We start from the raw sequence: 45,762 nt of genomic DNA, 5'->3' as shown, positions 1-45,762 counted from the left end.
GCAAATTTTCTTCCTGACCGTCCATGCGTTTTTCCAACAGGGACAGGCGCTGGGATATCATATCGACCTTCTGTTCGGTCGCGCCGTCGGCCGACGCCGGCGGCACAGCAAATGCTGCAGATTCTTGTTCCGCCGCGAACTGCGTTTGGGCTGGCTCTTGAAACGATTCCGCTGGAGCGTCCCGGTCCCAGAGATTGACCACCTCATGTTCCTGCGCAGACGCCGGTTCAAACGCGGGCTCGAACGGTTGTTCAAAAGTCTCCTCGTAGGGCTCATCAATCTCTTGCTCTGACGAGAGGATGGATGTTTCAGCCTGCTGCTCGGCCCCCGTGTCGCGCGCCTTTTTGGGCTTTTCCCACAGCGGACTTTTTATCTCGCCCGACGGCGCTAGCGGAGCGTCAATATCGATGTCTTCGCCATTCAGATCAGCAAGCACCCGTCCAACCATGGCCTGGTCGATCAGTTCGGCATGCTCGATCGATCCCATCAGCAAAACCCGGCTCATCAATGTATTGATTTTGCGAGGCACGCCATCGGTCTCGGCAAAGAGCAAACGGAATACGTTGGAGGTAATTTTCGGACGCCCCGACCAGCCGCTTTTCGACAGGCGATGGGTGATATAGGGCTCGATTTCTTCGGCGCTCATCGGATCGAGATGATGATGCGCGATAACCCGCTGTCGCAATTGCTCCAGCTGGTTGGAATTTTCCAGCATGTCGCGGAATTCCGGCTGGCCGAGCAGGAATATCTGCAGCAACGCCTGTCCGCCGAGCTGGAAGTTGGACAGCATGCGCAATTCTTCCAGCGCATCAACCGGCAGATTCTGAGATTCATCGACAATCAGCAGGCAGCGTCGACCGGCCCGTGCTTCGGAATGAAGAAATTCTTCAAACGCGCCGAGCAGCTGCGCCTTGTCCATATGGTCGGTGTCGATATCGAAATGATTGGCAGCGACGCGCACGATATCCTGGCTGTCGAGCTTGGTGGTCACGATATTGGCCGCGGTCAGGCGCGCTTTGTCTATCGTCGCCATGAGATGGCTGACCAATGTGGTTTTACCCGCACCGACATCGCCGGTGATGACGATGAAGCCCTCACCCTGAGCCAAGCCATAGCCGAGATAGGACAGCGCCTTGCGATGCGTCAGGCTCTCGAAATAGAAATGCGGATCCGGGGTCAGCTGAAACGGCCGACCGGTTAATCCATAAAATGTTTCATACATGCGCGTATCTCCGATCAACGACTTTGTTGATGCTCTTAAAAATCATATCTGAGGCCCAGCAGTGCAGAAGCGGTGAGCTCGCTGTCGAAGCCCTCCTGTCGGTAGCTGTCCAGACCAACCGCTGCGGTACCCTGTAAACCTGGCAATATCCGCCGATAATATGCTGCATTGGCACCGACCCCCAGAACATTGGGAGCCCCTGCAAAACCGCTATCCAGCAGATTGGCATAAACATTCGCATCGAAACTGGAATATGTATCAATGTCGCGGCCAATTGACAGATTGGTATAATAATTCTCGTCTACCAGACCGTCGACGGCAGCAACCGCTCCCAATTGCGAAGCAAAGAAGCGGCGGCGCGCATATCCTACGCCAAGGCCGGCCTCCCACCCTTGATAATTATAGGTGTACTGCCCGTTGACGCCGCGTGCGCGGAAGGAGGACGAGGCCGCCGACTGCAACACATCGTTGAAACACAGGCCACCCGACTGGCCGAAGGCGCAACCGTTTAGTTCGCCGCTAAGAGGATTGCGCGAGCTGGAAAAACTGGTGCCCAGGTTGGCCAGATTGTCGTTGAGCAAACTGCCAAATCCCGAAACCGTGTCATAGACAGAGATATTCACCGCTGTGTTCGGATTAGGCTGATAACCGAAGCTACCGTAATAGGTCTCGCTGCCGTAGCGCTGTCCTACCCGTGCCTCGAGCGAAGTACGACGGCTGGGTCGCCACATTACACCAACATCCCAGATTATTCCGTCCTGGTCATAAGACAGCAACCGTGGCGAAGTTTCATCGGTGACGAGACGGCCATCATTGTCGACAACCGCATCACCGTTGATGTCGCGGACAGCATCGCGTTCCGAAATCTCGATATCTTCATAACCGACACCGCCGACCACTGCCAGCGTTGCAGAGACCGGAACCGTGACATCTGCGCGTGCATATTTGCCTTCATAGCGCTGATCCAGTTGCCCCGCGTCTTCGCGTTCCCAACCGGCCCCGACGGACCAGCCGAACGGCAGGTCGCCTGGCTGCATACCAACACTGGCGCTGGCCGAGTGGCTTACACTATCATCAAAAATATCAATCGGAAGCTGACCCGGAGGCAAGGCTCCGGTATCTTCGCTTTCGACCTTGGTATAGCCGAGCCGGTAATTGGCATTCACATCCAGTGCGCCGACCTCGGTCGACAGATTCGGACCGGCATAGACCGAATAGACTTGCGTTACATTGTCGATATTGCCGACCGTATTGGAGGGCGACTGACCGCGCAGATCAACCCGGCTACGGGTCGCAAGCGCCCCCGCTTCGAGCGACAGGAGGCCGGGAACGACCTGCACGCCACCGCGAGCCAATCCGGTAATCACATCATCATCGCCAAAATCATCCTGATAGGAGATGCGGCGTTCATAACGCACGTTCAGTTGGGCTTCGGCGTTGCGCGTCTGGATTGAACTGTCGATGCCGGCGGCGACCGATGTATAGGTCAGCACGTCGCCACCGTCGTTCAGATCGGCGACCAGGACTTGCTGGATCTCGATATAAGGAGTCACTTCGGCCTTGCGCTCGCGCGCTTCAGCGGCTGGAATGGCCAATCCCAGCAAGGGCAGAACTGTCGCTCCGCATTTAAAGACCTTGGCTATTGCTCGCGAGCTCATGGCTTACTCTCCATATCCATAATAGGATCCAAAACGTCTTCCGGTCGGCGAAAATTTGGTGCCGTTCAGAAGAAGTTGGATATGTTCACAGCCGCCCATCAAACTCAGCGCGTCGCGCAGGGCGGTTTCGGTTGTTTCGTCAGCTTTGACCACCATCAGCACCTGGCCGACATGAGTCGCCAGCACCGATGCCGGAGATGCCGACAATGCTGGGGGTGAATCAAAAATGACAATGCGGTTCGGATTATGCTGGGTCAGACGATTGAGCACTTGCTCGGTTCGCGCCGACGCCAGATATTCGGTATCGGCATTGGTCTGATCACCGGCCGGCAGAATGGCGAGACCGGGAATATCGGTATGGATGATGCAATTCTCGACCGGCAATTCCGGATCGGCAAGCGCATCCATCAGGCCTTTGCTGCCTTCCAGACCGAGGCTGGACAATATGCTTGGTTTCGCAAAATCGGCGTCAACCAGAAGGACTTCGTTATCCTTCTCCGCGGCAATCGATAGCGCGAGGTTAAGCGCGCAGAAAGTCTTGCCCTCATTGGGATGGGCGGAACAGATCAATATCCGTTCGCCATGCGGTACCGGCGCAGTTTTCTGGCTGCCCTTGGCGACCAATAGCAATTGCCGTTTGATGATCCGGAATTCTTCGGAGATGCCGGTAACTGGTCCATCAGGAACGATGAAGCCGGCTTCCCTCAATTTGTCGCGATCGACGATCACCCGTGGACCGTCATAGGCAGCTACCGGGCGTTGCGGGGCCGGGCTCACTTGCTGACGACGAGACTCCGGCGGTTGAGCGCCGGCGGCATTATCATGATGATCAATCGTCCGGATCGCGGGGATATAATCATAGATTTCCCCTGCCCTTTCGAGCAGCGAACCTGGTTTTCTGGGGGGACTATATTTGTTCATCATTGCTCCCTCAGGCGACCATGCCGCGCTGGATAAATTCCACGATCATCAACATCCCAAAGACACCGAAGAGCGCACCGCTTGTGCCGTAAAAAATACGTAATTTCCGCCCACGCGCCGCGCGCTGGACGCTGGTCAGAACCTGCGAGACCGAACCGATCACCGGCAACCCGCTGGCTTTTTCCAGTTTGGATGCGGTCGGATAGCTGGTCTGCAAATGGCCCATCGCGAAAGCCGTACCGATTCCGCCACCAATGCCGGCGAACAATACCAGGGCCAGCAACAACGGCCGATTGGGCGCAGCCGGAGATCGTGGGCTGGATGGCGGATCGATCACGCGGAACTTCACCGAGTCGGTTTCGGATTCCACCTGACCACGCAGTTTGATCTGCTCCCGGTCGGTGAGCAGCTTGTTGTACTGATCCCTCAAGACTTCATGGTCGCGATTGATCCGCGACATTTCTGCGGCAATACCCGGTTCCAGAGTCTGCTTGGAAGCCAGTTGCGCCATATCCGCCTGCAGCGCGTTTTTCCGTGCCTGCAATGCAGCAACCGTCGCCTGGCGTTCGGCACGCATGCTCTGCAAAGAACTATAGGCAGGGTTTGGCGTGCGATAGCCACCGCCACCGGCTGGTTCCTTGGCGGCTTGAATCCGGAGCGCGGCGATTTCGTTTTTCATCGCCACGACATCGGGGTGGCTGTCAGTCCAGCCACGGGCACGAGCAGAAGCCAATGTCGACTGCGCCTGCGACAATTGAGCACGGGCTCCACCGCCACCAGCGGCGCCACCCGGCGTTGCGATAGACGAAGGTGTACCGGACAGCTGACCGTTCAAGGCGGCCAGCGAGGCGGAGGCCTGGCTGAGTTGAGAATCAATCTGGCTCTGCTCGGCGCGGGCCGCTTCCATTCTCTGGCTGATCGACCCGATACCCGGCAGCAGGCCCAGGTTTTCGGTCTCGAACTGCACCCGCTTCTGCTCGGCTTCCTGAAGCTCTTTTTCCCGTTGGGCGAGCTGGGCGTCGAGAAACTTGATTGTCTGGCTGGTTTCATCGCGGTCACCGGACAGATTTTCTTCGACAAAAATATCGATCATTTTCTGGACAATATCGCGCGACAAAACGGCATTTTCCGCGTCGGAAAGATTGCTGGCCGAGGACGTCGCGATGATCTCGAAAAGATTGTCCTTTTCGGATTTTATCTGGATGCTCTTGCGCAGCATCTCGACCTTACCAGCCAGTTCCCGGTCGCTGGAAACCGACTCGTTCAGCGCCGTGCCACGGACAACTTTTTCAAGATTGATGGTCGATGCCAGGGTTTCCTGAACCCGCTCCATATTCTTCTTGCGCTCGCGTGCATCGACACCAACCTTGTCAGATAATATCGACTGCATTTCCACCGAGATGCGTGCCTTTGATTCGTAACTATTGGGTATCAACGCGACAACCAGCCAGCCGAGCAGGCACAGCCCCCAGGCAACAGCCAATGCCAGCCAGCGCCGGTTCCAGACGCTGTGCACTGCTATTCGAAATTCATCATAAAGGCTGTTCATGAGCTCTTTTCAATTCCTGTCAGATGGGGCCTAAACCGGATCAAAACATGCTTTCCGGGATGATGATCACATCACCGGGACGGAGCATGACATTGGCTTTGGCTTCTCCTTTTTTCAGCAAGTCGTCGATGCGCAGTGCAAATTCTTTCTGTTGTCCGGTCCCGCGGTCATGCCGGATCAGCCGGGCGCGATTGCCCGACGCAAATTCAGACAGACCACCGACCGCGATCATCGCATCGAGCAAAGTCATATTGGCCCGGTACGGAATAGACGCAGGTTTTTCAGTGGCGCCGACGACACGGATTTGCTGAGAAAATGTGCCGGAGAAATTGTTGACGATAACCGAAACCAGCGGCTCGTTGATATATTGGGAAAGCTGCAGCTTCAGATCCTGTGCCAGCATAGCGGGGGTTTTACCTACCGCAGGCATATCGGTGATCAGCGGTGTGGTGATCCGGCCATCGGGACGGACCTGAACCTTCGCGCCCAGTTCGGGATTCCGCCATACAAAAATGGTCAGTTCGTCGAGCGGACCGATCACATATTCTTCGCCAGGCCCTTCCTGCATGGAAACAAAGGAAGCCGGGGGAAGCTGGGGGCCACTGGAGTTGCCGGAACAACCAGCCACGGAAAGTGACGCCATTCCTGCACCAACCATAAACTTTGCCAAGTGCTTGTTTTTCATAGCAGAACGCATTTTATACACCTCGTAAAAACTCTTTGTTGAACGACCGATTTCCGACGGAAAACGGGCAGATCACACAAAGTCACGGGATGGCTATGCTAGAAAATAGTGAATATTGCGTTAGGACTAGCTGAATTTCAGATTAACAGGTTTGGCACTTTGACACCAACCAATGCTCTTGAAACTAATCGACTAATATCTCTTTCGCGGGACCCTGACCGAGAAAATTCGCGGGGCTTGCCGTCGACCCGTAGGCACCGGCACAGAAAATCGCCACGATGTCACCGACGTTCGCTTTCGGCATGGCGGCATTGTCACTTAAACGGTCAAGCGGCGTACAAAGGCAGCCGACGATGGAAACTGTTTCGCTAGGCGCTTCTTCAAATCTGCTGGCGATGGCTGCGGGGTAGTTGCGTCTAACCACGGTTCCAAAATTGCCGCTTGCCGCGAGTTGATGATGCAATCCACCGTCGGTGACGAGGAATATCTGGCCCTGGCTCTCCTTGCGATCGACGATCCGAGTCAGATACACACCTGCTTCACCGACAAGATAGCGGCCGAGTTCTATGGCAAATTGTGTGGAAGCAAGGATATCGGGCAGCCGCTTGAACTGTTCCGAAAGGGCATTCCCGACTTTTACAATATCTACTGGCTCATCGCCCGGGAAATAGGGAATGCCAATTCCACCACCAAGGTTAACATGGTCTGGTGCTCGGCCAATCATCGTCGCCAGACGGGCAGCGAGCTCCAGCGTCTGCGCCTGCGTCTCAATAATCGCATCGGCACTGAGCGCTTGCGAACCGGCAAAAATATGAAAACCGCGCCAATCCGCTCCAGCTTCCAATATCCGCTTTACCGTTGGCGCTACCAGTTCAATATCCATCCCGAACGGTTTCGCACCGCCACCCATTTTCATACCCGACCCCTTGAGGTCAAAATCTGGATTCACCCGAATCGCAAGTCGCGGTGTGCGGCCAAGATCAGTACCGATGCGCAGTGCCCGGTCGCATTCACTGGGCGATTCGATATTGATGGTGACGCCCGCCTGGATCGCCTGTTCGAGTTCTTCGTCCCGTTTGCCGGGGCCTGCAAAGCTGATATGTTCCGGAGCCGCTCCCGCATCGAGAGCCATCCGCAGTTCCCCGCCGGAAGCGATATCAATTCCGTCGGCCAGCCCGACCATATGGCGAAGCAGGGGCGGAAAGGGATTGGCCTTCATCGCATAATGCAGATCAAGCGCATCAGGCATGGCCGCCCGCAAATGCGCCATACGCGCGTCGAGCCGGTTGCTCGAATAGACAAATAGCGGGGAACCGCTCTCCGCTACCAGCGCACTGGTTTTCTGACCGCCGATAGCGAGTTCACCATCAATCGCGGAATATCCTGGCGGGATTGGTCCTATCGCTTTGGTCTTGATCATTCGATATCCATGCTGGCCAATGCGTTTCGGTCCAGCTTTCCATTGGGGTTCTTGGGAAATTCAGAAAGCGGGACAATATCCCTCGGGTGCATAAAATTCGGTAAATTCTGCTTTAAATATTTTCCCAGCTGATCGCTGATCGCTGCAGATTGTGGCTCTGGATCAACCGCCCGGACAAATAACCGTATGGCTTGACCAAGACGTTCATCCGGTACGCCCAAGGCTACCGCTTCTGCGATTATTCCTGATTCGACCGCAATCTCCTCGATCTCGGTCGGGCTGATCCGGTTGCCCGAGCTCTTAATCATCGCATCATCCCGGCTGACAAAATAGAGCAGTCCGTCCTCGCTGCGCTTCACGGTATCACCGGAGAAAACCGCTGTCCCGCCATAGCTGGAGGCCCCGGGTGCTTTTTTGAATCGTTGCGCCGTCCGTTCTGGGTCACTCCAATAGCCCTGCGCCACCAGCGGCCCGCAATGGACCAGTTCGCCGGCCTGATCGGGTCCGGCAATGGCCCCTGTTTGATCGACCACCAGAATTTCGGCGAAAGGTATCGCCCTGCCCATGCTGGTCGGATTATCATCAATCAGAGCGGGATCCAGATAGGTTGATCGAAACGCCTCCGTCAGACCGTACATTGCATAAATATCGGTTCCGGAACCGAATATGCCGCGCAATTGTTTAACCAAAGTCGGGGTCAGCGCACCACCGCTATTGGTCAGTCGCCGCATTGACGTCACGGCCTCTTCGGGCCACTCATGCTCGACCAATTGGACCCATAGCGGCGGCACAGCGGCCAAAGTGGTGATCTGTTCGCGCGCGCATGCCTTCATGACGTCACGCGGCGTCAGATAGTCCAGCGGCACCGCGCATCCGCCAGCGGCCCAAGCGGAAAACAGCTGGTTCTGGCCATAGTCGAAGCTGAGCGGCAGTACGCAAATGGTCCGATCATCGTCGGACAGTTTCAGATATTCCGCGACGCTAAGCGCACCCAATGTCAGATTGGCGTGACTGAGCATGACTCCTTTGGGACGGCCCGTGGAGCCGCTGGTGTAAAGAATCGCGGCCAGATCATCGGTATCGGTCGTTGCTGCACTGGGCACCATCGGTTCCGCAATCGATTCCAGATCGGACGAGACAATCTTGTCTTCGAACAAGCCGCAATTGACTTCACTGTCTTCCAGCGTTTTCAGGCGCCCGGCATTGCTGATCAACAGCCTCGCACCGCTGTCGGCGACGATATGAACGACTTGAGCCGGTTTTAGCAGCGGATTGACCGGCACGTGGACCAGACCGGCCCGCGCCGCAGCCAGCGGCATGATGCAGGCCAGCTCCGTCTTCGCCAGCCATGTCGCTACCCGGTCGCCTTTGACAAGCCCCTGCCCCTGCAGCCATGCCGCCAGCAGGCCAACACGATGATTTAACATCTTGTAGCTAAGAGTCCCCGAACGCATGACGAGAGCGTCCGCTTCCGGCTCCTTGCCTATCGCAAGATGGTCGAGCGGGAATGCGACATTTTCGGATTCAATATTCAATTGGTTTGACCTATGGGAAAAAGAGCAGATTTGTGACAGATACGACCTTAACCATGACCAGCGAATATCATAGTAATTTTCAATCCGTGCAAGCCATTGCAGGAGAAAAGCTGGGCCGTTCGGTCCAGAAATCGCTGTTCGACCGGATCGACTGGCTGAGACCGCTGCATGAGCTGTGTCTTCCGGACAAGTCCCCGTTGATCGTCCACAGCACCGAAGGCGAAGCCGAAGCCTGGATGTTCCTGATGAAAACCGGACTCGGACGCTACGCTGCACTAGCCAATTGGTATAATTTCACCTTCCGCCCGATTTTTCTCGGCGACTATGATGAAGTGACCAAATTGGCTCTGCTCGCCAAACTGGCCAAAGAACTAAAGTCCACATCTCATCGCATTGAAATTACGCCGGTTCCCGACGAGGATTCCGCAGCTAGCCTTACCGAACGTGCGTTTGAGCAAGCCGGCTGGATCGTGTTCCGGTCCAAGGCCGATGACAATCATATCCTCAACGTCAAAGGGCGCACGTTCGACCAATATTGGACCGATCGCCCCGGCCAACTGCGCAGCACCGTTCGGCGCAAAGCCAAGAAAAATCTTGTCTCCGTCAGGATTGAAAAGGAGTTTTCCGACGAAGACTGGAATGACTATGTCTCCGTTTACGAACGCAGTTGGAAACCCGAAGAAGGCAATCCCGACTTCCTGAAGAAACTGGCTGAACATGAAGCTGCTGCGGGCTGCATGCGGCTTGGCCTCGCCTATATTGACGGCCAACCGGTTGCCGCACAATTCTGGACCGTCGAAAATGGCGAAGCGCTGATTCACAAGCTGGCGCATATCGAGGATGCGACAAAATCTTCGCCCGGAACCTTGCTGTCCGTAGCCATGTTCCAGCATGTGATCGATATCGATCATGTCGATCTGATAGACTTCGGCACTGGCAATGACGGCTATAAGCGCGAGTGGATGGAAGAGGTGCGTGACCGCTACCGGCTGGAATTTTACTGGCCGAACAACCCGTTGTCGTGGTTACCGATTTTGCGACATTATGCCTCGGGCCTTGCCGGAAAGCGCGCTTCGCTTTAGGGAAACGCCGTTATCCGGATTCGGGGGTTTTTGATGCAGAATGAGGTTGAGTTGACGCCAGACGCCGCCGTGCGTGCCGTCATGCGGGATATTTTGGGCCTCAGCGAAGAGCAGGTCGCAGAATTTACAGCAGAAACCGAGCTTTTCGGCGCGCTTCCCGAATTGGACAGCATGGCTGTGGCAGGGCTGCTCACCGAACTGGAGGACCGCCTGGATATCATGATTGATGATGATGAGGTTGATGGCGAACTGTTTGAAACCTTTGGTAATCTTGTCGCCTTTGCCGAGATGAAAGTCACCGGGTGACCCTCGCCCCCGCATTCGTCTTTTACGAATTTGCGGATCGCAAAGAGTTTTGCTTGCATGTTACGGCCCAATCTCCCCGCCGGGTAATGCTTGTCCCTCCGTTGTTCGACGAGATGAACCGGATGCGCAAGATGATGGTGGACGTCATGCGATCGCTTCACGAGCTTGAAATCAGCAGCTTCCTTCCGGACCTTCCGGGCACCAACGAAAGCGTGATTGCGCTGGAGCAGGTCACCCTGTCCGATTGGCAAAAGGCCGTTCAAGCCTGCGCAGAACAACATCAGATTTCATATATAGCATCCTTCCGTGGCGGCGCTCTAACCGTCGCAGACCTTCCGTCCGCCAATCACTGGATATTCAGTCCGGTCAAAGGCGCAACATTAATGCGGACGATGCTGCGGACAAAGATCGCAGCTGATCGGGAATCGGGATTGACCACAAGTCTCGCCGAATTGGCCGCACGAGCCGAAAATGGACCACTCGAACTGGCTGGAAATATCATCGGTTCCGAATTGTTCGCGCAGCTCAACGCCGCCGAAATGACGGACATGCCCAGCCGGCGGATCGTGCGCCTGGAATCGGACAGCAAGCCGAGCGACGGTCAAATCGCCGGATCAGCCCTGTGGCTCCGCGCCGCACCGGATGACGATCTGACCATGTCTACGGCTATCGCGCAGGACATCGCCGGATGGATGGGCCAATGACGCGGACTTTCCACGAGATTGACTGCAAAGGCGATCTGCTCGCAGCAACGCTTGATTCAGGAACCGGTACGACCGCATTGATGATTGTCAGCGGCGGCAATGAAATCCGATCCGGTGCCCATGGCGGCATGGCGCTACTGGCCTCGCGGATATCGCAGCATGGTTTTCCGGTGCTTCGCTATGACCGGCGCGGGATTGGCGAGAGTAGTGGTGAAAACCGAGAATTTCTGGGCAGCACGGAAGACATAGCAGCAGCGGCCCAATTTCTCCGCCAGGAACAGCCGCAGATAGACAGGATCATCGCGTTCGGCAATTGCGACGCGGCAACCGCCCTGGCCCTGTACGGACCTGATGCCGGAATTGACGGCTATATGCTCGCCAATCCCTGGGTGATCGAACAGACCAGCGAAGCGGATAGCGAAGAACCGACGATCTCGTCTGCGGCGATCCGGTCGCGCTACTGGGACCGGATTAAAAATCCACGCACGGTCATTGACCTGCTGTCGGGGAAAATCGATCTCAGAAAACTGCTCAAGGGCCTGAAACAGGCATCTAAGGTAGAAGAGAATAGCGCTCTTTCCATTCGGTTACGCGACGCCCTGTCCCGTCTTGACGGTAACAGCCGGATATTGCTGGCAAAACGCGATACCACCGCCCGCGCTTTTCTCGCTGCGTGGAACAGCGCGGACTTCGCAACCTTGCGGACCAGAACCAGCATCACTCTCGAAACGCTCGACAGCGCATCGCACAGCTTTGCCGATGAAGCCGCCAAGGACTGGCTCGCAGAGAAATTACTGGAAGCGCTGCGGCAGGCCTGACTATTCGGCCGCAATCAGTTCGAATTCCTGTTCTGCCAGAAACCGCTCGGCATCGAGCGCCGCCATGCAGCCGGTTCCCGCTGCGGTTACGGCTTGACGATAGACATGGTCCATGACGTCACCGCATGCGAACAGGCCAGGAATTTTTGTCTTCGGCGTGCCCGGTTCGACCTTGATATAGCCGCCGTCGATCAGATCGAGATGGTCTTTGAATATCTCCGTCGCAGGCGCATGACCGATCGCGACAAATGCGCCGTCGACCGTCATATGGCTTTTTTCGCCGGTCTGCGTATCGACCAGATTCAGCCCGACCAGTCCGTGCGGTTCACCGCCACCAACAAAACGTTCTACATTGCTGTTCCACAACACCGTAATCTTCGGATTGGCAAAGAGCCGGTCCTGCAAAATCTTCTCCGCGCGCAGGCTGTCGCGGCGATGGATCAGAGTCACGTCATCACTGTGGTTGGTCATGTACAGCGCTTCTTCGACCGCAGTATTACCGCCGCCGATCACGGCAACTTTCTTGCCGCGATAGAAAAATCCGTCGCAGGTTGCGCAAGCCGAAACGCCCTTGCCGGACAATTCTTCTTCGCCCGGCAAGCCGAGCCATTTGGCTTGAGCACCGGTTGCGATCACCAGAGTATCGCCTTCATAAATATCGCCGCCATCGCCGGTCATCCGGAACGGGCGCTTGGAGAAATCGACATCGACAATCGTATCAAAGATAAACCGCGTGCCGACTTTCTCGGCCTGCGCCTGCATCTCTTCCATCAGCCACGGTCCCTGGATTACATCGCGAAATCCCGGATAATTTTCGACATCAGTGGTGATGGTCAGCTGGCCACCAGGCTGGAGACCCTGAACCACGATCGGCTCCATCCCTGCGCGGGCGCCATAGATAGCCGCCGACAATCCGGCAGGCCCCGAACCCAGGATGAGCATTTTTGTGCGATATGTTTCGGCCATATTCGATTCCCGCTGATGATGATTCTGTTCATTGCAAATAGGGATGCCCGGTGCCGCTAGGCAAGACCTATTGCCAGCCGGGCATGCGAAGAATTATTTTGGGCGGTGATAGCTGCTTTGCGCACACGCGCAGCGGCTCGAACCCTTCTGAGCGAAGTACAGTGAGATCAGGACGGCGTTGCGAGTTTCATCAAGACCAGTCCGCTGACGATCAGCAATGCTGCAGCAATGCGCATGATGCTGACCGATTCGCCAAAAAACAGCATGCCAACCACAAAGGCTCCAACCGCACCGATACCCGTCCAGATCATATAGGCTGTGCCAAGCGGCAGCGTCCGCATCGCCCAAAATAATAATCCAAAGCTGATGATCATCCCGAGGATGGTAATTATACCCGGCTACAATCGCGAAAAGCCATGCGACTGTTTCATCGCAGTGGCCCAGACGATCTCGAACAAACCGGCAAATATGAGCATGATCCAAGCCACAGCAACCTCCTTCAGGTCGCCGGGCCGTTCCGGACTTGGGCCCCCGCGGGGGCGGGAACGTGGTCGCCGCACGGCGCGATTAGCGCGCGCAGGTGGACGGTTCAATATACCGCTATATCGGCTGATCGCGCGACGCAGGCGCAACGACAAAAAGCCGATGACTAACTGACGATTATAGTTGGTAGCGGAGGAGGGACTCGAACCCCCGACACATGGATTATGATTCCACTGCTCTAACCACCTGAGCTACTCCGCCATCGGGTCCCGGTGACTAAATTCGTCACCATGAAACACTCTCTGGACGGCGGCGCTATAGTCACAGCCTTCTGCGCGGTCAACAAGCGGAATCAAGAAATACGCTAAAACTTGCACGGTCAATGCGATCCGCGCTAACGACGATTTGGACGCCGATTTGCGGCATCGAGGGGCAGATATGAACGCATTTTACGACATCTTGATTGTTGGCGCCGGCCATGCAGGCGCACAAGCGGCGATCGCATTGCGCCAGAAGAAGTTTGAAGGTTCGATCGGACTGGTCGGAAACGAGAAATATCCGCCATATGAGCGCCCCCCACTGTCCAAGGAATATCTGGCTGGTGACAAGCCCTTTGAACGGATTTTATTGCGCCCCGAAAGTTTCTGGGCCGAACGCGAGATTGATCTGCTTACCGGCCGCCGGGTGTCGAAACTCGATCCGGTCGGCAAGACCGTCACCCTTACTTCCGACGACGAGATCGGATATGACAAGCTGATCTGGGCGACGGGCGGTTCCCCCCGCATGCTCGATTGTCCGGGGAGTCAGGCGCGTAATATTCACGCGGTCCGCTCGCGCGCGGACGTCGACAAGATCATGGCCGCTTTGCCGTCGGTCACAAAAGTCGTCGTTGTTGGCGGCGGCTATATCGGACTGGAAGCCGCTGCCGTGCTGACCAAATTGGGCAAGCAGGTCACGATTGTCGAATCGCTCGACCGGGTGTTGTCGCGCGTTGCTGGTGAACCACTCTCGCGATTCTACGAGGCCGAACATCGCCGCCAGGGCGTTACCATAGAATTGGAAGCGACTGTCGCCGGCTTCGAAACCGGTGATGACGGAATCGCGACTGGCGTGACCCTCGCCGACGGACGGACACTCGACGCCGACATGTTCGTGGTCGGGATCGGTATCATCCCCGAAACCGGTCCGCTGGTTGCGGCGGGCGCAGCTACCGGAAATGGCGTCGACGTCGATTCCCACTGCCGGACCAGTCTCGACGATATTTATGCGATTGGAGATTGCGCAGCGCATAGCAACGCCTTCGCCGACGGCGCGATGATCCGGCTGGAATCGGTGCAGAATGCCAATGACCAGGCGAAAGTGGCCGCGCTCGACATCATCGGCGAAGAAGCCGAATATGATAGCGTGCCGTGGTTCTGGTCGAACCAATATGATCTGAAATTACAGACGGTCGGCCTTTCGACCGGCCATGACAGCCATGTCGTCCGCGGTAATCCCGATTCGCGCAGCTTTTCGGTAATCTACTATCGTGACGGCAAGGTCGTGGCGCTAGACTGTGTCAATGCGACCAAGGACTACGTTCAGGGCCGCAAAGCGGTCGTCGAGGGCCTGAATCTCGACAAGGATGAGCTCGCCAATACCGATATTCCGATCAAGGAAGTCGGAATCCACTAGCGCCCGCGAAACGGCCAGGCACCGATATCCTGCCACAGGCCGTCGACATAATAATGCAGCCCGATCCCGTGGACCGCAAAGGGGCGCGATTCGAAGTCGGCTGACAGCTCGTCAAAAAGGCGCTGGGCTTCTCTTGGGATCACTTTGTTCTGGACGGTAATATGCAGCCGGGGCGTTTGCTGGTCTTGGGCCACCAGCAGTCCGGCAAAGCGGTCCGCCAGTTCCATTCGCAGAGCGAGCAGATCGGGCGCATGCAACCGATAGGCGACACCCTTTCCGAGATGGATCAAGCCCGATAAATGGGCTTCCGGCTTTGGCGATATACTGGTTAGCCCAACAACCGCCGCCTTGATTTCATCTAGCGCTTGCGGCGGCAGATGGTGAAACAGGGTGATATGCGCGCCAATCTTGTTCCGTTCGGGCGGAAAATGGCACCTGCGCAAATTGTCGGCCCAGGCAAATTCCGCCTTGCCCATTTGCGCGGTCATGATGATCGGTTTGTTCAGGCGCTCCATAAGCCGATGCTATCGCACAATAAAAAACCGCGAGCAATTTCTCGCTCGCGGTTCCATTTGCATGAGCTGAAAACGCTTAGGCGGCTTTGCTTGCCGCTGCGTTATCGTCCAGCCAGTTGAGCAGCTTTTCAGGGGTCGATTCGACATAAGGATCGGCATCGACGCCATCATCGTTGATGCCGGGCTCTTCGAACCAGGCACTGACGACGCCGTCATCGGCAATCATCGAATAGCGCCAGCTGCGATCGCCGAAACCGAGATGGTTTTTCTTGATCAACATGCCCATGCGGCGGGTGAAGTCACCCGAGCCGTCTGGCAACAATTTGACTTTTTCGAGACCGAGGGATTTACCCCACTGGTACATTACGAAAGCATCATTGACCGAGATGCAATAGACTTCGTCAACGCCGCGTGCCTTGAACTCGTCATAAAGACGTTCGAAAGCCGGGCACTGCTCGTTCGAGCAGGTGGGGGTAAAAGCACCCGGCAGGGAGAATACAGCAATGCGTTTGCCAGCGAACAGGTCCTTGGTGTTCACGTCCAGCCAGGAAAAGGGATTTTCACCGTCGACCGATTCGTCACGAACGCGGGTTTTCAGGGTGATTTCAGGGATATTTCTACCGATCATTATTGGCTCCATTAATTTCAGATAGCGCCCGTTACCATCGAAGCTTTAAGAGGTTTAATTGATTTATTTGCCCCCTCTGATTGAGATAATCACTCAAGGAGTTCGAGCATCACAAATCGCCTTACTCGCGCTCTATTTACGTTTAACGGCGGATTTTCTTGCTATTTTTCAGCGCGCTGAAGCGAAAGAAAAGCGCGCCGCCTTGCTACTAGGTCATTCTCCTTGATCGCAAACCATCAGAGTTGCATTATGCGGCATCTGCGGGAGGATAAAATGACAGATCAGGCTAAACCACCCATCTGGTTCTGGATCATCGGCATCATTGCACTGCTCTGGAACGGTATGGGCCTTGCTGCCTATTTTCAGCAATTCATGATGAGTGCCGAGACGTTCGCGGCGCTTCGCCCGGAACAGCAGCAATTGCTCATCGGTCAACCGGTCTGGTTGACCGGCGCCTTTGCTACCGCGGTATTTGCCGGATTCGTCGGATCGATATCGCTGCTGATGCGAAAGCGCATTGCAGTCAGACTATTTCTGCTGTCGATGCTCGCCGTTTTCATACAATTTGGAGGTCTGTTCCTGGCTTTAGGATATGCCGACATCCTGATCGGCGGCGAGTGGATCATGCCTATTCTGGTGCCGATTTGCGCAGTCGGGCTATATTTCTTCGCTCGCAAGACTGAACGAGACGGCATTCTTACCTAGGCCGAAGTGCTGAACGGGGTGAAATCGGTGTCTTCATCATAGATATCGACACCCTCGCGCCGCTTGAGCCATCCGACCACCAGATAGGTCACTGGCGTCAGCACAGCTTCCCACAGCACTTTCAGCAACCAGTTAGTCACCATGACGGTGAACACCACCGAAGGCTCCCACAACCCCCAGAAGGCCAGCGGATAGAAGATCAGGCTATCAACACCCTGCCCCACCACCGTCGAACCGATCGTACGGCTCCACAGGGCCTTGCCCTGCGTCCAGACCTTCATACGGGCCATCACATAGCTGTTCACGAATTCACCGGCCCAGAAAGCGACGATTGATGCTGCGACGATGCGCGGAACCTGACCGAACACGCTTTCGTAGGCGGCCTGCCCTTCCCAGCCCTCTGCCGGCGGCAAAGACACCACCACCCAGCTCATGAAGGCCATGAACAGGAGCGCCGCAAAGCCGGCCCAGATCACCCGCCTCGCCCGCGCATAGCCATAAACCTCGGTCAGCACGTCGCCGATCACATAGCCAAGCGGAAAGAATAATATCCCCGCGCCATATATCCACTGTTCGCCGCTGATCATGATGAAGGTCGGCTTGGCCGCACCGATGACATTGGACAGCAGCAACACGGTCACAAAGGCCGCCATCACGAAGTCATAATAGCGGAACCGGTGGCCGGTCTGGCTGGAAGCGGAGGTGCGCTGGATCGGGCTGTTGCTCATAAACCGGTTCTATCTCACATCCGCGACAATTCAACATTTATGGCAGCCGACCAACATCACGGTTTGCAGCCGGCCAAAAGACCGCTAAAGCCCATCGAAATGACGCGCCCGTAGCTCATCTGGATAGAGCGCGAGACTTCTAATCTTGAGGCAGCAGGTTCGAGTCCTGCCGGGCGCACCATTTTTCCTATTTCTTGAAACCGCGCTGGACTGCATCCATCGGCTCCGAAGTTATCGGATAGCCGATGCCTTCGGGGATGCACAAATGGACCTGGCCATCGCGCTTCTCGATACTCGGGGAGACCATCACCGAGGGGTGCGCCTTGCTATGGGCAACCGCCTCGTCAAACGATCCGAATTGCGCCAGCCGCTCCAGATTGCGCTTGGTCGGGAAGATGATCTTTACCTCGCCTGCATCGGCGCGATCGAGCACCGATTGTGCATTGCCCCAGAATAGATTGTAATTTTCGGTTTCGTCGACCGTGGCCTGAGCCTGGTGATCGTCATGCGAGATCATATAGAATCGCGTGTCAAAAACCCGTTTTTCTGCAAAGGGTGGGCACCAGCGCGAGAAAGGTATCAGCTTTTCCAGCTCCAGCTGCCAGTCATATTGATTGCAGACATCGGCCAGAACGGTGCCGCTGTTGAGCGCATCCCGTGCCTCCGAAACCCGCTTGGGATCAAGATTACCTTCTACCGCAACCGCGATACCGGTTTCCTCGATTGATTCCCGAATCGCCGCGATCCGCGCGCCATATTCGTCAAAGTCATCATGGCCGAGCGCCTTGGCGAATTCAAAGTCCGCATCATCGATCCGGCCACCCGGAAAAACTGCAGCGCCGGCCGCGAACACCATTTTGGCCGAACGCTCGACCATCAGCAGATCGGGCGCATCACTCCCCGGCTGATCGCGGAAGATCACCAAGGTGGACGCTGGAATCGGCTTGGGCATCGGCTTGCCGGTCATCGCATCGATGGTCGGGGCTCCGCTACTGTTCTGTGGTTCGGTCATATCCTCATATGAACAGCAAGCGACTGGTTTGCCAAGCGATTTGATTAGCACCGGCGCACACGAACACATTTGCCAAAATTCCATCGCCATGGCAGGATCAGGGTATGGGACTTATCGAGCTATTGGGATTGGCCGGTAGCGTCAGCCTGATATCGGGCTGGCGGCTTTATCTCACTGTCTTTGTGACTGGCTTGGCCATGCGCCTGGGCTGGATCAGCCTGCCCGAAAATCTTCAGGTGCTGGATGCCTTCGCCAACCCCTGGGTTCTGGCGATCAGCGCGCTCGGCGCACTGGCTGAATTTTTCGCCGACAAGATTCTCTGGCTCGACTCGATCTGGGATACGATACACACAGCGGTCCGGCCGCTGGGCGGCGCGCTGCTGGCGTTGGCGGTGGTCGATGCGGGTGACCCGGCGTGGCAGGTAGTGGTGTTTCTACTGGGCGGCGGAGCGGCCCTGATGAGCCACGGCGCAAAGGCCGGCGCTCGCGCCCTCGTCAACACCAGCCCGGAACCGGTCAGCAACGCAGTTGTTTCAACCGGTGAGGATATTGCAACAGGCGGCCTGCTGTTCCTGGCCTTCGCCAATCCGGTCGCCGCGCTGATCATCGCATCGGTGATGCTGATCCTGTGCATTTTCCTGGTCTACAAGGGCTTCAGGTTGTGGCGGCAAATGGTGTCTGGCGGCAGCTAGACAAAGGAATGGCTAGCACTCCGGTATCGATCTCTCGACCAACCACCTGCACTGGGCAGCGTCCGGTCCTTCGATAAGAAGGACCGGAGCGCTTGAATGCCCAGAGATGGAAATTGCTACATTGCAATTACAACAGCTAATAGGGTCAATTAGCAAAAAATGGTCGGGGAGACAGGATTTGAACCTGCGACCCCCTGTACCCAAAACAGGTGCGCTACCAGGCTGCGCCACTCCCCGACGCGCGCTTCCCCTAGGCGGTGCTTTTGCGAAAAGCAAAGGGTTTTTACGCTTCTTTTTTGCCGCTGCTCATCAAGTGAGCCTTTCACGGCGTCGCAGAAAAAATGGTGGGCCCGGAGGGATTCGAACCCCCGACCTAGCCGTTATGAGCGGCCAGCTCTAACCAACTGAGCTACAGGCCCATATGAGCAGCTTTTTTCAGGCTAATCTCAATGGAATGGTGCGATAGCGGAAGCCGTGTCGATTTGGCAAGACCGATCATCGCAATTCGTCAGACTGGCGTTCCATGAGCGGCTAAGCGCTTTTGGCAGCCTGCAATAAATCATCAATATCGACGGGTTTCACATCTCGCGACTCCAGATGGTCCAGAATCTCTCTCCACCAGTCATAAAAGCCGTCGAGCTCGTCCTGGTCGCGCACATAAGGCGTGTGACCGGGCGACAGTGACGGCGAATGAAAGGAGAATACCAGCAACCGCAGATCATCGTCGAGCGCGACATCAATTGCCTCTTTGGTTTCACGCGCGGAGATGCCTTCCGGTGTCAGCGGAATGCGTTCGAGCATTTTGCTGCGGGACAATAGCGCGTTGGCCAGGGGAGATTTTTCCATGACCGTTGCCGCAAGACTATATTGCCTGCGCAAAATACCGGAATAAACCGTCGTCAGGGGCACTTCGAGCAGTCGCTCGTCCTTCCCCCACCAATATGGCCTGGAATCAACCGACAGGAAGTCCGGTCCGCCTTCCCTGCTATAATCAAAGCGCGGTCGGATGCTGCTGTCCAGGGCAAAGCCGTGTTTCAGCAATAGCTCGGTGGTATTCGGACCGATGCCATATCGCCCGGCGCGATAGGTGTTCGGCGTGACCCCAACCCTGTCCCGGATCGCATCGCGCAACGTCACCAGCTTCTGTTCTTCCAGCTCTTTCGGCAAATTACCGGCGAAGCTGTTATGATCGTTGATCTGCTCTTCGAATGGCGGATTGATCCAGGGATGGAGATGCACCCCGATCGTGGCGCTTTGCTGCTCTGCCACGGTCCTCAGAAACGCTGCGGCCTGGTCATCTTTGATGATTGCATAATCGACAAAATAGACCGGCTTGATGCCGTATTTTTCGACAAATTCCTGATATTTTTGAAGCATCGGCACCGTGATGGTTGTGTGACCACGGCGTTCGAAGGGGGCATCCCAGTCAAATTCTTCTTCAGTGTCGATCGTGATCAGAAAGCGTCTGCCAAATTCGCTCGGCCACTTCACATGACGATCCGGTTTCTGGATTTTCATCGAATCGCCCCCCCGAGCAACAACTTGAGATCGCTACGTTTCGCATGATGTTACAAGAAAACCAAGTAGCAGGTCGCAAGGCCTACTCTAATTCCGTTTCGCGAACATTAATTTTGCTCGGCGCCGCTGCAGGAAGGGTCAAGGCAATATTGTCCTTGTTTATGGTGAGCGAGCCGCCCGCGGCCTGCGCCAGATTTCGTACCAGCCGTAGCGAGAAACCAAGGCCGAGCAACGACGATTCGCCGACATCGCCATCGATCCCTTGCGAGGGATCGAGCAAGACGCTCTCGGCGATATCGGTTATCCGGGATGGCCGCGAAAGGGTGAACTGGTTGGTCGGCTGCACCCCTATCCGTGTCCGTAGCTCGCCCTTCAAGGTCTCGCCATTCTCGCAGGCAATAATCGCTGCCGACAATAGACGGGCAAAAATCCGCTCGACCGATTCCCCGTCCAGCGCGAACGGCCGGACCGGCTCGGCCTTGCTGATATTGAGGTCAACCACCTTGCTCTGGGTCAGTCCCTGCAGCCGCTGGGTCATCCGTTCAAACAGCCAGTCAGCCTTGGTGGTGCCGACAGAGTCGGGCAATTGTCCGGAATCAACCTTCACAGCAATGTCGAGATCTTCAAATCCTGCCAACAGCCGTCGCGCTTCATCCATGATGTTGCGCGCCAACGATCTATATTCAAAGGATGCCGGCCCGAACAGCTGTTGCTCGATAATTTCGCTGAACCCGATCACCGCATTGAGCGGCGTCCGCAGTTCGTGGATCAGTTGCTGGAGCTGTTCCCGACGTTCGAGATCGATGCTGCTATGCCCCGCATCCTCTGCAATATTGGGACGCCGCATGATTCCGCGATAGCCCTCGAAACGTCCCGTTTCCTCGCTGAAAAACGGAATCGCGCTCATCCGCCAGTCGCCGACAACGATCGATGCCCCGCAGAGCCGCATCCGGGCATTTTCCATCGGCATCCGCTGACGAAAAGCAGCCGCACCATATGCGTCCGGGCCAGGCCCGTCATCGAACGCCGGCTGGGCAATGGTGACTCCGACAATGGCTCCGACTGGAGGCCCTTCGGTCCAGACGATCGTACCGGATTGATCGGTTTCAAATCTGATCGCCTCGAGCAATTCCAGAAAAGAACCGCTGGTGGCGCCTTCGATTACCGGATGGCGCGTGGCTTCGACGGTGCGGTTCTTTTGATAGTCTGCTATTTTTTCGACCAACGCACTGATCTGGGATGCTTCGGTCTTTTCAGCCGTGTCATCGGACACGCCCTCGCCAACATCTTCCGTGGATTGCGTGCCAGGACGGACGTCGTCAAGACCCTGCTCACTCTCGGATACGGGAGTATCGTCATCCCGTCTTTGATCAGCAACCTGAAGACCGCGAGATTGCAATTGTGCTTGTGCGCGTTCGGAAAGCCGCGGAAAGGCATCCGCGCAGATCTCCGGCGTCAAATCCGCTGCCGTTACCGCTGCATCACAGATCGGATCGCTATCGGCGCTCAAATAGACTAGCAGCGGCGCGGAGCGCAAACGGCCGTTCAAGGATTGCACAGCCGCCAAACGATCCAGCTCGCTGACCCGGTCATGCAGATCACGCAAACGGGTCAGGCCCTGTTGCACATCCTGGTTGGCCAAATCTCCCGGTTTTTGCGCTAATAGATCAATGACCTGCCGCCACTGTGTGGCGGCAGCCGGGCCTTCCGGCAGGCTCCCCTTTAATACGGTGTTGAGACGGTCATCGAAGCGCAATATATCATCCCGATAAACTTTGTTATACACGGTTGTTAACTTGGCAATAACCTTTTCACGAGGCGACTGGAAGCTAGGAAAACTTCGCGTCACAATGTGGGACATCGGAGAAAGCATTGCTTGGGCTGCTTATTTTATTATAACGATTAAATGATTCGCGAACGGATATTACACCCCTATGGCTGATACTAACCTTGATGAAATTGATCTGAAGATCTTGCAGAGGCTGCAAAACGATGGCCGTATTACCAATGTCGAGCTCGCCAACAGCGTCGGCTTAACCGCCCCTCCCTGCCTTCGCCGCATGCGCGCACTGGAAGACGAAGGCGTCATCAAATCCTATCATGCGGCGATTGATCCTGCCAAAATGGGATATACAATCACGGTCTTTGCGATGGTCAGCCTGAAAAGTCAGGCGGAAATCGATTTGCGGGCCTTCGAAGACCATGTAGAAAAGCTCCCCGAAGTGCGGGAATGCTATATGCTGAACGGCGAGATCGACTTCATGTTGAAGGTTGTCGCCAAAGACCTTCAGCAATTTCAAAGCTTTCTGACCAGCCAGCTTACCGCTGCACCCAATGTAGCCAGCGTAAAAACATCACTCACCATCCGATCCGCCAAACATCTGCCCGGCGTTCCGATCGACCGATAAAAAAAGGGCGCCGGCAATGGCGCCCTTTTCGGTTTTTTTGGTGGCCTAGACTTAGGTCGCTGGCTCAGCCGCAACCGCTGCCGGAGCAGCCGGTTTATTTTGCTGACCGATCCACGCCTTCCACAATTTTGCCAATGGCGCTCTCGTACCATTCACTTTATCGAATGCTGCTTTGGCTCCTGCCAAATCACCAGCGAAAGCCTTCACTGTGCCAACACCGATATTGCCGCGATCCATATCGGCACCCGACTTGGCCATGCCGGCTTCGTAAAAGACAGTAGCCTTGGCATAGTCTTCATAACCAAACCATATGTCGCCATAGTTCATCATCACCGATGCGCTGCCCGATCCTCGAACCGAACCCGGAGAGGTTGGAAGCGAGGCACGATCGCCAGTGATCTTGCCTTTGTTCGGCACCAGCAACTCCGAAACAATCGGATTGCTCGCTTCAATGACGCCTTTCAGACGCCCGTCTTCAAGCACGTCTACGATTTCGCCGAAGTTGTTTTTCTTGTTCGCTTCCTCGGCATATTCCTTATAGTCGCGAAACTTGGTCAACGCGCCACTGGCCTTCATGAAACGAAGAACTTCCAGATTCTCCTCGGTATTGGACAACTTTTTGTACCGGTAGGCGGTGATCGCATCACTCCAGGATTCAGGTGAAGGATAGGCCTCAGCCCATTTCGCGGCCCATTGCGCGTAAAGCGCTTTGTCCGAGGTCGCAAAAGCGCGATCTCGCGATGCTCGATACCAATCTTCCGGAGCAGCGCTCCCTGTTGCGTTCTGAATCTCGATCGCCTGCCCCAGATAATGCAAGCTCTTGGCATGCGATTTCAGAGAAGCATAGGTATTAGCAAGTTCAAGATGAGCCGCTGATCCCTCATAACCGCCAGCAATGGCCGCCAACAGCTGCTTCTCAGCGGCGGCATAGTCGCCACGGCCACGTGCAAAACTACCCGAATAGAAAAGCATCTTGGTATTGTCAGCCGGGGCCAACATACCTGCTTCGATGCGCTTGTTAACGCCATCTTCCTGAAGTTTCGTGTCCTTCAGCGTACTGCCGAGATTGATCGCCAATTGCCCTGCAAAGTCTGCATCGGCACCAGTCCAGGGGCCAGCAAGCAATTGCTCAACCAACGCTTTTGCCTGGGGGTTGGCATCGTTGACAGCAGTTTGGACAGGGCCGGCGGCCGCGCTAAACTCTTTGCTAAATTGGACTTTCGCCGGCTTTTTTTCTTTCTTCTTTTTCGCCGCCTGGGCGTCCTGCGGCAATGCCGTAATCGCCAGCGTGCCAGCAGTTGCCAAAGCTACCGCCATGGAAAAATGAGATAAAAAACGCATGAATATCCTCCGGATAAATTACTAATTGGGAGAAGCAGGTTCTCCTGAATATGGTTGCACCATATACTCTTGGCCTTATTACCAAGCTTTCTACGCTTTTCTAGGGTGAATCCGCTGAATAGATGTTGAACGGCTGCAGCCGCTTGACGGTATTGAGCATCCCATATCGTAAAATGAGGTAAAATCGCGTGCTTGCAATCATTTCCCCCGCCAAATCTCTTGATTTTGAATCCGAGATCCCTCCGGTCGTCGCCACCGAAAACCGCTTTCCCGCTGAAACCGAAAGATTGGCGAACGCGATAGGCAATCTGACGGTCAAGAAGCTGAAAGCGATCATGCCGGTTTCGGACAATCTGATCGCTCTCAACCGCCAACGGTACAGCGAGTTTTTCACTCAACCCGAGCGGCCAGCAATCTATGCCTATAATGGCGACGTCTATACTGGCTTTGAAGCGGCCAGCCTGAGCGAAGAGACGATGACCTTTGCGCAGGGCCATTTGCGCATTCTCTCGGGGCTGTACGGATTGCTCCGCCCTCTCGATCCGATCCGTCCCCATCGACTGGAAATGGGCACGAGATGGGCGCCGCGCTACAATAAGCTGACCGATTTCTGGCAGGACAAGATTGCCAACGCACTGGCGGCAGATCTCGAGCAGATCGGCAGCAAAACCGTCGTCAATCTGGCGAGCAACGAATATTGGGCCTCGGTCAAGCCGCATGTCGCAAAGCTGCCCGGGCGGATCATCGAAGTCGATTTCCGCAAAAACAGCCCCGACGGCCCCAAGTTCATCAGCTTTGAAGGCAAGCGCGCGCGCGGCATGATGGCGCGTTATATATGCGAAAATCACCTGACCGATCCAGAGGCGCTCAAGGGCTTTGACTATGACGGCTATCGCTATGATACCGAAAGCAGCACAGAAAGCAGTCTGCGCTTCGTGCGCTCATGACCGGAAAATCCGCTGTCATTTTTGGCGCGACCGGCGGGATTGGCGCGGCGATCGCCGATGCTCTCGAAACCGACAGCCGGTTTGATACCGTTATCCGCTTTTCCCGGTCCAGTGACAGCCCTGTGCCTGTCGACCTCACATCCGAAGTCAGCATAGAGAAAGCGGCTACGTGGCTAAAGGGCGCAAGGATTTCGCCATCATTAATCTTCGTGGCCACCGGTCTGCTTCACGATGCCGAAAAGGGTCCGGAGAAAAGCCTCCGCCAGCTCGACCCCGAATGGTTGATGCAAAACTATCAGGTCAACGCGATCGGCCCGGCCCTTGTCGCCAAACATTTTCTGCCGCTGATGGAGCGGACCGAGATCAGCCGGTTTGCTGCCTTGTCCGCAAGAGTCGGAAGCATATCGGATAATCGGCTTGGCGGCTGGTACGGTTACCGCGCATCCAAGGCAGCGCTCAATATGATGATCCGCAACCTGTCGATAGAATGGTCGCGCAAGAATGACCGCACGATCATCGTGGCGCTTCACCCCGGCACGGTAGATACGCCGCTGAGCGCGCCGTTCCAGAGCAACGTGCCCGCCGCGAAATTATTCGATTCCGATTACGCCGCGCGACACCTTCTTGATGTTCTGGACCGGCTGGAACCCGCTGACAGCGGCAAAATTTTCGCATGGGACGGAGCGGAAATCCAACCCTGATTTCAGCACTGTATTATTATTGTAAAACTGGCCCGAAGGGCTGGCTTTTGCTGGCCCTTTCCCCTAGAAGAATCGACAAGAAAAAACCCATGAAAAAGGCCCGTTTGTGAACGAACAAACCACTCCACCGTCACCTTCCAATATCGAACCGATTGACATCGTCGACGAGATGAAATCCAGCTATATGGATTACGCCATGTCGGTCATCGTCAGCCGCGCGCTGCCTGATGTGCGCGACGGCCTGAAGCCGGTTCATCGCCGCATATTATTTGCCGCGCAAGAAGGCGGCATGGTCGCCGGACGTCCCTATCGCAAATGCGCGAAGATCGTCGGTGACGTGATGGGCAACTATCACCCCCATGGTGACAGCGCGATCTACATGGCGCTGGCCCGTATGACCCAGGACTGGTCGATGCGCGTGCCATTGATCGACGGTCAGGGTAATTTCGGCTCGATGGATCCGGATATGCCGGCATCAATGCGTTACACCGAAGCGCGGCTCAACAAGGTCGCCAATTTCCTGCTCAACGATCTCGACAAGGACACCGTCGATTTCGTTCCCAACTATGACGGCAGCCGGCAAGAACCGAACGTTCTCCCTGCCCGTTTCCCCAACCTGCTGGTCAACGGCGCTGGCGGCATCGCGGTCGGCATGGCCACCAATATTCCTCCGCATAACCTCGGCGAAGTAATTACCGCCAGCCTGGCCTATATCGAGAATCCCGGAATTACGATCGACGAACTGATCGAAATCATCCCCGGTCCCGATTTTCCAACAGCGCCCCTGATTTTGGGCCACGCAGGCGCACGTTCTGCTTATACCGAAGGCCGCGGATCGATCATGATGCGCGCACGCCATGTGATAGAGGAAGGACGCGGCGACAAACGCTCGATCGTACTGACCTCCATCCCGTTTCAGGTCGGCAAGTCCGGTCTGGTCGAAAAGATCGCCGAAGCCGCCAAGGACAAGCGCATCGAGGGCGTCTCCGACATTCGCGACGAATCAAGCCGTGCCGGTGTCCGCGTTGTCATCGAGCTGAAGCGCGATGCTACAGCCGATGTCGTGCTCAACCAGATCTGGCGCTTCACCCCTGCCCAGTCGAGCTTTCCTGCCAATATGCTCGCCATTCGCGGCGGACGACCCGAAGTGCTCAATCTGCGCGATATTATCGAATCATTCGTCACCTTCCGCGAGGAAGTCATCACCCGGCGGACCAAGTTCGAGCTCAACAAGGCGCGCGAACGGGCGCATATCTTGCTCGGCCTTGTGGTTGCGGTCACCAACATGGACGAAGTTGTCCGGATCATCCGTGGTTCCTCGACCCCGGCAGAAGCCCGCGAATCCCTGCTGCGGCGCGAATGGCCGATTGCCGAGATCGCTGCCTATATCAAATTGGTCGAGGCGATCGAAACCGAGGTCGAAGGCGACACCTACAAACTTTCCCAGGTTCAGGTCAAAGCGATCCTTGATCTGCGTCTGCAGAAACTGACAGCGCTTGGCCGCGAAGAAATTGGCGACGAGCTCAAAGAACTGGCTATCGCGATTGAGGAATATCTGGCGATATTGGCCGACCGTGCCAAACTTTATGCCGTGATGCGTGAAGAGCTCGAGCAAGTCCGCGATGAATTTGCCACGCCACGACTTTCGGAAATCACCGCTGCCTGGGATGGCCTCGAAGACGAAGATCTGATGGAACGGTCAGAGATGGTCGTGACCGTCACTCACGGCGGCTATATCAAACGCACCCCGCTCGACACATTTCGCGCCCAACGCCGGGGTGGCAAAGGCCGCGCAGGCATGGCGACCAAGGATGAAGATGCGATCGTCGAGCTGTTCGTGACTTCAACCCATACGCCGGTCTTGTTCTTCTCGACCCACGGTAAAGTCTACCGGCTGAAGGTCTGGAAATTGCCGGAAGGCGGCCCCCAGACCAAGGGGCGGCCGATGATTAACCTGCTGCCGTTGGCGGATGGCGAAACAATTTCCACCGTATTGCCTTTACCCGAAGACGAAGCCGAGTGGGCAAGTCTGCACGTTATGTTTGCCACCGCCAAAGGCGGCGTCCGGCGTAACAGCATGGACAGCTTTACCAACGTGCCGTCCAACGGTAAATTCGCGATGAAATTCGACGAAGGAAGCGAAGATCATCTGATCGGCGTCGAATTGCTCAGCGACAATGACGACGTCCTGCTCGCAACCAAGAACGGCAAGGCGATTCGCTTCGCCGGTGACGCGGTGCGCTCGTTCCAGAGCCGGACATCGACCGGTGTTCGCGGGATTGCGCTAAAGGGTGACGACGAGGTCATCTCGCTTTCCGTATTGCGCGGTTTTGAAGCCTCGACCGAGGAGCGCGATCAATATCTGAAAGCCGCTCCATGGAAAGACAATGAGAACGCACCCGAGCTCTCCGCCGAACGCATGGCTGAATTTAGCGAAACGGAAGATTTCATCCTTACCGTTTGTACCAATGGCTATGGCAAGCGCTCGAGCGCCTACGAATATCGCCAGTCTGGACGTGGTGGTCAGGGCATTCTCAATATCGATAATATCAAGCGCAACGGCACGGTCGTTGCCAGCTTCCGCGCGACTGACGACGAGCAGGTCATGCTAGTCACCGACCAGGCGAAGCTCATCCGCATGAAAGTCGCCGACATGCGAGTGATCGGACGCAATAGTTCGGGTGTCAAATTGTTCGATGTCGCCAAAGGCGAACATGTCGTCGGTGCTGCCAAGATTGACGAGGAAGAAGAATCGGAAAATGAAGCGGAAGACGCCGTAGCTGAAGAAATGGTCGAACAGGGCGTTTCAGAGGGAGAAGCTGCGGCTCCAGAAACACCGGAAACCGGTGACGATCCACAAGCATGACAAGCGGCGCGCCGACCTTTCTAGTTAAGGACGGCGCGCTGAGCTGGCCTGAAATAGCAGCGATGCGGGAACTGATTTACCCGCCTGAAAAACTGATGGATACGCCGATGCACGGCTTAGAATGGGCACAGCCGCAGAGGCGTGTACTGCTCTATGTTGAGGATTCTGTGCGGGCGGTTGCCGGCATTCATGAGCGCGAAATCCTGTGCGACGGCGAGAAGTTGCACGTTGCCGGAGTTGGCGGTGTGATGACCGACCCAGAATTTCAGGGCGGGGGTTTTGGCAAACAGGTCATGCACCGTCTCGTCACCCTTTTGCGGACAGAAGCACGATGTGCGTTCGGCCTTCTATTCTGCGAAGACCATAATGTAGAATTTTACCGCAAGTTGGGCTGGACCCTGTTTGACGGTGATATGGTCGCCGAGCAGCGTGGAAAAAGCGGTCCGTTTTCCTTCCCCAACGTCATGGTACTGCCATTAGGCGAATCCGCCAATGCGATAGGAAATCTGGATTTATGCGGCCCGCCATGGTGAAACCGCGCGACCAGTTCGAAAGTTAGGGAGAGAATTCATGTCGATTACGATCACGCCGTCGGGCCAAGCCTGTGGGGCCGAGGTTACAGGAATTGATCTGTCCCGACCGCTCACTGACGAGCAGGTCGCTGGCATAAGGGCGGCCTGGCTCGATCATCATGTTCTGTCCTTCCCCGATCAGAAAATGACCGATGATGATCTCGAGCGATTCACCCTTTATTTTGGCGGCTTCGGACATGACCCGTTTTTCGATCCAATAGAGGGCCGCAAGCATATCGCCGCTATCCGCCGCGATGCCGACGAGAAAAGCCCTCTATTTGCCGAGAATTGGCACAGCGACTGGAGCTTTCAGGCCCAACCACCGGCCGGCACCTGCCTGTTGGGGATCACTATTCCTCCCGTCGGCGGTGATACATTATTCGCCAACCAGCATGCAGCGCTCGACGCGATGCCGCCGGAAATGCGCGCCCAATATGAGGGCCTGACCGCGATTCACAGCGCCGGACTCGCCTACGCCCCCGACGGCGCATATGGCGAAAAGGACGAGGGCCGCAGCATGGCGATCCGTCCTGATGAATCGGCCCGCGCAGTCCAGACCCACCCGCTGATCCGCGAACATCCGGAAACCGGACGCCTGGGACTGTTCAGCTGCATGGGCTATATCATTGGCTTTGAAGGCATGGCGCAGGAAGAATCCCTGCCCCTGCTCCAGCAATTATACGTCTGGCAAAGCCGCGACGAATTTGTCTATCGCCACCATTGGCAGGCCGATATGCTGATCATGTGGGACAATCGGTCGGTGCTGCACTGCGCGACCGGTGGCTATGACGGCCACGACCGCCTGCTCCACCGGACCACTATCGCTGCTTATCAGGCGTGAACCGGGTCGGCGCTTTCTGCCGCCATTTCGTGACGTAGCGTAGCAACGATGCCGGTAGCGATCATGAACTGGCCGAAATAATATAGGGGCCAGACCAGAAGCTCGGGAACAATGCTGGATTCCAGAGGTCCCATCCGGGCAAATATCAGCAGGTCCGAGACCAGAAACAGCACGGCACCGATCCCGACCTGATAGCGCGAGAAGCGGCTGGTCCAGGCCATCGCCGCCATGGCCGCCACCGACAGGCAATAGACCGCGACACCGGCTGCATCGGCCCGGACCGAAGGCAATGTCCAGGCAATCAGAACCGAAAGCGGCACCAATATGATCGCGAAAACTTTCTGGCTGAACCCCAGTTGATGGCGGCGGAACCGGGAGTAGAAGACAATCGCCAGCAGATGCCCGGCCATAAACGCGCCAGCACCGAGAATCAGGTCATATTCCAGCGCCATGTCACCGATCGCACCAAGCGCCATGATCGCGCCGACAATCTTGCCGTCCAGCCGATGGAGCCGAACCAGCGCGTAAATCGCGAGAAATCCGACGCCAGCGCCTTTCCACGCGATCAGGTAGAGACCGGGAATATTGCTATCTTTAACAAAGAAATAGCTGATCCCGAACAGCAAGCTGAGCAGCAAAAATGGTCGGGATTCTGCAAATGCACTTTTCATCGGAATGTCTTGGCCCCTCTTCTCGATCGACTCTATCACGCAACAAGCGTGACTGCCAGATTGACATTAGAGTCTTACCACAACACTAAGGCGCCCATGACAGATGTACATATTATTGGTGGCGGACTCGCCGGGTCGGAAGCAGCATGGCAACTCGCGGAACAGGGTGTAAAAGTGCGCCTTTCCGAGATGCGGGGGAGCGGGGAAATGACACCCGCGCATCAGACCGAGGGCCTTGCCGAACTGGTTTGTTCGAACAGTTTCCGCTCGGATGATGCGGAAAAAAATGCGGTCGGGCTTTTGCATCAGGAAATGCGCGACCTCAATTCGATCATCATTGGCGAAGGCGACAAGCATCGCCTGCCCGCCGGATCGGCTCTCGCAGTCGACCGCGATCATTTCTCGGAAGGCGTAACCAAACGGCTGAGCGAACATCCCAATATCGAGATTGTCCGCGAACGGATCGATAAGCTGCCCGAAAGCGGCCTGACGATTGTCGCCACCGGCCCGCTCACCGCAATGACCCTCGCCGAGAGTATCGGCGCAGCAACCGGCGAGGACTCCCTGGCCTTTTTCGATGCGATCGCCCCGATCGTCTATAAAGAGAGCATCAATATGGACATCGCCTGGATGCAGTCGCGCTGGGACAAGGTCGGGCCGGAAGGCGACGGCAAGGACTATATCAACTGCCCGATGGACCAAGAGCAATATGGGGCCTTCATCCAGGGTCTCCTCGACGGCGAAAAAACCGACTTCAAACAGTGGGAAAAAGACACGCCCTATTTCGAAGGCTGCATGCCGATCGAAGTCATGGCCTCGCGCGGTCCGGAAACCTTGCGCTTCGGACCGATGAAGCCGGTTGGCCTGACCAACAGCCACACTGGCGGCAAAGCCTATGCGGTCGTCCAGCTCCGTCAGGACAATGCGCTTGGCACGCTCTGGAATATGGTCGGCTTCCAGACCAAGCTCAAATATGGCGCTCAGGCCGATCTGCTCAAAACCATTCCCGGTCTGGAGAATGCCGAATTCGCCCGGATGGGCGGTCTTCATCGCAATACATTCATCAACGCCCCCAAATTGCTCGACACGGAACTGCGGCTCAAAAAAGCGCCGCATATCCGCTTCGCCGGCCAGATCACCGGCTGCGAAGGCTATGTAGAAAGCTCGGCGGTTGGCTTGATGGTCGGCCGGATGGTTGCTGCCGAAATCCGCGGCGAACCCTTCACCCTGCCACCGCAGACCACTGCTTTCGGCGCATTGCTGTCGCACATTACCGGCGGCGCCGACGCTCGCGACTATCAGCCGATGAACGTCAATTTCGGCCTCTTCCCGCCGTTCGAAGATCGGGTGAAGAAGAAGGAACGCAAGGAAGCCTACACGACGCGGGCTCGCGAAGATTTTGCCTTATGGTTGCACCCGCTGTCATCACAAGGTCTGCAACTCGCCTAGCATTTACAGCGAGGCGGTGACCTTTTGGGTCTTGTCCGCCGAAATTCGGTGCGGGTAAGCTGACCATTGCCGTCACCGTCAGCACCTGCAAAACGGTCGCTGGTGGCGATCGCCCATTCCTCGAACGACAGGTAATTATTGCCGTCTTTATCGAGTTTCCGGAAAGAATCCGTACGACTGCTCATCATTTCCAGCCGAGTGACAATTTCATCGCGGTTGCGATCATAGCGATTGAACCGGAGTTCTTCGCGAGAGGGCTTATAGGCACGGGGTGGTGTCGGCGGCGCGGGGCCGATCATTTCTGCATCGCTTTCCGCCATCGGCAGCGTTTCGACCTCGACCGGTTCCGGACGCGGCGGCGGTGCGGCTATAGGAATGTCCTGCCCTTCCGCACCGATCCAGATGAACAACCCCGCCGTCAGCATCAACATCATGCCGGCAGCACCGGCTGCAAATCTCTTCATAAGCGCTATCCGCAGATTAGCGGCTGTCGTCCTAGCGACCAGCGATACCGTGCCAGATGATGCGCGCGGCGCTGGCCGGAGTATATAGATCGGCAGCCAGTTGCCCGGTCCTAACATCGCGGACCATCAGTCTGCAAAGGATAGAGAGCGGTCGTCCGCTTCTGTCAAAATCGACGCGCTTCTGCGCCTTGACTATCTCCGAGCAGCGATCGAAGGCCGACGACCGCATATTTGCGTCTGAGCAATGCCGGGCAAAGTCCCACAATGCCCAAGCCCGGGCCTGTTCTGCCTGACCTTTGGTCAATGGCTTCGCACCCGCTAGTCCAAAATCGAAAAATCCGGGACCACGGGCTGATGCATAGGTTTGAAACTGACGATCATCCCACGGAAAATCGTCGAGCATCACTTCCCATCCATCGAGCAGAGCCAACAGCGGCTTGAGGTCTTCCCCTCCGGTTTCGAGCAGATTGATATATTCGACCAGCGGTTCGCCAATCGGCCTCTCGGCCACTGGCTTGGTTAAAATATCCCGCCACCAGGTTAACCGCATCTGTCCAATCAATATTTCCGACGTTGAACGGACTATTTCCGCGAATCGCGCGTCGAGGGCAAATAACAGCGCATAACGAGCACGATCGGTTGATTTTGCATAGGCAACAATCAATCTTTGGAGCGGTTCCAGTTCTTTCAGCACATCATTCATGTTGCAGCGGTCGCCAGTTTTCCTAGTAAAATCAAGGTAAAGATCGCTTTAACCAAAGCCATTGGCCAGCCGCTAACCCTTTTCTCGCTATCTAACACCCTGAATTGAAATCCACATGCGTGATCCGTTTGCGCATTGATCGGGGGCCCGGGGTACATGATTGACAAGAACGAGATGAAATCGCGAAAATCATTTATGCAAAAATTGCTGTCGGACACCGCTGGTAATACGATTGCGATGATGGGTGCAGCCTTGCTGCCGCTTACTGCGATGATCGGCGGCGGCGTCGACGCAAGCCGTACCTATATGGTCAAGGCGCGTTTGCAGCAGGCCTGTGATGCTGGCGTTCTCGCCGGCCGTAAAGCGGTCGGTGACGGCACGTTTGACCAACAAGCCAATGATCGTGCGGCGGCTCTGTTCAACGCCAACTTCCCGCAAAACTACCAAAATAGCAAGGATACAAGCTTCGTAGCCTCATCACCCAATGCCGGTGGTTTGGTCGAAGGCGTCGCCACGACCAAGTTGCCAACTGTTGTCATGAAGGTCTTCGGTTTTGACTCCATCTCGCTATCGGCAAAATGCAATGCGCTACTGACCATCAGTAACGCCGATGTCACGATGGTATTGGATACCACTGGATCGATGGATAATAATGTCTCCACCGGCAATGGTGGCACGACGACCAGAATACGTGCCCTGCGCACTGCAATGGTTGATTTTTACGATATATTGGCAACGGCATCGGCCAGTTCACAGGCGCGCATCAGGTACGGAATGGTACCCTATTCCGGCACGGTAAATGTCGGTCGGCTTTTGCTGGCCAACGACCCCGGCAATGACATGATTGTCGGCCAGGCCACTGGCGAGACGGCTACTTATCAATCGCGACGGGCTGTTTATCAGGTAGACGGTCCGGTATCTACTTCCACGACCACGGAAGTTTTTGCCGAAGATGATAATGATCCGGCGCTACTGACCAGTTCCAATTGCAACAAATATGCTAACAACGATAATTTCCGCTATTATCGCGTAGATCGGAACAACGGCAACATAACCACTCCCGACCGCAGTAGCACCGACGGCCAGGCTAGAGATTATACTGCAGGTCCAAATCCCAAAGTGACTGGCAACATTACCAGAACCTATTCGCTGCAAAGCTGGTCAGGATCGTCAGCCACCAGAGATGGACAGACGATCAAGACTTGTACGCGTAAGGTAACTACCACTCAGCCCACTAGAGTTGAGTCCTATGATGGTACCCGATCAGGTGCGACATTCGACCGCTGGGAATATGACAATCTTACCTGGCCGGTCCAGGCTTATGTTTCATCGATAGACAATGGTACCAGGGTTCCCATTCCGTCCAACACGGTTGGTGACAGTGCGCGAACCAGATGGGAAGGTTGTATTGAAGAACGCAAAACCGTAGCTGATGCAACTTTCTCATACAATGGTCCGTTGGGCAGAATCGTATCAACAAACGCATCCGATCTAAATATCGATGCGGCGCCAAACAGCAATGACACACGTTGGCGTCCATACTGGCCCGAAGTGAGCTATGCTCGCTGGGCGTACTCCAGCGGAGCGTGGCGCTACACCAACAATGTGGCCACTAACGGCGGCAGTGTGCAAACTGCCTGCCCCCAGCCAGCGCGCCTGTTGGGAGAAATGACACGAAGTGCGTTCGTAACCTATTCAGATGCGCTCAATGCCAATGGCGGAACCTATCACGATATCGGTGCGATGTGGGGTGCTCGATTGAGTTCACCGGACGGAATCTTTTCGGCCAATGTGAACCAGCCCGCTCCCAATAACGGTTTTGTAAGTCGTCATATTATCTTTATGACCGATGGCATATTGGACCCGGGCCCTGTCTATTACAGCGCCTATGGCGTGGATATTCACGATCGCCGCGTCAGTAATGACGGGAGCGATGCGCAGCTGGTCTCACGTCACACTTCGCGCTTCAACGCGATCTGTGCTGCCATTAGAGCCAAGGGCATTCGTCTCTGGGTCGTGGCCTTCGCGACCAATCTCAATGATGACCTGAGAAACTGCGCAAGCCCGAACAGCGCTTTCGTCTCGACAAATGCGGCGCAGCTAAATCAGAATTTCGCTGAGATTGCGGCATCGATTGCAGATTTGAGGCTGACCGAATGATATATAAAATTTCAAAACGCGTGACGCGTGACGAGGAGGGTGCAACCTTGGTTGAGTTTGCGATCATTGCACCCGTGTTCTTCATGCTGCTGATGGGGATATTTGATTTCGGGCATATCACATATGTCAAATCGATCCTGAACGGCGCAGTGCAAGAAGCATCGCGAAATTCGGCCCTGGAAAATGCTGCGCTTGCTGGCAACACCGACATCATCGACGATAAAGTCCGGACGTCTATACAAAATCTGGCTAACAGCATCGAACGTGACGATATTGAAATCGAGCGCGCCAGCTATTTCAGCTTCGATGACGTCAACCGGCCCGAGGCCTTCACCGACAGTAACGGCGACTCAGACTGCAACAATAATGAAGTGTTTGAGGACGAAAACGCCAACGGCCAATGGGATGCAGATATTGGTGAGGAAGGGCTTGGTGGCGCGCGCGATGTCGTGGTCTACAATGTTGCGGTAACCTATGATCGGCTGTTTCCGTTATATCGGCTGATGGGCATGCCCCAATCTATCAAACTGACAGCATCTACTGTGCTTCAAAACCAGCCTTATGCTCAACAAGCCGATCAGTCCCCCGTGACGCCCGGCAACTGCATCTAAGGATATATGGCAATGGAAAATATAAAAATGCCGGTACGGAAAAAGGGCGCGATGTCAGGAATGCTGAAGCGCCTGATGAAGGATCGGACCGGCCTTGCGCTAACCGAATTCGCATTCAGCCTGCCAATATTCATGGGACTTGGTTTCTTTGGACTGGAAATTTCCAACTTGGCAATCATCAATATGCAGTTGAGCCAAACCGCACTTAACCTGGCTGATAACGCCTCGCGCCTGGGACAGACCAACAATGGTCTCGTGGCACCGACAATCACAGAATCAGATATCATGCGGTCATTTCGAGGCACTGCATTGCAGAGTGATAATATCAAGCTTCTGTCGCGCGGCCGGGTCATATTGTCCAGCCTGGAACTGGATGGCAACAACAATCAGTTGATCCGGTGGCAGCGTTGCAAGGGAATACTTGCTGCCACGCCAGCATATGGCGGACAGGGTACCAACGGAACCAGCGACGTCAACTTTACCGGTATGGGCCAGGATGGCTCAGAGGTTGCGGCCGTCTTCGGAACCGCGATCATGTTCGTGGAACTCGAATATGAATTTGAAGGAATGTTTGGCGATCTGTTTGTAGAACCGCGCGTCATCCGTCAGGAAGCCGCCTTCAACATCCGCGATGATCGCAATCTAGCGGCAGGTCTAGCCAATGACGGCGGCCCGAGGGCGCTGTGCACCACCTATAACGATACCTTCTAAACACAGCCAACTACCGATAGCAGACCTTCTTCACCGCCGTGATGATCCGCGCGCTGTCGAGCAGCGCTGCTTTCTCAAGATTGGCTGCATAAGGCAGTGGCACATCTTCGTTGGTCACCCGCATGACCGGTGCGTCCAGATCGTCGAAGCCCTGTTCCATGCAGACAGCGATGATTTCACTAGCTATTGAGCAGGTTGGCCACCCTTCCTCTGCAACCACCATACGATTGGTTTTTGCGAGGCTTTTCAGCACAGTCTCGGTGTCGAGCGGTCGCAAGGTGCGGAGATCGATAACCTCGGCTTCAATCCCCTCGCCCGCCAGCTTGTCAGCCGCTTCGAGCGCCAGACCAACACCAATCGAATAGCTGACAATTGTGACATCACTGCCTTCGCGCATGATCCGCGCCTTGCCGATCGGAAGCGTATAATCGTCGATTTCTGGTATTTCGAATGAGCGTCCGTAGAGCAGTTCATTTTCCAGGAACACGACCGGATCGGGTGACTGGATCGCCGCTTTCAGCAAACCTTTGGCATCGGCAGCATCATAAGGCGCAATTACGATCAGGCCGGGAACCGCTGCGTACCACGGGCCGTAATTCTGACTATGCTGAGCACCAACGCGCGAAGCCGCGCCATTGGGACCGCGAAACACGATCGGGCAGCGCATCTGGCCGCCGGACATATAATTGGTCTTGGCCGCCGAGTTGATGATCTGGTCGATCGCCTGCATCGCGAAATTGAAGGTCATGAATTCGACTATCGGCTTCAATCCGCCCATCGCCGCGCCAGCGCCAATGCCGGCAAAACCATGTTCGGTGATCGGTGTATCAATCACCCGCTTCGCACCAAATTCTTCGAGCAGGCCCTGGGTGACCTTGTAGGCGCCCTGATATTCGGCGACTTCTTCGCCCATCACAAAGACGGTCTCGTCCTTGCGCATTTCTTCCGCCATCGCGTCGCGCAAAGCTTCCCGCACCGTCAGCGAAACCATCTCGGTACCCGCAGGCACCGATGGATCTTCGGCTCGCGAAATCGGCGCTGGCGGCGCGGCTTTTGTGATTTCTGGGGCCGCAGAGTCGTCGGGTTCAGGCTCGGCTTCGGCCTTGGCAGTGGTAGCCGGTTCCTCGGTCGTCGCCGGGGAGGCCTCTTCATCTTCGCCGGCCATTTCGGCAATTACCGTTCCGACTGCGACGGCATCTGTTCCCGCCGCGACCATTATTTTGGTGATCACGCCTTCGTCAATGGCTTCGAATTCCATCGTTGCCTTGTCGGTTTCAATCTCCGCGAGAATATCGCCGGAGCTGACTTCGTCGCCTTCCTTGACGAACCATTTGGCCAATGTGCCTTCTTCCATGGTCGGCGACAGGGCGGGCATTTTGAGTTGGATAGCCATCAATATTGCTCCACCAGAACGTTTGTATAAAGTTCGGACATTTCCGGTTCGGGTGAACTTTCGGCAAAGTCTGCGGCTTCTATCACTGTTTTGCGGACCTTCTTGTCCAATGCTTTCAGATCCTCTTCGGTCACGCCCTCTTTAAGCAAGGTCGCTTTCAGCCGTTCGATCGGATCGGACTTCTCGCGCACATCCTGAACCTCGTCGCGGCTGCGATATTTGGCCGGGTCGGACATCGAGTGGCCGCGATAGCGATAGGTTTTAAGCTCCATCAATACCGGACCGCCGCCGCTCCGCACGTCCTTCAAAACTTCTTCCACCGCACCGCGAACCGCCAGCACATCCATGCCGTCGACCTGGACGCCGGGGATGCGGAAGCTTTCACCGCGCCGGTAGAGCTGGTCTTCAGCAGAGGAGCGGTTGACGCTCGTGCCCATGGCATATTGGTTATTCTCGATCACGAAGATCACCGGCAGCTGCCAGAGTTCCGCCATATTGAAGCTTTCGTAGACCTGGCCCTGATTGGAAGCCCCGTCACCGAAATAGGCCAGACAGACGCCGCCGTCCTCTTTATATTTATGGGCAAAGGCCAGACCGGTGCCGAGCGAGACCTGGGCGCCCACGATACCATGGCCGCCATAGAAGCCATGGTCGACCGAGAACATGTGCATCGAACCGCCCTTGCCTTTCGAAATGCCCGAGGCGCGGCCGGTAAGCTCTGCCATCACGATATTCGGATCAATACCGCAAGCCAGCATATGACCATGATCGCGATAGCCGGTAATGACGCTATCCTTGCCGGGATTGATCGCAGATTGCAGACCGGTAACCACCGCTTCCTGGCCGATATAAAGATGGCAGAAACCACCGATCAGGCCGAGGCCATATAGTTGGCCGGCTTTCTCCTCAAACCGCCGGATAAGCAGCATTTGTTCGTAGAAATCGAGCATCTCTGCTTTGGTCGCGCTGTAAATCGGCGCTTTCAATCCACCCGTGGAAAGCACGGCAGGCCTTGTTTCGGTTTTGGCGCTCTTTGGCGCGACGGATTTCTTGACTGAAGTGGTTTTCCGGGGAGATTTTGCCACGCGAGCGGGATCCTTTTTTTGACGAAGGAATAGCATAGCCAAAACTGCTGCGTTACCCAAGTACTTAGACTCGCTGACCGGTTAAATAATTGGTAGGACAGACTGAAACAGCCGAAGCCTATTTCAATGGAACAATGATCTCGTCGGGATGGACCACGTTTAATTTCTTGCGCATCAGTTCACTGATCAGGTCAGGATCAGCACCGCGTGGATCGAGCAGTCGCACCCGATTGCCCAAAGCATCGCGTTCTGCTTCCAGCTTCGCCAGTTCGATTCCGCGCGTCTCCAGCTTGGCTTGATATTCGCCCCATGCCAAAACCCCGGTCGGTCCGATTACCGCATAGCCGGCGATGGCAAGCAGAGTCATCAACGCAAAGCCCGGCCCGAGGGCCGCTCTTATCAAACCGGTAATTTTTTCGCGTTGCGCCATAGAACAGTCTTGAATCAGAAAAGTGATTCGCTGGCAAGAGGGTTAATATTTAAATCGGACAAAGGACGCCCAGCCGCCTCATAAAAACGAGGAAACAGCGTTTAACTGAAAATGGAACGCCCGGCGTAACGTGCGACGCTTCCCAATTCTTCCTCGATCCGGATCAGCTGGTTATATTTTGCCAGCCGGTCCGACCGCGCCAGGCTTCCGGTCTTGATCTGACCGCAATTTGTCGCGACCGCGAGATCGGCGATGGTGCTATCTTCGGTTTCACCGGAGCGATGCGACATGACCGCTGTATAAGAAGCATTTTGCGCCATCCGTACCGCAGCCAATGTTTCCGAAAGTGTTCCGATCTGGTTGACCTTCACCAGCAGCGAATTGGCAAGGCCGTCGGCGATGCCCATCGACAGACGCTCCGGGTTGGTCACGAACAGATCGTCACCGACCAGTTGCACCGTATCGCCCACCGCATCCGTGATCAGCTTCCAGCCTTCAAAATCATCTTCCGACATCCCGTCTTCGATCGACTTGATCGGATAGTCCTTGCAAAGCGCGGCGAGATAGTCGGACATCTCTGCCGGGCTGAGCACCTTGCCCTCACCGGAGATATGATATTTGCCGTCCCGGAAAAATTCGGTTGCCGCACAATCCAGCGCAAGCACGACTTCGTCGCCAATCTTGAACCCGGCTTTTTCAACCGAAGCCATGATGAAGTCGAGCGCTTCACGGGTAGAGCCGAGATTTGGTGCAAAGCCACCTTCGTCGCCAACCGCAGTGGCCAGTCCTTTTTCGGACAGGCCTTTTTTGAGCGTGTGGAAAATTTCCGACCCCCAGCGAACCGCTTCCGAGAGGCTGTCAGCCCCGACCGGCATCACCATGAATTCCTGGAAATCGATCGGATTGTCGGCATGCTCACCGCCGTTGATGATGTTCATCATCGGCACCGGCAGGACATGAGCCGAAACCCCGCCGACATAACGATAGAGCGGCAAACCGCGAGCGTCTGCTGCAGCCTTTGCCACGGCCAGACTGACGCCCAGGATCGCATTGGCACCCAGTCTTGCTTTATTGGGCGTGCCATCAAGGGCGATCATCACAGCATCCAGTTCTTCCTGGTCTTCTGCATCCAGATCGGTCAGCGCATCCTTGATCTCGCCATTGACTGCATCAATAGCCTTGAGAACGCCCTTGCCGAGATACTTGCTCTTGTCACCATCGCGCAATTCAACCGCTTCATATGCACCGGTTGAGGCACCGGACGGAACGGCTGCCCGGCCAAAACTGCCATCCTCGAGCAGAATATCGACCTCTACGGTCGGGTTGCCACGACTATCGAGAATTTGACGGGCATGAAGGTCGATTATTGCGGTCATGAAAATGCTCCGAGTGAAGTAAAACAATTGCCATGCCCTTAGAGCCACGGCGGGCTTCTTGCAATCTATTGCACTAGATTTATCCGTGCTTTGCCCCTTGATAACATGGCAAATCATCCCATTTCTTTTATGAGGGAACTTCAAATGGAACAATTCCCATTTGCTGTGCGTTGGCAAGGGACAAACGAAGAAGGATTATTGATCATGGCAGAAGTCAAGAAACCAGCCGGGAAGACAAATACCAAGACTGCGGCAAAAAAACCTGCAGCGAAAAAAGACACATCTGAAAAGCGCACGACAAAGGCGCAAAAGGCAGCTCCATTGAAGGCCGGTGCGACCAAGGCAGCGGCTTCAAAAGCGAGCTCGACGGGTGATTTCAAGGAACGTGCGATGACCAAAGCCAAATCGGCGGCCACCGCGGGCAAGGAACACACCGGCAATGCGATCGAAAATCTGAGCAAGATGATCGAGGATAGCGCGAAAACCATCGACGACAATGTCGGCGAGAAATACGGCAACTATGCCCGTTCAGCAGCAGACTCGGTCTCCGCCTTCGCTGAAAAGCTCAACGGCAAGGAAGTTGACGAGATGGTCGAAGACGCACGCGACTTTGTCCGGAAAAGTCCGGCAGTGGCGATTGGCGCAGCGGCCGTTGTCGGGTTTTTGATCTCTCGCCTGGTCAAATCAGGGATGGATGATCGCGACGCATGAGTGTAACCTGCCGTCACCATATTAGCAGGTGACGGATGTTGCAGAACAAGGATATTCCAGTTTTGGATGACGAGCGACTTTCCGAGGAAACAGCAAACAACGCCGAGCACGAAGCGCGAGCCGCGTCCGACGCCAGGACTCTGACGTCGCAGGTCAACGAGTTGATCGAGGACGTTCGGGTTCTGGCTCGCGCGGAAGTCGAATATTATCGCACCAAATTGTCGGTCAATCTGGCCGCGACCAAACGTGTCCTGTTGCTGTTCGGGGTTGCGGTGGTGGTAGGAATCATGGCAATCATCGCTCTTATTCTGGGAATGTTGCTTGTTCTCTCGGAATATTTTGGCCCGTTGGCGGCGACCGGTATCGTCGCCGGGTCAGCGCTTCTCGTTGCTTCGGTAACGATGAGCATGGCGATAATAAGGGCAAGAAAACTGCCACTGGATGAAAATAATTCGTGAGAATGATGATGTCGAGAACCAATGATGAAATATTCAGCCTGCGCAGCCTGGCGATGAACCGGGCCGAAGCGCGCAGGAATCTGAAACTCGACACAGCAGCAACGCGAGAGCGACTGAAACCGTCCAACCTCGTGGCCGAAGCCAAAAGCAAAGCCGCTGACCGGGTCGGCGACGCCGGGCGCAAAGCCACCAAAGGTCTGAAGGCTCATCCGGCTATCACCGCGACGGTCGCGGCCACCGCTGCATTGATCGCGATGCGCAGGCCGATCGCCAGACTTATCGCCAACCAGAAGAAATCCCCGTCGGATCAAATCGAGGAATAGAATATGAGCAAATTAACCGACAATATCGACAAAGCCCGCGCGGCATCCCGTGAACGGTTTGAAACCGCCAGAGAAATTGCCAGCGAAAGCTCCATCGTCGCCCGCGAAAAAATGTCCGAAAGCAAAGCCCGTGCAGCAGCCTTGCTCGGCGAAGGCCGTGAAATAGCGGCTGAACGCGTTGCCGCCACCAAAGACGTCGCCAAAAAAGCGGCGGCCAAGTCCGAAGAAACCATCACCAACAGCCCGCTGACGATTGTCGCCGCTGGCGCCGCACTGGGCGTTCTGATCGGAGTCATGCTGCCGAAAAGCAAAGCCGAAGGTAAATATGTGGGCGGCGCTGGGCGCAAGATCAACGAAACCGCCAAGACCGCCTATCAGGCAGCCAAAGACGCAAGCCGCGACCAGATCAGCGAATTGGGTCTGAGCAATGACAATATGCGCGACCAGTTTAAAGATATGTTTGGCAAAGCGATCGAGGCTGCTAAGACCGCGATGGCCGCAGCACAAAGCGCGGTAAAAGAAGAAAATCAGGGCAAAAAATGAGCGAACAACGCAGCAAAATTCATCTGGTCATGGGCGGACGGGTCAAGGATCCGCGCGGCGTCGAATTTGTCAATCTCGACAAAATGGATCTGGTCGGGGTGTATCCCGACTATGACGAAGCCGAGGACGCCTGGCGTTCAAAGGCCCAGCAAACCGTGGACGATGCCGAGATGAAATATGTTGTCGTCCATTTGCACAAGCTGCTCGAGCCGGACGTACCGCTCGAAGACTAGACGCTGCGAAAGCGCCACTCCAGTAGCGGTCTGGTCAGCACCAGACCGGTTACAAATCCGCCAATATGGGCGAAAATCGCGATACCTTGGAGATTACCGCTGGTGGCCAGACCGACCATCAGCTGGATGCCGATCCACGCCAGCGTCAGCCAGACGATACGGACAATATGGCCCGGGATCGGCCCGACCGGATCGACCTTGTTACGCGCGAATAGCAATGCATAAGCCCCCAAAATCGCGGAAATAGCGCCGCTGGCGCCGACCATCGGAATCATTGATCCGGTATCGACTGCAAATTGCGCGATCGCCGCCGCATAAGCACCGACGACATAAAGCAGCGCCATCAGCTGAGGCCCCAGCGCCTGTTCGACAAAGCGGCCGCAGAATAGCAACATCAGCATGTTGAAGCTGATGTGCAGCAGTCCGCTGTGCAAAAAGGCCGAAGACAGTGGCGTCAGCCAGGCCGGCACCAGCCAGCCATAAGCGGATGTATCGATAAATTCGCCGCTCAACCGGATCGGGAACATCCCGCCGCGCAGTAACGCATCCTGCTCCCAGCCAAAAATCCAGATCACCAGGAAGATCAAGACATTGGCAATGATCAGTCCGTTGGTGAGTTTTCCGGCCGGCATGTTCATCGGTTTAGATGAACTCGATTTTTTCAAGCAGGAAATATTTGTCGCCAGAGGGCACCGTCACTTCGATGTCGTCGCCGACACTGCGGCCGATCAAGGCGCGGCCAATCGGTGAATTATAGCTGATCTTGCCAGCCTTGGCATCGGCTTCGGCCTGACCGACCAGCTGGTATTTCACCGCTTTTTCGTTCTCGTCGCGCAAGGTCAGCGTCGCACCGAATACAGCCTTATCACCGGACAAGGTCGTCGGATCGATGATCTGGGCGCGGGAGAGCTTGTCTTCGAGGTCGCCAATCGTCGCCTCGACCTGGCCCTGACGTTCCTTGGCTGCGTGATATTCGGCATTTTCCGACAGATCGCCATGGGCACGCGCGGTTTCGATCGCGTCGACGATGATCGGACGCTCCAATTTCAGCGCCTTGAGTTCGGCTTCCATTTTTACATGGCCTTCGGCGAGCATTGGTACTTTTTCAACAGCCATTAGATTGGCCTTTCCTTACTGATAGGCTGCCGATTTCTGCCGTGCAGCGTCAAAAACAGATTTCCGGCGCCCCGCTTTCGAAGGGCGCCCGCAGTTTGACAAAATGTCGGAAAATTAAGTCTGCGAAGCCTTATAATAGGACTGTAGCGCACGAACTTCAAGAGTCTCATCGCGCAGAGCCGCAATCGCCTGCATCACCGCATCGCTTGAAGTGGCGGTTGTGTAGATCGGAATTTTTCCGACCAGCGCCGCGGCGCGGATCGATTTGGAATCTTTCAGCGACTGCCAGCCCTCGGTGGTGTTGAAGATCATGCTGACATCACCGTCCTTGATCCGGTCGACGATATGCGGACGCCCTTCGGCGACCTTGTTGACCTTCTCGACCTTGATCCCCTGTTCGGTCAGAAAGGCCGCGGTGCCGGACGTGGCGATAAGCTTGAAACCAAGTTTCTCCGCCAGACGGGCGGCCGGTTCGATCACCTTCTTGTCGGTTTCCTTGACCGAGATGAAGATCGTCCCGCTATCCGGCAAGATGATGCTCGCGCCAAGTTGCGATTTGGCAAAGGCTATCGGGAAATTCTGGTCGATACCCATGACTTCACCGGTGGACTTCATTTCCGGTGACAGGACCGGATCGACACCGGGGAAGCGGTTGAACGGGAATACCGCTTCTTTCACCGCGGTATAGTCGATATGCCGGTTGATCACGGGCAGATCTTTCAATTTCTCTCCGGCCATCACGCGCGAGGCGATCTTGGCGATCGGTATGCCAATCGCCTTGGCGACGAACGGCACCGTCCGGCTGGCGCGGGGATTGACCTCGATCAG

General features: G+C 55.8%; 47 protein-coding genes, 4 tRNA genes and 1 pseudogene. 23 read left to right on the top strand and 29 right to left on the bottom strand.

From position 1 onward, the window contains the following. From V7680_RS06755 to V7680_RS06725, 7 genes are all read right to left on the bottom strand, one after another. A partial coding sequence (locus tag V7680_RS06755; protein WP_335652521.1) for an XrtA/PEP-CTERM system-associated ATPase occupies window positions 1–1,222 on the bottom strand: 1,222 nt, incomplete at its 3' end. A gap of 35 nt (window positions 1,223–1,257) precedes the next feature. Further along, a complete protein-coding gene (locus tag V7680_RS06750; protein ID WP_335652520.1) occupies window positions 1,258–2,880 on the bottom strand; it encodes a hypothetical protein in 1,623 nt (540 codons plus the stop codon). Window positions 2,881–2,883: 3 nt separating this feature from the next. Then, window positions 2,884–3,801 (bottom strand): AAA family ATPase, encoded by a 918-nt coding sequence (locus tag V7680_RS06745; protein ID WP_335652522.1) that lies wholly within the window; start codon window positions 3,799–3,801, stop codon window positions 2,884–2,886. Window positions 3,802–3,811: 10 nt separating this feature from the next. After that, window positions 3,812–5,350: an XrtA system polysaccharide chain length determinant gene (locus V7680_RS06740; RefSeq protein ID WP_335652519.1), complete on the bottom strand. Its 1,539-nt coding sequence runs from the start codon at window positions 5,348–5,350 to the stop codon at window positions 3,812–3,814. Window positions 5,351–5,390: 40 nt separating this feature from the next. Continuing rightward, on the bottom strand, window positions 5,391–6,008 hold the full coding sequence (locus V7680_RS06735; RefSeq protein WP_442954984.1) for an XrtA/PEP-CTERM system exopolysaccharide export protein: 618 nt from the start codon (window positions 6,006–6,008) through the stop codon (window positions 5,391–5,393). Window positions 6,009–6,219: 211 nt separating this feature from the next. Beyond that, window positions 6,220–7,455, bottom strand: coding sequence for a pyridoxal-dependent decarboxylase, exosortase A system-associated (locus V7680_RS06730; protein WP_335652517.1), 1,236 nt, complete (start codon window positions 7,453–7,455; stop codon window positions 6,220–6,222). Further along, window positions 7,452–8,990: an acyl-CoA ligase (AMP-forming), exosortase A system-associated gene (locus V7680_RS06725; protein ID WP_335652516.1), complete on the bottom strand. Its 1,539-nt coding sequence runs from the start codon at window positions 8,988–8,990 to the stop codon at window positions 7,452–7,454. Before V7680_RS06725 ends, V7680_RS06730 begins: the two co-directional genes overlap by 4 nt. 32 nt (window positions 8,991–9,022) lie before the next feature. On the opposite strand from V7680_RS06725, the gene V7680_RS06720 reads away from it, so the two are divergent. Genes V7680_RS06720 through V7680_RS06705 form a run of 4 tightly spaced genes read left to right on the top strand, consistent with a single transcriptional unit; the run spans window position 9,023 to window position 11,900 of the window. Beyond that, entirely contained in the window at window positions 9,023–10,072 is a 1,050-nt protein-coding gene (locus V7680_RS06720) for a GNAT family N-acetyltransferase (protein WP_335652515.1), read from the top strand. A 33-nt stretch (window positions 10,073–10,105) separates the two neighbouring features. After that, on the top strand, window positions 10,106–10,378 hold the full coding sequence (locus tag V7680_RS06715) for an acyl carrier protein (protein WP_335652514.1): 273 nt from the start codon (window positions 10,106–10,108) through the stop codon (window positions 10,376–10,378). Continuing rightward, window positions 10,375–11,082 carry a hypothetical protein gene (locus V7680_RS06710; protein WP_335652513.1) on the top strand — a complete coding sequence of 236 codons (708 nt, stop codon included), beginning with the start codon at window positions 10,375–10,377 and terminating at the stop codon, window positions 11,080–11,082. The genes V7680_RS06715 and V7680_RS06710 overlap by 4 nt, the downstream gene beginning before the upstream one ends. Next, complete coding sequence (locus V7680_RS06705) at window positions 11,079–11,900, top strand: hydrolase 1, exosortase A system-associated (RefSeq protein ID WP_335652512.1); 822 nt, start codon at window positions 11,079–11,081, stop codon at window positions 11,898–11,900. Before V7680_RS06710 ends, V7680_RS06705 begins: the two co-directional genes overlap by 4 nt. On the opposite strand, the gene trxB is transcribed toward V7680_RS06705, so the two are convergent. The 3 genes and pseudogenes from trxB to V7680_RS06690 all read right to left on the bottom strand — a co-directional run bounded on the left by trxB (window position 11,901) and on the right by V7680_RS06690 (window position 13,610). Further along, window positions 11,901–12,866, bottom strand: a complete 966-nt coding sequence (gene trxB / locus V7680_RS06700; protein ID WP_335652511.1) for a thioredoxin-disulfide reductase — start codon at window positions 12,864–12,866, stop codon at window positions 11,901–11,903. Window positions 12,867–13,033: 167 nt separating this feature from the next. Beyond that, a pseudogene (locus V7680_RS06695) lies at window positions 13,034–13,354 on the bottom strand (DMT family transporter). Between the two features lie 179 nt (window positions 13,355–13,533). Then, a tRNA-Met gene (locus V7680_RS06690) sits at window positions 13,534–13,610 on the bottom strand. A gap of 177 nt (window positions 13,611–13,787) precedes the next feature. Between V7680_RS06690 and V7680_RS06685 the strand changes: the two genes are divergently transcribed. Continuing rightward, window positions 13,788–15,023 carry an NAD(P)/FAD-dependent oxidoreductase gene (locus V7680_RS06685; protein ID WP_335652510.1) on the top strand — a complete coding sequence of 412 codons (1,236 nt, stop codon included), beginning with the start codon at window positions 13,788–13,790 and terminating at the stop codon, window positions 15,021–15,023. Here V7680_RS06685 and V7680_RS06680 read toward each other — a convergent pair. Together V7680_RS06680 and V7680_RS06675 are read right to left on the bottom strand one after the other, a co-directional pair. Further along, on the bottom strand, window positions 15,020–15,538 hold the full coding sequence (locus tag V7680_RS06680) for a 2'-5' RNA ligase family protein (RefSeq protein WP_335652509.1): 519 nt from the start codon (window positions 15,536–15,538) through the stop codon (window positions 15,020–15,022). The two genes, V7680_RS06685 and V7680_RS06680, sit on opposite strands and share 4 nt — an antisense overlap. A gap of 76 nt (window positions 15,539–15,614) precedes the next feature. Further along, window positions 15,615–16,166, bottom strand: coding sequence for a peroxiredoxin (locus tag V7680_RS06675; RefSeq protein ID WP_335652508.1), 552 nt, complete (start codon window positions 16,164–16,166; stop codon window positions 15,615–15,617). Window positions 16,167–16,439: 273 nt separating this feature from the next. Here V7680_RS06675 and V7680_RS06670 point away from each other — a divergent pair, with 273 nt between their 5' ends. Next, complete coding sequence (locus V7680_RS06670) at window positions 16,440–16,871, top strand: hypothetical protein (protein WP_335652507.1); 432 nt, start codon at window positions 16,440–16,442, stop codon at window positions 16,869–16,871. Here V7680_RS06670 and V7680_RS06665 read toward each other — a convergent pair. Then, window positions 16,868–17,599, bottom strand: a complete 732-nt coding sequence (locus V7680_RS06665; RefSeq protein ID WP_335652506.1) for a queuosine precursor transporter — start codon at window positions 17,597–17,599, stop codon at window positions 16,868–16,870. The genes V7680_RS06670 and V7680_RS06665 overlap by 4 nt on opposite strands. Window positions 17,600–17,703: 104 nt before the next feature. On the opposite strand from V7680_RS06665, the gene V7680_RS06660 reads away from it, so the two are divergent. After that, window positions 17,704–17,780 (top strand) — tRNA-Arg (locus V7680_RS06660). Window positions 17,781–17,786: 6 nt separating this feature from the next. Here the strand turns inward: V7680_RS06660 and V7680_RS06655 are convergent. After that, entirely contained in the window at window positions 17,787–18,611 is an 825-nt protein-coding gene (locus tag V7680_RS06655) for an NUDIX hydrolase (protein ID WP_335652505.1), read from the bottom strand. Between the two features lie 104 nt (window positions 18,612–18,715). On the opposite strand from V7680_RS06655, the gene V7680_RS06650 reads away from it, so the two are divergent. Then, entirely contained in the window at window positions 18,716–19,303 is a 588-nt protein-coding gene (locus V7680_RS06650; protein ID WP_335652504.1) for a DUF4126 domain-containing protein, read from the top strand. A 160-nt stretch (window positions 19,304–19,463) separates the two neighbouring features. Here the strand turns inward: V7680_RS06650 and V7680_RS06645 are convergent. From V7680_RS06645 to V7680_RS06630, 4 genes are all read right to left on the bottom strand, one after another. Continuing rightward, window positions 19,464–19,540, bottom strand: a tRNA-Pro gene (locus tag V7680_RS06645). A 105-nt stretch (window positions 19,541–19,645) separates the two neighbouring features. Further along, window positions 19,646–19,722, bottom strand: a tRNA-Ile gene (locus V7680_RS06640). Window positions 19,723–19,834: 112 nt separating this feature from the next. Continuing rightward, on the bottom strand, window positions 19,835–20,821 hold the full coding sequence (locus tag V7680_RS06635; RefSeq protein ID WP_335652503.1) for a polysaccharide deacetylase family protein: 987 nt from the start codon (window positions 20,819–20,821) through the stop codon (window positions 19,835–19,837). Between the two features lie 82 nt (window positions 20,822–20,903). Further along, window positions 20,904–22,607 (bottom strand): sensor histidine kinase, encoded by a 1,704-nt coding sequence (locus tag V7680_RS06630; RefSeq protein ID WP_335652502.1) that lies wholly within the window; start codon window positions 22,605–22,607, stop codon window positions 20,904–20,906. A 148-nt stretch (window positions 22,608–22,755) separates the two neighbouring features. On the opposite strand from V7680_RS06630, the gene V7680_RS06625 reads away from it, so the two are divergent. Beyond that, the gene (locus V7680_RS06625) at window positions 22,756–23,229 is read left to right on the top strand and encodes an Lrp/AsnC family transcriptional regulator (protein WP_335652501.1); all 474 of its coding nucleotides are present in this window, start codon (window positions 22,756–22,758) and stop codon (window positions 23,227–23,229) included. Between the two features lie 51 nt (window positions 23,230–23,280). Here V7680_RS06625 and V7680_RS06620 read toward each other — a convergent pair whose 3' ends face one another. After that, window positions 23,281–24,570 carry a hypothetical protein gene (locus V7680_RS06620; protein WP_335652500.1) on the bottom strand — a complete coding sequence of 430 codons (1,290 nt, stop codon included), beginning with the start codon at window positions 24,568–24,570 and terminating at the stop codon, window positions 23,281–23,283. 188 nt (window positions 24,571–24,758) lie between these two features. Between V7680_RS06620 and V7680_RS06615 the strand changes: the two genes are divergently transcribed. The 5 genes from V7680_RS06615 (at window position 24,759) to V7680_RS06595 (ending at window position 30,497) form a co-directional block, all read left to right on the top strand. Further along, the gene (locus V7680_RS06615) at window positions 24,759–25,517 is read left to right on the top strand and encodes a YaaA family protein (RefSeq protein WP_335652499.1); all 759 of its coding nucleotides are present in this window, start codon (window positions 24,759–24,761) and stop codon (window positions 25,515–25,517) included. After that, entirely contained in the window at window positions 25,514–26,218 is a 705-nt protein-coding gene (locus V7680_RS06610) for an SDR family NAD(P)-dependent oxidoreductase (protein WP_335652498.1), read from the top strand. Before V7680_RS06615 ends, V7680_RS06610 begins: the two co-directional genes overlap by 4 nt. A gap of 106 nt (window positions 26,219–26,324) precedes the next feature. Then, complete coding sequence (gene gyrA, locus V7680_RS06605) at window positions 26,325–29,084, top strand: DNA gyrase subunit A (protein ID WP_335652497.1); 2,760 nt, start codon at window positions 26,325–26,327, stop codon at window positions 29,082–29,084. Then, entirely contained in the window at window positions 29,081–29,617 is a 537-nt protein-coding gene (locus tag V7680_RS06600) for a GNAT family N-acetyltransferase (protein WP_335652496.1), read from the top strand. The genes gyrA and V7680_RS06600 overlap by 4 nt, the downstream gene beginning before the upstream one ends. Window positions 29,618–29,654: 37 nt before the next feature. Then, window positions 29,655–30,497, top strand: a complete 843-nt coding sequence (locus tag V7680_RS06595) for a TauD/TfdA dioxygenase family protein (RefSeq protein ID WP_335652495.1) — start codon at window positions 29,655–29,657, stop codon at window positions 30,495–30,497. On the opposite strand, the gene V7680_RS06590 is transcribed toward V7680_RS06595, so the two are convergent. Continuing rightward, window positions 30,488–31,168, bottom strand: coding sequence for a lysoplasmalogenase (locus tag V7680_RS06590; RefSeq protein WP_335652494.1), 681 nt, complete (start codon window positions 31,166–31,168; stop codon window positions 30,488–30,490). The genes V7680_RS06595 and V7680_RS06590 overlap by 10 nt on opposite strands. A 96-nt stretch (window positions 31,169–31,264) precedes the next feature. Here V7680_RS06590 and trmFO point away from each other — a divergent pair, with 96 nt between their 5' ends. Then, window positions 31,265–32,617, top strand: coding sequence for a methylenetetrahydrofolate--tRNA-(uracil(54)-C(5))-methyltransferase (FADH(2)-oxidizing) TrmFO (trmFO, locus tag V7680_RS06585; protein WP_335652493.1), 1,353 nt, complete (start codon window positions 31,265–31,267; stop codon window positions 32,615–32,617). Here the strand turns inward: trmFO and V7680_RS06580 are convergent. After that, the gene (locus tag V7680_RS06580) at window positions 32,614–33,081 is read right to left on the bottom strand and encodes an EF-hand domain-containing protein (protein ID WP_335652492.1); all 468 of its coding nucleotides are present in this window, start codon (window positions 33,079–33,081) and stop codon (window positions 32,614–32,616) included. The two genes, trmFO and V7680_RS06580, sit on opposite strands and share 4 nt — an antisense overlap. Window positions 33,082–33,112: 31 nt before the next feature. Next, window positions 33,113–33,784 (bottom strand): hypothetical protein, encoded by a 672-nt coding sequence (locus V7680_RS06575; protein WP_335652491.1) that lies wholly within the window; start codon window positions 33,782–33,784, stop codon window positions 33,113–33,115. A 195-nt stretch (window positions 33,785–33,979) separates the two neighbouring features. Here V7680_RS06575 and V7680_RS06570 point away from each other — a divergent pair, with 195 nt between their 5' ends. From V7680_RS06570 to V7680_RS06560, 3 genes are read left to right on the top strand one after another with little or no spacing between them, the layout of a single operon-like run. Beyond that, entirely contained in the window at window positions 33,980–35,944 is a 1,965-nt protein-coding gene (locus V7680_RS06570; protein ID WP_335652490.1) for a Tad domain-containing protein, read from the top strand. Beyond that, window positions 35,941–36,555 carry a TadE/TadG family type IV pilus assembly protein gene (locus V7680_RS06565; protein ID WP_335652489.1) on the top strand — a complete coding sequence of 205 codons (615 nt, stop codon included), beginning with the start codon at window positions 35,941–35,943 and terminating at the stop codon, window positions 36,553–36,555. Before V7680_RS06570 ends, V7680_RS06565 begins: the two co-directional genes overlap by 4 nt. Before the next feature lie 12 nt (window positions 36,556–36,567). Then, on the top strand, window positions 36,568–37,266 hold the full coding sequence (locus tag V7680_RS06560) for a TadE/TadG family type IV pilus assembly protein (RefSeq protein ID WP_335652488.1): 699 nt from the start codon (window positions 36,568–36,570) through the stop codon (window positions 37,264–37,266). A 10-nt stretch (window positions 37,267–37,276) separates the two neighbouring features. On the opposite strand, the gene V7680_RS06555 is transcribed toward V7680_RS06560, so the two are convergent. The 4 genes from V7680_RS06555 to eno form a co-directional block, all read right to left on the bottom strand. Then, complete coding sequence (locus V7680_RS06555; RefSeq protein ID WP_335652487.1) at window positions 37,277–38,659, bottom strand: pyruvate dehydrogenase complex E1 component subunit beta; 1,383 nt, start codon at window positions 38,657–38,659, stop codon at window positions 37,277–37,279. Beyond that, complete coding sequence (gene pdhA / locus V7680_RS06550) at window positions 38,659–39,744, bottom strand: pyruvate dehydrogenase (acetyl-transferring) E1 component subunit alpha (protein WP_335652486.1); 1,086 nt, start codon at window positions 39,742–39,744, stop codon at window positions 38,659–38,661. The genes V7680_RS06555 and pdhA overlap by 1 nt, the downstream gene beginning before the upstream one ends. Before the next feature lie 118 nt (window positions 39,745–39,862). Then, window positions 39,863–40,174, bottom strand: a complete 312-nt coding sequence (locus V7680_RS06545; protein WP_335652485.1) for an FtsB family cell division protein — start codon at window positions 40,172–40,174, stop codon at window positions 39,863–39,865. Window positions 40,175–40,275: 101 nt separating this feature from the next. Continuing rightward, complete coding sequence (eno, locus tag V7680_RS06540) at window positions 40,276–41,550, bottom strand: phosphopyruvate hydratase (protein ID WP_335652484.1); 1,275 nt, start codon at window positions 41,548–41,550, stop codon at window positions 40,276–40,278. A 144-nt stretch (window positions 41,551–41,694) separates the two neighbouring features. Here eno and V7680_RS06535 point away from each other — a divergent pair, with 144 nt between their 5' ends. From V7680_RS06535 to V7680_RS06515, 5 genes are read left to right on the top strand one after another with little or no spacing between them, the layout of a single operon-like run. Continuing rightward, window positions 41,695–42,261: a hypothetical protein gene (locus V7680_RS06535; RefSeq protein WP_335652483.1), complete on the top strand. Its 567-nt coding sequence runs from the start codon at window positions 41,695–41,697 to the stop codon at window positions 42,259–42,261. A gap of 35 nt (window positions 42,262–42,296) precedes the next feature. Then, a complete protein-coding gene (locus V7680_RS06530) occupies window positions 42,297–42,719 on the top strand; it encodes a phage holin family protein (protein ID WP_335652482.1) in 423 nt (140 codons plus the stop codon). 2 nt (window positions 42,720–42,721) lie between these two features. Beyond that, window positions 42,722–43,042, top strand: a complete 321-nt coding sequence (locus V7680_RS06525) for a hypothetical protein (protein ID WP_335652481.1) — start codon at window positions 42,722–42,724, stop codon at window positions 43,040–43,042. Between the two features lie 3 nt (window positions 43,043–43,045). Continuing rightward, the gene (locus tag V7680_RS06520; RefSeq protein WP_335652480.1) at window positions 43,046–43,585 is read left to right on the top strand and encodes a hypothetical protein; all 540 of its coding nucleotides are present in this window, start codon (window positions 43,046–43,048) and stop codon (window positions 43,583–43,585) included. Next, window positions 43,582–43,818 carry a DUF4170 domain-containing protein gene (locus V7680_RS06515; protein ID WP_335652479.1) on the top strand — a complete coding sequence of 79 codons (237 nt, stop codon included), beginning with the start codon at window positions 43,582–43,584 and terminating at the stop codon, window positions 43,816–43,818. Before V7680_RS06520 ends, V7680_RS06515 begins: the two co-directional genes overlap by 4 nt. On the opposite strand, the gene V7680_RS06510 is transcribed toward V7680_RS06515, so the two are convergent. The 3 genes from V7680_RS06510 to V7680_RS06500 all read right to left on the bottom strand — a co-directional run. Continuing rightward, a complete protein-coding gene (locus tag V7680_RS06510) occupies window positions 43,815–44,456 on the bottom strand; it encodes a rhomboid family intramembrane serine protease (RefSeq protein ID WP_335652478.1) in 642 nt (213 codons plus the stop codon). The genes V7680_RS06515 and V7680_RS06510 overlap by 4 nt on opposite strands. Before the next feature lie 4 nt (window positions 44,457–44,460). Further along, the gene (gene greA, locus V7680_RS06505) at window positions 44,461–44,934 is read right to left on the bottom strand and encodes a transcription elongation factor GreA (protein ID WP_335652477.1); all 474 of its coding nucleotides are present in this window, start codon (window positions 44,932–44,934) and stop codon (window positions 44,461–44,463) included. A gap of 114 nt (window positions 44,935–45,048) precedes the next feature. After that, the coding region (locus V7680_RS06500; RefSeq protein WP_442954983.1) for an ATP-binding protein at window positions 45,049–45,762 on the bottom strand (714 nt) is incomplete at its 5' end.

The organism is Parasphingorhabdus sp., assembly GCF_036963705.1.
Classification (GTDB): Bacteria; Pseudomonadota; Alphaproteobacteria; order Sphingomonadales; family Sphingomonadaceae; genus Parasphingorhabdus.
This window is presented reverse-complemented; position numbering and strand designations above follow the sequence as displayed.

Coding starts and splice junctions, on each gene's coding strand:
- V7680_RS06750 (WP_335652520.1), bottom strand. CDS start 2,880: ATGAGCTCGCGAGCAATAGCCAAGGTCTTTAAATGCGGAGCGACAGTT.
- V7680_RS06745 (WP_335652522.1), bottom strand. CDS start 3,801: ATGAACAAATATAGTCCCCCCAGAAAACCAGGTTCGCTGCTCGAAAGG.
- V7680_RS06740 (WP_335652519.1), bottom strand. CDS start 5,350: ATGAACAGCCTTTATGATGAATTTCGAATAGCAGTGCACAGCGTCTGG.
- V7680_RS06735 (WP_442954984.1), bottom strand. CDS start 6,008: ATGGTTGGTGCAGGAATGGCGTCACTTTCCGTGGCTGGTTGTTCCGGC.
- V7680_RS06730 (WP_335652517.1), bottom strand. CDS start 7,455: ATGATCAAGACCAAAGCGATAGGACCAATCCCGCCAGGATATTCCGCG.
- V7680_RS06715 (WP_335652514.1), top strand. CDS start 10,106: ATGCAGAATGAGGTTGAGTTGACGCCAGACGCCGCCGTGCGTGCCGTC.
- V7680_RS06705 (WP_335652512.1), top strand. CDS start 11,079: ATGACGCGGACTTTCCACGAGATTGACTGCAAAGGCGATCTGCTCGCA.
- trxB (WP_335652511.1), bottom strand. CDS start 12,866: ATGGCCGAAACATATCGCACAAAAATGCTCATCCTGGGTTCGGGGCCT.
- V7680_RS06685 (WP_335652510.1), top strand. CDS start 13,788: ATGAACGCATTTTACGACATCTTGATTGTTGGCGCCGGCCATGCAGGC.
- V7680_RS06680 (WP_335652509.1), bottom strand. CDS start 15,538: ATGGAGCGCCTGAACAAACCGATCATCATGACCGCGCAAATGGGCAAG.
- V7680_RS06675 (WP_335652508.1), bottom strand. CDS start 16,166: ATGATCGGTAGAAATATCCCTGAAATCACCCTGAAAACCCGCGTTCGT.
- V7680_RS06670 (WP_335652507.1), top strand. CDS start 16,440: ATGACAGATCAGGCTAAACCACCCATCTGGTTCTGGATCATCGGCATC.
- V7680_RS06665 (WP_335652506.1), bottom strand. CDS start 17,599: ATGAGCAACAGCCCGATCCAGCGCACCTCCGCTTCCAGCCAGACCGGC.
- V7680_RS06655 (WP_335652505.1), bottom strand. CDS start 18,611: ATGACCGAACCACAGAACAGTAGCGGAGCCCCGACCATCGATGCGATG.
- V7680_RS06650 (WP_335652504.1), top strand. CDS start 18,716: ATGGGACTTATCGAGCTATTGGGATTGGCCGGTAGCGTCAGCCTGATA.
- V7680_RS06635 (WP_335652503.1), bottom strand. CDS start 20,821: ATGAAAATCCAGAAACCGGATCGTCATGTGAAGTGGCCGAGCGAATTT.
- V7680_RS06625 (WP_335652501.1), top strand. CDS start 22,756: ATGGCTGATACTAACCTTGATGAAATTGATCTGAAGATCTTGCAGAGG.
- V7680_RS06620 (WP_335652500.1), bottom strand. CDS start 24,570: ATGCGTTTTTTATCTCATTTTTCCATGGCGGTAGCTTTGGCAACTGCT.
- V7680_RS06610 (WP_335652498.1), top strand. CDS start 25,514: ATGACCGGAAAATCCGCTGTCATTTTTGGCGCGACCGGCGGGATTGGC.
- V7680_RS06600 (WP_335652496.1), top strand. CDS start 29,081: ATGACAAGCGGCGCGCCGACCTTTCTAGTTAAGGACGGCGCGCTGAGC.
- V7680_RS06595 (WP_335652495.1), top strand. CDS start 29,655: ATGTCGATTACGATCACGCCGTCGGGCCAAGCCTGTGGGGCCGAGGTT.
- V7680_RS06590 (WP_335652494.1), bottom strand. CDS start 31,168: ATGAAAAGTGCATTTGCAGAATCCCGACCATTTTTGCTGCTCAGCTTG.
- trmFO (WP_335652493.1), top strand. CDS start 31,265: ATGACAGATGTACATATTATTGGTGGCGGACTCGCCGGGTCGGAAGCA.
- V7680_RS06580 (WP_335652492.1), bottom strand. CDS start 33,081: ATGAAGAGATTTGCAGCCGGTGCTGCCGGCATGATGTTGATGCTGACG.
- V7680_RS06575 (WP_335652491.1), bottom strand. CDS start 33,784: ATGAATGATGTGCTGAAAGAACTGGAACCGCTCCAAAGATTGATTGTT.
- V7680_RS06570 (WP_335652490.1), top strand. CDS start 33,980: ATGCAAAAATTGCTGTCGGACACCGCTGGTAATACGATTGCGATGATG.
- V7680_RS06565 (WP_335652489.1), top strand. CDS start 35,941: ATGATATATAAAATTTCAAAACGCGTGACGCGTGACGAGGAGGGTGCA.
- V7680_RS06560 (WP_335652488.1), top strand. CDS start 36,568: ATGGAAAATATAAAAATGCCGGTACGGAAAAAGGGCGCGATGTCAGGA.
- V7680_RS06555 (WP_335652487.1), bottom strand. CDS start 38,659: ATGGCTATCCAACTCAAAATGCCCGCCCTGTCGCCGACCATGGAAGAA.
- V7680_RS06545 (WP_335652485.1), bottom strand. CDS start 40,174: ATGGCGCAACGCGAAAAAATTACCGGTTTGATAAGAGCGGCCCTCGGG.
- eno (WP_335652484.1), bottom strand. CDS start 41,550: ATGACCGCAATAATCGACCTTCATGCCCGTCAAATTCTCGATAGTCGT.
- V7680_RS06535 (WP_335652483.1), top strand. CDS start 41,695: ATGGAACAATTCCCATTTGCTGTGCGTTGGCAAGGGACAAACGAAGAA.
- V7680_RS06530 (WP_335652482.1), top strand. CDS start 42,297: ATGTTGCAGAACAAGGATATTCCAGTTTTGGATGACGAGCGACTTTCC.
- V7680_RS06525 (WP_335652481.1), top strand. CDS start 42,722: ATGATGATGTCGAGAACCAATGATGAAATATTCAGCCTGCGCAGCCTG.
- V7680_RS06520 (WP_335652480.1), top strand. CDS start 43,046: ATGAGCAAATTAACCGACAATATCGACAAAGCCCGCGCGGCATCCCGT.
- V7680_RS06515 (WP_335652479.1), top strand. CDS start 43,582: ATGAGCGAACAACGCAGCAAAATTCATCTGGTCATGGGCGGACGGGTC.
- V7680_RS06510 (WP_335652478.1), bottom strand. CDS start 44,456: ATGAACATGCCGGCCGGAAAACTCACCAACGGACTGATCATTGCCAAT.
- greA (WP_335652477.1), bottom strand. CDS start 44,934: ATGGCTGTTGAAAAAGTACCAATGCTCGCCGAAGGCCATGTAAAAATG.